The following is a 53,819-nucleotide window of genomic DNA, read 5'->3' as shown; positions in this document are numbered from 1 at the left end:
CAGCAGTCCTCGCGCGGGATCAACAGATGGTCGGGCAGCGCGATGCGCCCGCCGGCCAGCCAGGCGGCAACGTCGAAGCCGGGGCAAGTCTGGATGCGCGGACAGCGCCGCCGCACGCCCTCGCTCTCGCACCAGCCCTCGGGCGCGCTGTCGCGGTGACCGAGCACGCGCGCCTGGGGATAGGCGGCGAGCAGTCGGTCCACCAGCACGGCCAGACTGGTCCACTGCGCCGGGGTGAAGGCGTCGCGCCCGATCAGGCAGAGGTTGAGCGCCTGATGGCCGCGCGCGGCGCGCGGTGCGCCGGGTTCGTCGGGATGGCGGCCGGGGCGCAGGCTGCCGTTGGTATAGATGAGCCAGTGGTGGCCGAGATGGCGGAGCGTGGGTTCATGGGCGGCGACGGCTTCGGGCGCGCGCAGGAAGCCGCGCTCGGCATGCCAGTGGTCGATGCTCTCGGCGTCGATCCAGCGCCCGTTGCGCGAGTCCGAGCAGTGGATGATGAGTTGGTCGATGGGGCGCGGGTTCATGATGCCTTCGCCCGCAACGACGCGACGATGGCCTCCAGCGCCAGATTCAGCAGCCAGGGCGCGACCGACGCCAGCGCCTGCCGATACGACTCCGGCAGGGCGTGCAATTGATTCAGCACCCATTGGCGCTTCTCGGCGCCGGGCAGATCGCTGGCGTCAGCGGCCAGGATCAGGGTCAGCAGATGCTGCCAGAGCGCGGTATCGAACAAGCGGCGGAGGATGGCCGCGATGAGGTTGATCCAGACGGCATTCATATCAGCTCCAGTAGGGGCGAATTCATTCGCCCGCGATGGCATTTGGCGTGACCGGGGCGAATGAATTCGCCCCTACCAGGGACAGCGCACGCCGGGGCGTAGCGCGGTCAGGTCAATGTTGGTCATCGAAGGGGCCGCGCGGACTGAACCAATCGCGCGCGGCAGGCCGTCCAGGGTCGGGCGACAGTTGCTCCAGGGGATGGCCGTGCATCCGCTCGCGAGCAGGAGCGTCAGCGTCAGCAGGCACCGGGGCAGGCGCGCGCCAGCGGATCGGGCGGCGGGCGCGGTTGCGGCCCCAGATCCCGCCGATGTCGGCGACCAGCGCCAGGACCAACAAGGCGATTTCCGTGACATCCTGAACCTCGATCTCGACGCCGGCCAGCAGCGCCAATTTGGCGGCCAGGCTGACGCCAATGGCCACGATGGTGCGGCTTTGCCACCAGGGTTTGGGGGCGGGCGCGTCCGCCCGGTCGACGGAGGCGCTCATCGGCGCGGCCCCGGGGGGGTTTTTCCCGGTATCCAGGCGTTCTCCGGGCGCAAACCTTTGCGCAACAGGGGGAGCAGGTGCTCGGTCGCCTCTGCCTTGGTCACGCGCCCGTCGCGGTTGCGGTCGAGCGCGCGATTGGCGGCGTAAGCGCGCGTGCCGGTTGCCCACAGCACCCAGGCCAAGGGCTTGCCGATTCCCTTGGGCCAGAGGATGGCGAGATACATATCCTCAAGCGTGCGCACGCGCGGAGCCAACGGGCGAAAGTATTTCTCGACGTAATCGAGCTGTTCGAGCGCACTCATCCGCGCGAGGGCGGCGGTGCTGGTGCCGAGCATGACGGCGGTGGAGGCCATGAACTGGATCAGCCCGGTGGCGCTGCTGGCGGGGTTTTTGGCGCGAGGGGAGAAATTGCCGCTCTCGAATTTCATGCAGGTCATGAGCAGCGAGGCGAACGGCGGCGGCCAGCCGAGGTTGCGGCAGAGCCGCGCGACGCGCTGGCGGAAGGCGGGCGAGACGTGCGCGCCCCAGGCGAGCGCGTCCTGAAAATCAGCCGAGGGATCGGTGGAGGAATGATCGGTCATGGGCGGCGGCTCCTGGTCGGGAGCCGTCAGTGTCCAAAAAAAACCCCCGCGCTGGGAGGCTGCGGGGGTTCAGTGGGGGCGGTTGTCAGGGGCAAGGGGCAAGGAGCAAGGAGCAAGGGGTAAGCTCCTTTGAAGCCGTTCGTGGTGAATCCTGAGCCTGTCGAAGGGTCGAACCACGAACGGCTTCACGCGCCGAGCGCGATCAGGCGCAGACGCAGACGCGCAACCCCTCCTCCACCGCCGCCAGCCGCTCGGTGCCGGTCTGGCGCAGATGATCGATGGCCCCGCGCTGGAGCGTGCCGAGGACGTTGAGCAGGGTGGCGATGCGTTCGCGCTCGCGTTCCTGGATATGCACGCCGGTCAGCAGGTCATCCACCGCCGCATAACAATCGGCGATGATGCCCAGATCGTCGATGAGGCGCGGGCTCTGACCCAAATCGATCATTAATTGCATGACGCGCCCTCCCAGGCCGTGTTGGTGCGAGGTGTCAATTGAACCGCTCCGGACGGGGCGGCGTCAATGGTGCCGACGGGGTCGGCCACCGCCCAAGTAGGGTACGCATCGCGTACCGCCAGCCAGTTGAGACGGGCCGCGTCGCGGGTGCGCTCGGCGGCACGCAGGCGGCGTTGCGCGGCGGTGAGTCGGTCGCGCAGTTGGGCGACCTCGTGGCGCGCGCGGGCAACGGCGTTGTCGGCGGCGGCGTGGGCGAGTTGGAGGCTGTGGTTGGTCATGATTTTCCCTCCAGGAGACGCAGCGCCATCTGCGGCGCGTGGTCGGCGTTGGCGCGGGCAAGGATGCGGTTGATGGTCTTGGAGTTGCGCCCGAGCGCTTTGCCGATGGCGTAACGTGATTCCCCGGCGGTGAAGCGGTCGACGATCTCGGCCGCCTCCTCGGGGGTGACGAGGCGCGGGCCGGGTTTGACCGGGGCAGATGGGGCAACCGAGACAAGGGGGGCAGGCAGGCGCTGCCTGAGCAGGGCGTTTTCCGCTTCCAGCAGCTCGGCATAGCGGGACAGGCCGATGGTCTTTTCACCGACGCCGGTCGGGATCTGGCGCAGTTGCGCGTCCATCGCGTCGAAACGGGCGATGTAAGCCTCCTTGATGCGCGCCGGCTTGGGGCCGCGATAGCCCATGGTGAGGAACATGAAGCCGTTGCGGGTGATCTCGAACATGCGCCGGGGATCGCCGTTTTTGTCAATGAAATCAGCGCATCCAAAATTGGATTTGGCAAATTCCGGGGAGCAGTCGAGGGCGTCGATGTCGCGCAGGACATGGAAGTGCTGCTTGCCGAAGGTCTCGGCGACGATCAGGCTGGTGGTGACGGGCTGGCCGTCTTTGAGGGTGATGGCGCTCGCGGGGAGCAGGATCAGGTCGGACATAACAGGCTCCTTGGGTTTGGTCAGGAGTCCGCCGTCTGCTGTCAATCAGAATGGCGGCGGACCGTGCGAGGTTGACAGACCGGACCCAAGGAACCGGCAAGCCTTGCGGCTTCCTCGCACAGCCCACCATAAACGTGCGGGCACAAAAAATGCGCCTGACGCTGGTGGCACTACGCGCCTTAGGATTCCGGGCTGTCAATCCCGGTCGCGCAGGTGGCGCGACAGCGATAGATAACCACGTTCCCCGCTGGCGGTCAAGGTTTTTACCCGCCCTCCTTGGCGGCTGATTTGGCACGGACGGGCAAGCTTTTCGTCATCGCATGTCGCGATAGCCGCGAGACTGGTTGCGCATGCAGGCCGCCTGGATCGAGAAATCTTCTGGGTGCATCCGAATGCAATGGATTTTGGCTTGCTGGGCTATCTGGGGCGGCATGTCGTAGTTTCCGCGCAACTCGTCAAACCCCCTTGCGGCATTGCGCATACAAGCTGCCTGGAGACTGTAATCGCCGGGATGAAGCTTGATGCAATGGACCTTGGAGTATTGGCTGGCAACTTGCCAGTTATCGCCATGAACCATCCAAGTTCCTTCGCTCACCATGAGGGCGGCTCCAGGCTGGTTTGCGTCAATCCCTACGACTATGTTGCGCATGTCGCTTATCGGATAGCCGCGTAAGTCACTCGACGGCGGGTCGATTGCGACGGCTGCACGATCCGGCCTATCCATGCACACGGCATCCGAGTAAATCACTTCGCCAGCCGCGCTGGTGCAGCGATAAACGCCCGCCCCCTGAGTTGTCCCCACCACGATCATCCCAACCAGCGCTACGATAGACCGCTTCATGTGCGTACTCCTTTTCACTGCCTCATTTGAGAATTGCGATCAATCTCGCGGATTTTTCTTTCAAAATTATCGCGCTCTAGTTCGCGTAACATGCGCCGGTCTTCCGCTTCCGCTTGCATAGCAGCTTTCAGCCGCTCACGCCCCGCACGAATTTCCTCATCAAGGGTCTCGATTTCTTTATCAATCACAGCCTGCGCGGCCTCGATTGCCTGAGAAAGGTTCTGCGCCGCGTCATCGAGATCCTGTTGCTTTTTTATTGCGGTCCATTTTTCCCACCCGAAATAGAACCCCGCGATCAACACGATGGCAACCAGCAGATACCAAAGCTTGAAGCGAGCGAATGGACTGTTGCTTGGCGCACGCGCATCAGATCCTGCCCGAATCTTCACGCCTGCCGCTCGGCAGGTTGGGCATTGCAGATCTTGCACGTCATCAGCAGGCAGCCATTGGTAACCGCACGTCGGACAGTTTTTCCAGCCTTGTGTCATACCGGCTCCCCGTGAGTGGTCACTTAGTTCCTGCCAACGCCGTGGCCCGATGGGTTTCACGGCCCAGCGAGCGCGGCGCTCATCCTGCCACGCTGTGCCATGGCCGTTCTACCCATCCTACAGATCTGATGGCTCCACTTGGGGCCGCCGTTTTTGTCGATGTCATCAGCCAACTCAAAATTGATGGGGTACGTTTTTGACGTACCCCTCCCCTCTCCAAGCGTCCGCTCGCCCCCACGCTCCGGGCCTTCATCGGCCTCGGCGCGTGAAGCCGTTCATGGTTCGACCGGCTCACCACGAACGGCTTCAGGAAACCTTGCTCCCCTTCGACTCCGCTTCCTTCGACCCGGCTCAGGACAGGCTTGCCCCTTGTCCCTTCCACTACTCCTCGTCGTCATCGTCTGCCGGGGGCGGGGTCATGACCTCCAGCACCGTCGCCAGATCGGCGCGCTCCAGGTCGAGCCGCCAGTCGGGGATGTCGGCACCGGCGGCGGCCTGGGAGAGCGTGCCCTTGAGGCGGGCATAGCGTTCGTCCATGATCGGCAGCAGCGCCGCGATGCGTGCGCCGGCACACTGGTCCTGGTTGGTCTGTGTCGTCATGATCATGATTGCGGAGTCCTCATGGCTATTTATCGCAAGGAACGCCTGGAGCCCTATCTCCAGGAGTTGGAAGCCTATTACTGGGCGCTGCGCCGGGCGGTCGAGGGGGTGGCGCCGAACGAGAATCTGGCCGAGCACTACCTGGTCAACCCCGAACAGTTCCGCCGCGAGTTCCGGGAGGTGGACATCGACCTGGTGCTGCGTCAGATCGAGCATTTCAAGGCGACGGCCGCCAATTTAAAACAACTCCGGTCCAGAGCGCACAAGTTGTCCAGGCAGTAGCCCGTCGGGATGCGATGCGTGCCGGGCTTCATCGGCCTCGGCGCGTGAAGCCCCGTCGTTTTCGTCTGCCGGGCTACGTCTTGAAGGTCGCCATGATCTTGTCGCGGAGTCGCTCGACGTGCTTCCACTTGGCATCCTTTGCCCTCACGGACTCTAAATAAGCGAGCACCGCGGCAGGCTCGACGGGATCTTCCGGGAAGCGGAAGTCCAGGAGGTCGTAATCATTCAGTGCGATCTGGTAGCGACGGACCAGGGTGTTTCTTCGTACCTTGTGGACTACCTGCCGCAAGGAGATGTGAGATACGAACCGGCAGTCGGCCTCCAGGCAGTCAACGACCTCGATCAGTTCGGCTCTACTGAGACCACGACAGGCGTCGCGGATGATGGCGCGGGGCTCGTCAATATCCATGTTTTTTCCAGGATTAAAACAGCGGCATCTGCCGCGCGGCGAAGGCGGCGGCGTCGCGGGCATCGGCGCCGGCGAGGATCTCCCAGACGCGCCGCTCGCTGAGGCGATAGCGCAAGGCGAGCGCGCGGGCGGGGCTGCCGTGGGCGTGTTCGTGACAGATCAGGCGGTCGCGCGCGGCGCGCAGGGCGGCGAGCGCGCGCGGAATGGCGAGGTCGGCGCCGCCGAAGCGTTCGCACAGACGCTCGGCGGCGTCGCGTCCGAGGCGGGCGACGAGCGCGTGATGGTCCGGGAGGTGGTGCGCGAGCGGGAGGTAGAGGCGCACGCCGCCCCAGGTGTCGACGAGGTCGAGCGCGCCCGGCAGGCCGATGAGGTCGGCGATCTCGCGCAGGTCGCGCGGGAGGTCGGCGAGGTCGACGCGCAGGGCGTGGGGCCGTTGGGCGGCGGCGCTGAGGTCGGCGGGAGTGGTCATGCGTCCTCCAGCGTCACGCCGACGCGCGCGGCCCAGCCTTTGAGGGCCTCGATGACCCGGCGGGCTTGGGCGGCGCTGAGCCAGTCGAGGCGGTCGATGCGGGTTTGCCGTTTGACGTACTGGGCGAGGCTCTTTTCGCTGGGGTCGCGGACCTTGCCGGCCTGGTGCAGGCGCAGCCAGAGGGCGCGGATCATCCGCGACTGGGGGTCGCTGGCGAGCGCGCGGGCGTTGGCGGCCTTGCCGGGCGTGGGTTTCCAGCCGGCGGCACGGAATTCGGCCAGCAGGGCGCGCCGTCCGACCGGGTCGAGCTGGGCGGAGGAGTCGACGCCGCCGATGCGCTGGAGCATGGCGCGATAGGTGGCGTCGTCGAGCCCGAGGGCCTGTTTGGCGATGTGGATTTTGGCAAGGTCGTTGTGCATGGGCGATTCCTGTCTGGGTGTCTGGCTGCTCGTCAGTGCCTGGCCGCCACGCCGGGCAGACCCGCCGGGGGCGGGTTTCGCGGTTGTCCTTGATGTCCTTGATGTCTTTGAAGTCCTTTGTCCTTGGTGTCCTGAGAAGCCCTGAAGGACTCCAGGGACACCAAGGACGTCAAAGACGCTTAAGCGGCTTGCGCGACCGTCTCCAACGCGCGGGCGTGACGCTCGGCGCGATGGTAGGCATGACGCAGGGCGATGACGGCCTCGGGGCCGCCGATCTGGCCGCGGCGCAGTTGCTGGGCGACGCTGGCGTAGGCGCACTCGCGGATGAGGGCGGCGTCGATCTGGCGCCGTTCGCGCGGATCGGGCTTGGGGTGACCGATGCTCATGGCGCGTCCTCCGGGGCGAGCGGGGGAACCCGAACAGGCCGCCGAAGACCTGCGGGCCATGGGGCGTCCTCCGGGGCGAGCGGGGCAACCGCCGAGGACGGCTCGGGGGCTGCCGTCAGGCGCGGGGCGAGGGCCTGCTTGAGCGCCTGGCTGGCACGAAAGCCCACGCGCACGCCGGCGGGCGTGGCGTAGGGCACGCCGTTGACGGTGCCGGTGCGCGCGGGAACCGCCTTGGGCACGAGGGTGCCGAGTTCGGGCAGACGCACGCGCCGGCCGCTGTTCAAGGCGTAGCGGGCCGCCAGAAAGAGCCCGGCGAAGACGTCGCGCACCAGGGCCTTGGGTTGGCCGGTGTAGTCGGCGATGGCGTCGATCAGTTCGGCTTGGGTCAGGAGCGGGGTCGGGGTGTTTGCGGTCATGGCGGACTCCAGGTTAGGCGGCGAGGTCGTGGGCAGGGGCGTCGCTGGACGGCGGCGCCGGGGCAATGGCTGAGAAATCCAGCGGGATCATCTGCCAGGGTTGGTCGGGCTGATCCCGCCGATAGGCGCGGAAGTAGGTGACGGTGCCGACCGTCTGGATGGCGTCGCGGATGGCGGCCACGGCGCGCTCCCAGCGTTCGTCGTCGAGCTGGACGCTGATCAGGTCGATCAGGCGCGCCGGGGACAGCTCGCCGGTCTTGCGGTTGCGCCGGAACGCCCGATCGACGATGGCCTTGGCGGTGGGGTCGGCGATCTCGTCGAGGATCTCGCGGATGAGCGCCTCGGCGGCCTGGATCTGTTCGCCGATCTGGACGCGCTCGGCGATGTCGCGCTCCACCTTGAGCCGCCCGTCGTAGCTGGCGAGGCTGACGTTGCCGTTGGTGCCGGTGATGCGCACGTCATAGGCTTCGGCGACCAGTTGGATGTGGGCGGCGATGTCGGCGAGCAGGTCGCGCTTGAGGAGGGCCATTTGATCGCGGGCGCCGGCGATGCGTCCGACCAGGTCGCGCACCAGGGCGTCGCGCTGGAGTTCGTGGGGGCGGACCATTTTTTCGGGCACCAGGCGGCCCTGGGCGTCTTCGAGATAGCCGGGGGGCGGGGCGGTTGGCAGTTCGGTCATAGCGGTCTCCGGGTTGGTTGAGGTGGCGTTGTCTGTCCGGGCTGGCGCGGTCGCGTTCATGCGCCCCCCGGACGGTTGGTGAGGTACTCGAAACGCGCGAGGGTGGCTTCGAGCAGATCGTCGAGACAGTCCTGTTCGGCTTCCAGGGCTTCCTGGAGGCTGGGACCGGCATCGTTCGCGAGCGCGTTGAGACGGTCGCAGAGGCTGAGGACGTGGGCGCGACGGCATTCGACGGCGCTCAGGTAGGCGTCGCGCAGGCCCAGGAGGTTGGGCGTCCTGGCGTCGCCGGGATGGCGATAGGCAGCGCCGAATGGCTTGTCCTGAGCGGAGTCGAAGGAAGCGGAGTCGAAGGAAGCGGAGTCGAAGGAAGCGGCGCCGAAGGGCTTGGCGTGGGCGTAGAGGTCGACTTGCGCGTCATCAATCATGGGGACGGGTCTCCTGGATGGTGGGTCGGGGGTCGTCGTGGCGGCGCCCGTCGCCCGCGCTGGCGACGCGGCACAGCGCGAGGGCGGAAACGGCGGCGATGGCGCCAAGCTGGGCGCCAATCAGCAAGGCAAGGAGGATGTCGGTCATGGGGTCTCCGGGTTGGGGTTGACCCGCACGGCGGCGAGCCGCTGTTGCAGGCCGGCGATCTCGGCCGTGTGCTGGCCGGGGTTGTAGGCTTCGAGGGTTTTTAGGGCGCGCAGGTCGTTGACGATCTCCTGGATGGGGTCGGGGTCGCGCGCGCCGTGGGCGGACGGCGCCTGACGCCCGATCGGAGTGTCGCCGCGCGCGTGCGCCAAGCGTGCCGCCTCGGCGCGCCCCGCGTGCTTGGCGGCGAGGTTGGCGACGGTCTCGAAGAGATAGCCGTGACCGTTGAGCGGCAGGCGCTCGGGGGGCGTGGCGAGGATGGCATCGAGCGCCGCTTCCCAGACCGGCAGGGGGGCGGACCAGACGCTGCCTTTGCGGTCGATTTCGGCGCGACCGATGGCCTGGGATAACTCGGTGAGCAGGCGCACCGCCTTGCCCGTGGCGAGCGCCTTGCGCGGCGGGCTGAACAGACGCAGATAGCGCAGCACCCGCCCCCCGAGGGGGGCGGGAATCTCCAGCGCGGCGGCCAGGGCGCGGTTGACCTCGCCGGCACTGGCGAAGACCGCCAGGTCGGCGCGGCAACCGCACTCGGGGCAGGTGCCGGAGAGGCTCATGCGCCCTCCCCTGTCCAGCGGTAGCGTTTGCCGCCGAAGCCGTGCGGGCCGCGCTCGGACGGAATGGACGCGACCCGTCCGTCGCGCACGTAGCGCCGCAGGAGCGAGGACACGGTGGACGAGGGCGAGAAGGCGACCTGCGCGCGCAGCTCGAAGACGCTCCAGGCGCGCGCCGGGTCGCTTTGCAGGACGGCGAGCAGGCGCTTGGTGACGTTGGGCGTGCGGGGCGCGCGCGCGGGCTGGCGAGGACGGGGCGCAACCGCCGCCGTGGCCGCTTGCGTGGCGCGGCCCTGGCGCTGGCCGCGGACCCGAGCCCGCCGGGCGTCCAGGGGATCGAGGTTGACCGCCGGGCGCGTCGGGTGCCGGTCGGTCGGGCTGGCCGCGAGCACCTTGAGATCGAGCGCGCGCGGCGTGTAGCCCACGGGATCGCGCGGCTCCCAGTCGCGCGCTTGCTGCTCGGGGGTCTGGCGGTAGGGCTGGCCAGCGACGGGGCGTCGTTCCCCCGGCGCCGCGCGGGTCTTCCTTTCAAAGCCGCGCTTGCTCATTGGTTGCCCTCCGTGGCGAACCACTCGATGCGGGTGCGCCATCGGTGGGCGACACACAGCACCGGGACGCGGCACACGCCGGGCGGCGGGGGCAGAAAACCAAAGGTCGGCAGCAGGCCAGGCGGGGGCGCGCTGATGCGCACGCGCGGATGCGGCAGCACCTGGGCGTCGAGCACCCGACAGCCGCGCCGGGCGAGTTCGCCGGCGACGGCCAGCGTGCGGATGAGGTCGAATTGCTGGGCCGTGGGTTGGCGGCTAGGCATGATGACGGTCGCTCCTCAGTTGATCGAGCAGTTGCAGGACGGTCAGTTTGCGACGGGCGGCGAGATGGGCGAGCCGGCGCAGGGCGTTGGCGGTGGCGGCGTCGCGGTCGCTGCCGAAGGCGACCGGCACGCCGGTCACATCGTCGTCGACCTGCCAGAACGGATAGCGCGGCGCCGGACAGACATCGGCCAGCGGCCAGGGGCACTCGCGCACGATCAACCCGAGCGCGAGGAGATCGGCGTGCGTGTTGGCGTCGCTCATGGCTGGGCCTCCCGGTCGGCCAGCGGGTTGTGCGGGCATTGCTGGCACGCGCGCCAGTGGGCGACGGCGGCGGCGGATTGGGCCGGCGGGGTGGCGCGACCGTGCCAGCGCCGGCAGGCGTCGCGGCTGAGGTCGGCGTCGAGGTGCGGGCAGTGCAGACCGCCGAGCACGTCGCCGATCAGGGCGTACATGCGGGTCGGGTCGGCGGTGTATTTGCCGTTGATCAGCAGGCTGACGGCGGTGCGGCTGACGCCCAGGCGCTCGGCGGTGCGCACGGTGTCGGTGCGCGCCACTTCGGCGTGGAGCAGGGCCAGGGCGTCGTCGGTGACGTTATCCATGGGCGGCCTCTAACGTGGGTTGCGGTTGGGCGTCGGTGCCGGCGTTGGCGTCGAGCGCGAAGGTTTTGCCGGTGTTGGGGTCGTGCAGTTGGCGCTTGCCCGCCTGCCAGATCGGGGCTTTGGGGCCGGTGTTGTGGACCAGTAGCCAACGCACGAAGCCGGGCGAGGTCGGGGCGTCGCCGGGGAGGCGGTGCTTGAGACGGATGAGGTAGCCGGCGCGCTCCAGCACGTTGACGTACTTGCCCGCATTGTTGCGGGCGTCCGCTTCGTCGCCATTGGCGCCGCGCAACAACAGATCGTCGATGCCGAACTTGTTGAGCGCCCGCATCGCGCGCCAAAGCTTGGCGCGCAGACTGCGGGCCTGGATCGCGGTCGCATGCGTGCCGCGCGGGCCGGGCTTGATCGCGATGCCCGCCTCCAGCGCGAGCCGTCCGGCTGCTGTCAGCCGGTAATGTCCAGGGGCGCGGCGCTCCAGCAGCCCGCGCTGCGCGAGCACGCCAGTCGCCATGACGATGGCTTTGCGGGATAGGCCGTCAATGGCCTGATCCAACGCCTCCAGCGTGGCCCCCTCCTCGCCCGCCTCGCCGATCAGCTTCAGAAGCAACGTCGAGGACCGCATCACGCTGCCCCCTCGGCCAGCGCCTTGCTGCCCGGCTCGCCCTTGACCCCGCCGCGCCGGGTGCGCAGACGCCAATCGTGGGTGAGCCGCGCGGGGAACTGGCTGGCGTTGACCTCGGCCCAGCCGTTGCGCTTGGCCGTCCGCTCGACCTCCGCCAGGGCATCCATGATCAGCCGATACCGGCCCTCGCTTTCGCTCTGAATCTTGGCGATCAGATCGTCCGCATAGCGCAGCTCGGTGAGGGTTTCGGCCATGATCCGCACGTCCTCCAACGAGGCGGGCAGGAAATCGACCACCTGGGTGATGCGGCTCGAAATCTGCTCGTACCGCTGGATCTTGGTCTTGACCGCTTCCATGCCGACGATGACGATGGGGCACTCGCACAGGTCGGAGAGGTCGCGGAAGGTTTCGAGCACCTTGATGTCGTGCAGGCAATGCTCGACCTCGTCGATGATGACGAGCCGGGGATCGCGCCCGAGGGTGCCCAGGGCTTGGGCGAAGAGTTCGTCCTGCCGGCGCGCGGGCGAGGAACCCAGTTCGGTGACCAGCTCGGCCAGCGCGGAGCGGCTGGTCCAGGTGGTCTTGGCGCGCAGATAGACGCCGTCGTTTTTGCCGGCATACCACTGCACCAGCAGCGATTTGCCGAGCCCCGCCGGGCCGTTGAGCGAGAGCCAGCAGGCTTCGCGGGCGCCGCGCTTTTCCAGCGCGGTCATGCCGCCGAGGAACCGTTTGGCGTTGGATGTGATGGCGAACACTTTTTTCATTGACAATTCTGCTATAGTTAAAGTTGATGTGTTTTTTCTTGGCCGCCCCGCTCGGGCGGCCTTTTTTTTGCCCGTAGGGGCGAATTCATTCGCCCCGGCTTGCCATGGGCCACGGGGCGAATGAATTCGCCCCTACGGGTTAACCGGTCAGCGGCGACGACGCGCCCGCTGGTCCTGCTCCGCTTCGATCTGAATCTGTAACGCGGGCGAGTCGGCCAGCGCCTGTTCCAGATACAAACGGTCCTGCTCGGTGGCGGCCTCGGGATGGGCGTCCATCCACAGCCAGAGGTCGTAATCGGTCTGAAAGTCCGGCCGGGCGATGCTGGCCGGGCTGTCGGATAAGCCCCTCTCCCCCTGGGAGAGGGGTTGGGGCGAGGGTGTCTCCAGCCGCGCCAGCGCCTGTTGCGTGGCCTCCTGCTGGGCCAGTTCTTCCGCCTGCGCCAGGGCTTCGTCGTCGGCCTGCCACTGCCGGGCGCGCTCCAGCATCTCGGCGGTCGCCGCTTCTTCCTCGGCGGTCGCGGGGGCCGGTTGGGGCAGGCGGGCGCCGGTGAGCCCGGCGTGCTCGGCTTCGATCTCGTCGATCTGGCGGTCCAACCGGCTCAAGCGGCCTTTGGCGCGGCGCGCGGCGGCCTCGTCGATGGCGGTGACGGGGAAATAGCTGGATTTGTTGGCCTCGAAGTCGGCGACGCAGATCAGGCGATGATTGCGGTCGCGCACCCAGACGCGGTCGGCGTCGTGGATGTCGTAGCCCACCTGCACCAGGTCGCCGGTGTGCTCGGCCAGCAACGTGCTGAAATAGGTGTTGCCGAACAGGGAGACCTCGCCGCGCGTGGTCTTGCGGACCTGATAGGGGCGGAACAGGTCGTTGGCCTCATCGGGCAGCACGGTGGCCGGCTCCCAACCCTCGGCGATGGCGGCGGCCCAGGCTTCGTCGGGGCTTTGGTGGCGAACCTTGCCGGTCTGCGCGTCGTGGATCTTGGGCAGGCCGCGATGGGGACGGGCGTTGTAGGCCCGTGCGTTGGCCTCGGCCCAGCCGAGAAACTCGCGCCAGGGCATGAGCAAGGGGCTCGCGCCCTGCTCGCGGATGTCCTTGCGGGTGAGCCTGTAGACTTTGTCGCGGGCCTGCTTGTCCATCGCGTCGCCCAGGTAGGTGGGCAGGGTTTTGGCGGCGCGGATCCACAGGCTTTGGTGGCTGCGCTCGATGATGCCGCGCGCCTGGCTGTTATAAGGAATGGAGGTCGCCTTGGTGATACTGAGTCGCGCCAGCAACCCGACGGCGGCGTCGTCCATGAGGGCGTTGCAGTAGCCCGAGCCGTTGTCGACATAGAAGATGGCGGGAATGCCGCCCACCAGACAGGCGTGACGCAGGGCGTCGAGGACGGCCCAACCGCTTTCGGCCAGGGCGATCGACCAGCCGACCGAGCGGCGCGTGCAGACATCGAGACAGGAGGTGATCTCGGGACGGAACGGGCGGCCGTGGACGGGATGCCGGATTTCGGCGTCGAAGGTGTGGCCGTCCATGGTGTAGACGTCGCCGGGCCACATCTCGCGGGTGGAGCGCCGCCGGAAGGGCTGGAGGTTGCGCAGGTCGCGGGTGCCGAGCCGGCCGCGTTCGCGCTCGACGCTGCCGAGTTTTTTGAGGAAGCGGCTGGCGGCCCAGTAGCTGGGGGCGGCGGTGCCCTCGGGCAGGTGCTGGGGCAGTTCGCCCAGCGCCCAGGCGAGGCTGGGCTTGGTGGGACGCTGGTAGAGCTGGAGCAGCGCCGGCGCCCAGGCGGGGACGCGCTGGCGCTCGGTGGATTTGGGGGCGAGGGCGAGATAGCCCTGGGCGCGGTCGGCGAGCCAGCGATAGAGGGTGCGGCGCGAGAGGGTGCGCTCCCCGTCCGCGCCGCCGCTCTTGGCGTTGGCGACGCCCAACATGGCGGCAAGTTCGGGGGGCAGTTGGCCCAGATCGGCTTGGTTGACCAGGGTCTTGATGGATTTTTCGAGCCCGAGCACGGTGCCGAGGCGGTCGATCTCTTGCAGCAGGGCGAGCCGGGCTTCCATGCGCCGGCGCTGCCAGTCTTTGAGTTCGGTGACGTCGCGGGGGGCGTTGGGGTTGGTAGCTAAGTGGCGGTCCGCCAGTGGGTCGGCGCTGATCGCGGTCGGGTTGGCGGCGACCAGGCTCCCGGCGGCGGGAAGATGGTCGGGGGCGCTGACGGGCACCAATTGGGTGACGTCGCCGGAAAGGGGCGCGACGACGGGCGCGGCCAGGGCTGGAACCTGGGCGATGGCGACTTGCAGCAGGTGGTCCTGGGTGATTTTCGGGAGGGATTTGAGGGCGTATTCCTTGCCGCCGCCACGGCCGGGGCGGGGTTGGTGTTTCCAGTTTTCGCGCTTGGCTCGAAGCTGGATTGCCCGCTCTGTCTGCGGCAAGCCAGGAAGGCCCGCTAACTCCGCAACCGAGTACCAGGATTTCATGACGTGCGCTCCTCATTGAGCAGAGCCTGTGCGGCACTCAAAAACCTCAGGCCAATCCAGACCAGCATCCCGCCAAGTAGCAGGCGGCAGAGGCTAACTGGCGCCTCCTCTTGATCCGTCGGCAGCGAATCCGATGGATCGCCAGCAAGATGCCGCTGCGTGACGGTAGGCAGTGAGGCGACGGCGTACTCCTTGCCGCCACCACGGCCAGCGCGGGGACGTTTGATCCAACCTTCGCGGGCGGCTTTTGCGTTCACGTTTTGAACAGTCCCCGGCAAGCCAGGCTGCCCAATCAACTCCGATGCCGAGTACCAGGATTTCACAAAGACTCTCTTTTATCGTCGCTGACGCTAGCGATAACGTTTCCTTTGCGGCGTAATTGAGGCTTCGCCATCGGCGCGGTTGGCCGCTGGCGGATCGGGCGGCCATCCGCGTGATAGCGATCCGGCCATAGGGCCGACGGCTGCACGTCCAGCACCTTCGCAATCGCCGCCTCCACGGCGGGATAGCGCTTGTGATGGACGTGGTGCACCGCCTGCCGCATCAGCCCAAGATCGCGAGCAATGGCGCTTAATGAAGATCCGCGCGCACGGAGGGCGGCCTTGATCAGTTCCCAATGGGCGGCGGGGTTTTTGGGGTCTAGTAACTGTTTCATGACAAAATCATATGGCAGGTTGATGCTATCTGTAAAGCGGTTTCTTGCTTTAAAGAAAGCGAGAGCCTGCTAGGTAACCCCGAAACGCAACGCAGCTTTCTGGTTTCGCTGTTCTAACTTGGCTGGAGTTTGTTTTAAAAGAGGAAGCAAATGATTCATAACAAAAAACATGAAATACGAAACGCTTTTACGGTTTCGCACCTCGTTTCGAGGTTCTCCCCATGAACCCCGAAACGCTGGAGGCCCTGGCAGGAAGAATCAGGAAATGCGCGGAGCTAGCAGGAAGCGGCGATGAGCTGGCGAGGAAAACGGGCATTCCTCGCCGAAGCCTGGAAACCTATCTGTCAGGGAATGCGGAGCCGAAGACATTTCGGCTGGCCGCCATTGCCAAAGCGGCAGGAGTGTGGGTGGACTGGCTGGCTACTGGCGAAGGGCCGATGCTGGCGCGCGAGAGGCGCCCGGAACCAACGGCTCCAGCGGGGATCTGGGAGGAATTTGCCCTGGTGCCGCTGTACGACGTGTCGGTCAGCGCCGGGCCTGGGGTCTTCGTGGAAAGCGAGGCGGTGCTCGCCCAGTTGGCGTTTCGTCGCGACTGGCTGCGCCAGACCGGCATCCAGGCCGACAACCTGGCGGTGGTGCGGGCCGTGGGCGACTCGATGGAGCCCACCATCCGCCACGGCGACGCCCTCCTGGTCGACCGCGCCAAGCGCGAGCCGGAGGGTGGCTACATCTACGTCTTACAGATCGATCACGAGCTGCGCGCCAAGCGCCTGCAACGCCTGGCCGATGGCCGGGTCCGGCTCGGCACCGACAACGTCGCCTATGCTGAGGAGTTCATCGAGCGCGACCGCCTCCACCAACTTGAAATCGTGGGCCGGGTCGTCTGGAAGGGTGGAATGATGTGATGCTAAGCTGTGTCGGCAAAGCGCCAAACTAAATGCAAAACCGATAGGCAACGACTGAATCCAAGCCGATTAGTGCCAACTCAAGCGCAAAATCGAAAACCTCGACAAACTGCATCAACCTCCTGTTTTATCGGCGTAAATCGCGCCAATCATCCATATCCTTTAGGTGCCAATACAGTTACTAACCCACACTCACTAATCGCTTTCCTGCTCGGGGGATCCATGGGAATCGGTGGCTCCCTGGGCCAATTTCTGAACCGTGCCAGGTTGCCACTGACCGCGCCCGGACAAGGTTGGAACTCCCTCGCGGTTCAGCGCGTCCGCAATCGTTTGACAGCTTATCCCGGTCGCTCTCATGCGCTGGATTCGCTCCACGGTTTGCGCTCTCTCGGGGTTTTTGGTTCGCCCCGCTAGGGATTCAAGAATTGCCACGCGCTCCGCCAAGTCGCTAACCTCTCGCCGCAAGTCAAGATCAGGCGCCGTCATGATGGGAGAATCTCCCGTCATCGCAAGGCACTCTAGCGCGCGAAGAACGGCCGCGGTCATCGTCTCGCCGGATCTCGCGAAAGACCGAATCCGGTCTTTTGTTCCGTCAGGGAACCGCAAAGCAATTTGTTCAGTCATTGAGTAAGCCTTTATATCTAGCATAGGTCTAGCAGCATTCTAGCAAAATTCTAGCTTACGGCTAGAAGCGATCTAGCATGATGTTTGTTCTAATCCCCGGAATTCCGGGTATTTGACCAGCGCCACGGCTTCCGGCTGGGCTGGATCCCTAAACGGCTTCAGTTCCCCGAGCGAGGCCAACCCGGACCCGGACGGCTTCGGTTCCCGGCTGGATCCTGACCAGGGCCACGGCTTCCGGCCTGGACCAGGGCCACGGTTCCCGGCGGGGCTGGATCCCTGGACGGCTTCGGTTCCCGGCTGGGCTGGATCCCCGGACGGCTTCGGTTCCCGGCTGGATCCCTGGACGGCTTCGGTTCCCGGCTGGATCCCTGGACGACTCCGGTTCCCGGCTGGGCTGGATCCCTGGACGGCTCCGGTTCCCGGTTGGATCCTGACCAGGGCCACGGCTTCCGGCCTGGACCAGGGCCACGGCTTCCGGTTGGGCTGGATCCCTGGACGGTTCCGGTTCCCCGAGCGAGGCCAACCCGGACCCGGACGGCTTCGGTTCCCGGCTGGATCTTGACCAGGGCCACGGCTTCCGGCTGGGCTGGATCCCTGGACGGCTTCGGTTCCCCGAGCGAGGCCAACCCGGACCCGGACGGCTCCGGTTCCCGGCTGGGCTGGATCCCCGGACGCCTTCGGTTCCCGGCTGGATCTTGACCAGGGCCACGGTTCCCGGCCTGGACCAGGGCCACGGCTTCCGGTTGGGCTGGATCCCTGGACGGTTCCGGTTCCCGGTTGGATCCTGACCAGGGCCACGGTTCCCGGCTGGATCCTGACCAGGGCCACGGTTCCCGGCTGGATCCTGACCAGGGCCACGGTTCCCGGCCTGGACCAGGGCCACGGCTTCCGGCTGGGCTGAAAGAACTTAATTTCATTTCTCCCGAACAAAAGACAACCCCGTATCCACTGACAAGCACATCACGCCGGGCGCCGTCCGGCTCGCCGGCAGGGAGGGAATTCCTTTGCGCGCTATCGGCCGATTTTGGCGGTTATTCCGGCTGACCCGCGCCATTGCTGGGCCGCGCCAGCGTCAAGGGCCGCAACAGAGAGAGGAGATAACCGTACACGTGCCCAGTTGTGCCCAGCTTGTGCCCATAGATGGGCACACCTAAAAACGCTGCAAGAAACTGTTTCTGAACGATTTATAAAAGTGTGCCCAGTGTGCCCAGTGTTTTTTTCTGGGCTAGGGCAAAAAACCGGCAAACAGGGGCAGATAAGCCGTTCCCATGAATTACCCTGTATTACTATGTGTATTATAAAAAATTAACACACACACTGGCGGTGGGCACACCGGGCACGGATTTGTTTTGTTCCTAGCACAGAAAAAAACACTGGGCACACTGGGCACACTGGGCACAAATTCACGCATCGCCATGATATATAACGCGAACAGCTAACGATAACCCCGCATGATCGCCTCTACCGATTTCCCTTCCAGCTTCGGTCTTCGCATCAACCGCCGGGCGATCTCATCCAATGCCGGGCGGTGTCGCTCCATCGTCTCGAACGTTTGCATCATGGTTTGCATCATGGTTTGCATCATCAAGCATTCGTCATCAACCCCGAGCTTGGGGGCCGCTTGTTCAACGATGACGCGCGCTAAGGCGATTTCATCAACCCCAGCGCCAAAGGCGGGGGATTTCGTGTAAAACCATTCCGCCAGCGGACCCGCAAGATAGATGCGCGCTTGCTTTAGGTCGCTTGCCGGTTCGCTCTCCGGGTCCATCCGCCAGCGTTTCCCGGCTCGGGTCATCCCCAGCCATGCCCCGCCGCGCTCAAAGACCCGGACCGAACGAATCCTGTCACCATGGGCGAAGTGCACCACGGTATGCCCCGCCTCATGCGTGGCCGCGTGGTCGCGGTTGCAGACCAGGGCGCCGGCTCCCTGGATGCTGTACGCCATTCGCTGCAACATGCCCGCGTACTCGGTCAGGCTTTCACTCGCGCCGGGGCTGCTAAATCTCAGACGATCAATCGCGTTCATAGAGTTTTTCATTCCTGTAGGCCGATGAATAGACGGTTTCGCGCGCAAGAAAACAGACCGCGCGCGCCCCGCTCGGCGCCGGGCTTTTCGTTGCTGACTCCGCACGGATACGGGGCTTGATGCTCGCTGAATCAAGTTCAGGCGTGGTCATGACGGATCCTCTTCACTGGGTCGCCATTCACGGCAGACCCGTTCAACGCCGGGCCACAATGCCCCGCCGCGCTCGCTTGCCCGTGCCTTGATGCGACAGCGCCCCACGCCAGCCGCCGGGCTAGACGCGCTGGGCTCAAACTCCCGACAGCGCCCGCACGGGAAAGCGGGGCGTGGAATGTCGATCTTTCGGGCGGTGACTTCGCACCAGGGACAGGCGAGCATCCGCGCCGGGCCGCCCTCCCAGATCCAGACCGGGCCGCAGTGCTCGCACAAGGCGGGGGCGGTGTAGTGCGTCGGGCAATCGCCGCGAAGCCGTTGGGCACGCACCAGGAGCAAGAACGCCAGGGCATCAAGCGCCGCCGGATCGCTCGCGATCTCCGACCAATCGGGGCCGGCCGCCGCTTGCAGATTCGCCACGGTGTAGCCGTGCCAGCCGTCGCGGGTTTCGTTGGGGCTCGGGTGCCAATCGGCCGCCGTCGCGGTCGCGGCTTCCAGCGAAGCGCCGGCTTCATGTTTCAGGATCGCCGCGCGTTCCTCGCTGGCTTCCTGCCAATCGGGGAGGCTTCCGGTCGGGTGACAAGGGGCAGCGGTCGCCGCGCTGTCCTGGGGTTGCTCCGGGGATTTCGCGGGGGGTTGCTCGGTCTCCGCTGGGTGTCGCTCAAAGACGCGGCTTAGGGCGGTCAAATCCATCACTCGCCGCCCTCCCCATCGAACGCGAACACGAAAACCCGTTGTGGATTCTTGTATCCGGGCAGGCGTTCGTTACGGCTGGGCCGCTTGTCGCCACTGGGCTTTAAGATCCCGTGCCGGACCAGAACGCGCGCCGCGTCTTTCGCGTCGTACCCTTCGCAGATTTCGCGCTTGAAGGTTTCCGGGAAGGCAAGATACACAATCCCATTCTCCTTGCCGTTCGGGGTGTCCTTAAATCCGGCTTGATGCGGAACCTCGGGGGCGTGGTCATCAAGAACGCGATCCTTCCAACGAAAACGGTTTGCATGCGCCTCGAAGAAATAGCGAACTTGAGCCAATAAATCCCGTTCTTCAGCAGGGACAGACCCGCCGCGCGCCGCCATCCAATCCTTAAAACAGCGGGCCGCCGCCTGGATCGCTTCGCCGGGCTCCCATCCCGTGATTCCTTCGGATGTCGCCAACTCGCCGCCCACGGCAACCAGACCGAAGCGGGCCGCCACGCGCCGGACCTGACCCGCCGGGTTCTCGATCCCGGTTAGAGCCTCCGTCACGAATTGATGTTGCAGCTTTTTAATCGTCGCCGGCAGTTCCGCACGGTGCCGAATCAGCGCCTCAACAAAGGCGATCAATGGGGTTCCGTAAGACAGCGCCGCCGCATCGGTCAAAGCCGCAGCAAAGAGCGCGCCATTCTTGAAGCCGTGCAAATTCTCGAAGATTCCGAAACCCTCGCCCGCATCGGCGGGGATTTCCGCTAACCGCGTTTCCTGCCCCGCTCGCGCGTGCTTGTTCGCGGTCGCCATGTGATCGGCTAGCCCGATTTCGCCGGATGTCAGAAACAACAAACGCCAGCTTTTCACGGGACGCGCGCCCGCATCGCGCCCCATCCGGGCCTTGCCGCGCCCGTTGGAAAGCATGTAAATCCACTCGCCGGCCGCGCGCGCCTCCATCTGGGCTAATTCATCCAAGGGCAAAAACGCATCGTTATGCAATTCGGCTTGCGTCTCCGCCGCGTTGTCCGTGGTCCGGCAACTCTCCAAAAAACTCGGGGAACCGCAGACCGAGCAGGCAGCACGCTGAACCGTGGTCTTGCCGCTCGAACTCGCGTCGGTGGAAGAACCGCGAAGATGGAACCCGCCAGACTCCGCGCCGCACAACCGCAACAAAGGCGCCGCGAATGCCATGGAAACGCAGAACGTCAGACGCGAATTTCCACGGCAGAACGCGCCCACGGAACCGCGCCAATCGTCCAGGGTGCCACGGGTGCCGAATGCCGGCCGCTCGCCTTCCGCCGCCAGAATCACGGGCTCCGGGCCTTCGCCTAGCACGCGATCCGGCAACACAAAGGCGCCGCCCTCGGGGGTCCAGCCGGTTTGAGTCACAGACCGCGCGCGCTTCTCGGGAACCCATCGCCGCAACAGTTCCAGGAATTGCCGCCGCGCTTCCGGGTGCGTGGACAGTTCAAACCCCATATCCGCCAGTCGCGCCCTTAAGGTATCGCCAGACCCGGACCGCTCCCGATCCCCGATCACTTCGCGCCGGGTCCGTCCGTCCAGATCCTCGAACTCGACCAGGCGCCCGAAGCCTTCGCCGCGTTCGTCGCGGGTCACGGCCAGGACCTTCAGCGGGGGGCAGACGTAAACCCATTGCTTGCCATCGCCGCCGCCCCCGGCTCCGTTCCCGCCCTTGTCTTCCGTGGTCTTGTCCTTGGCATTGCCGGGCCGCTGGCAATAGATCCCGTTGGCGCGTAACTCGAAGCCAAACGGCAGCGCCGCGCCCTCGGATCCTTTCGGCGCGGGTTGTTTCGGTGCCTCGGGAGGGGCGAACGGAATCCAGCGAACGGCCGCCGTCAGGGTCTCGGGTGTCCAGCCATCGGCCGCCGCGTCGAACGCATCCCAGCCTTTCGGCAGTTCCCGCGGTTCGCCGGTCTTGGGGTCGCGCGTCAGGCTCGCCAGATCCAGGACCTCGACCGATGCCGCGCCCGCTTGCCGGGCCAACTCGGCAACCTTCCGAGCGAAGGCCGCGCCGGGGTCGTCATGGTCGGGCCAAATCCGCACGCACCGCGCGTTCAACGGGGATAGATCGGACTTCGCCGGACTTTGAGCGCCGTTCATCGTCGCCAAGGGCGACAGATCAGGCAGCAACCGGGCCGCCGCATCCGCCGCTTTCTCGCCTTCGCAGATCAGGGCCGGGGCTTCGGGTTGGCTCGCCAGACGATCCAGACCGTACAGCGGTCGCGGTTCCGGGAGTGCCTTCCACTGCCAACCGCCCGCCTTGGTCCAGACCTGGGGGCTAAAAACCTTTCGCCCGTTATTGGGTGGATCGAACCGATTTTGAAAGGCCACGGGCCGCCCGTCGCGGTCGCGATATTCCCATGTCGTTGACGGTGTGCCGTGCGAGGGGTGGGCCTGGGGACGGGTCGCCAGCGCCTCGGGAGGAATCGGAACCAGAGGGGCCGGGTTTGGCTTAGGTGCCGTGGTCGCGGGCTTGCTTTTCCTGGATCCCGATTGCTCGGGTGAGGTTCCCCTGAAATTTCGTCTTCCAAGGGTGACGTAAACTGACGTTCACACTGGAGACGATGATGCAGAAGATCCCGCAACCGGAATACACCACCGAGTTCAAGGAACAGGCGGTCAAGCGCGTCAAGGATGGCAAGACCGTGGGCGCCGTGGCCAAGGAGATGGGGCTGGTCGAGCAGACGTGACGCAACTGGGTCAAGGCATCCGATGCGGGCAGGCTTGATGACCCTGGCGCCCGGAAGGTGACGCCGGAGGAGATGGAACTGTCGCGTCTGCGCGCGGAAGTGATCCGCCTCAAGCGCGAGGTCGACATCTTAAAAAAAGCGACGGCGTACCCTTCGGCTGCGCTCAGGACAGGCTTCGCGAGGGATGCGCTGTTCAGTCTGCCCTGGATTGACGCGCAGCGCCCGACGTTCGACCTGGTCGCGATGTGTGGGGTGCTGGCGGTCAGCATCAGCGGTTATCGCGCCTGGAAACGCGGTGGCCACCCGGAACGCCGATGGCTCACGGATCTCCAAATGATCGTCCTGATTCAAGCGATCCACGCCGAAGTCAAGGGCGCCGACGGCAGTCCACGCCTGCTGCGGGAGCTGCATGCACGGGGCTTTCCGGCCAGCAAAGAACGGGTGGAGCGACGGATGCGCGAGCACGGCATCCGCGCGCGCCACAAGCGCCGCTACAAGGCCACGACGGACTCCAAGCACGCCCTGCCCGTCGCCGATAACCTGCTCGCGCGTGATTTCACCCCGAGTGGCCCGAATCAGGTCTGGACCGCCGACATCACGTACCTGTGGACCGATGAAGGCTGGCTGTCTCTCGCCATCGTGCTGGATCTGTTCAACCGCGAAGTCGTTGGTTGGTCGCTCAAGCCGCGCATGACCGCCGATCGCGTCACCGATGCGCTCACCATGGCCTGGTTCCGACGCAAGCCAGCCACCGGCCTGATGCATCACTCCGACCGGGGCAGCCAGTACGCCAGCCATTGTTTCCAGGACAAGCTGACCGAAGACGGGATGGTCTGTTCAATGAGCCGCAAGGGCAACTGCTGGGACAATGCCCCCACCGAGAGCTGGTTCAACAGCTTCAAGAACGAGCGGGTCTTCGGCGAGCACTTCGCCACGCGGGAAGCGATGAAGGCCACGGCTTTCGCGTACATTGAGGTGTTTTACAATCGCAAGCGGCGGCACTCGACCCTCGGTGACCACTCGCCGGTCCAGTTTCTGAAAGACTGGCTCAACGCTCAGCAGAGAGAAAAACGGGTAGCATGAGCACACTCCCTTGGAAGACGAAAAACCGAGGGAACCTCACGGGCGCCGCGCCAAGTTCAACGGAATAGGAACTTTTCAGGTAGTCGTAAGCCTCGATCTTATCCAGGCGATGTAGGCTCATCGCCGCATCAATGACAGAACCGCAGCTTTCGCCGCAACCGTTACAACGACAGGCGCCGGTTTTGACATTGAAGCCAAAAGAAGGGGTGGTATCGTCGTGTGACGGAAAAGGACAACGAAGATTCTGGGTCCAGCCTTCGTTGTTTATTTTCAGTTGGGCAGGAACATTCTGAATCTCGCGCCGGTAAAAGGCTTCCGGGTTAATCGCCTTCTTGAGCGCGTCAAATTGGCGCCGGCTCCGGGTGGGGCCTTGATCGGTGTTCGTGGTCATGGGTGGATCAACTCCAAGGGTAGAATTGACCGCAGGGACAGGCAGGCAAAAACGCAGACAAGCGCCCGAAAAACGGGTTAAAATTGTTCGCGCCGGTGCCGGACCGTTACAGCGGTCGGCTCTATCTCGGGGGCGCTTCTAACGCCTCCGGGGACGGCTCAATCAACAGGTATCTTGGGTTCGCATCCCTCCTTGAAGGCTCCCCGGCCTCGGCAACCGGGGGGCCTTCGTTATGTCTGGGTGTCGTTTTTCCGGTGCGTCCGCTCATCGCCGCACCTCCTACGCCGCCGCCGGGCCGGGATCGCTGGTATTGGCCCGCGTCCGACTCGTTGCCCAGCATTCTAAAACCTCCTCGTCATAGCGCACGGCCGCGCCCAGCTTCAGGAAAGGCGGGCCGCCGCCTTTCAATCGCCATTGCTGTAGCGTTCTCACCGAAAGCCCTAATGACGATGCGGCTTCCTTTTCATCTAGGCGCCGCCGTCTTTGAATGGCGACAAGGCGACTGTTTTCTTTGCTGACCCGCATATTAGCTGTAGCGGCCTGCAAACATCCGCGGCCCGACCTGCAAACATCGCAATTTTCGACCCGAATTAACTGCAAATATCGGGGGTCCAGGACCCGGATTATTTGCAAATGAGCCGACATTAACTGCAAACAGCCTGCAAACATCCGCGCCGGCCCAGATTAACTGCAAACGGCTGAATGAGCCGGCCACACTCACACCGGCAGCCCCGCAGCCAGTAACTGGCCATGCAGTTCCTGGGTCCGCCCCGGTGCCAACTGGCCGTGCAGAAAGGAGCGAATCTCCGCCGGGCGGACGTTGAGTAGATCGGCCAACGCCCGGGTGTTGTAGCCGTAGCGGGTCAGGGTCGCCTCCAGGGCATCAATGTCGGCCGCCAGGACGGCTTCGATGACCTCCAAGGTCACCGGCTTCTGCCCGACCTGATAGGCCGCCTCCAGCGCGAGCGTCAGGTACTGCTCGATCTGCAACGGGGTGGACAGTGCTGCGGCCAGGCGCTCGCGGGCCTCCGCGGTCAGCAGATCGGCCGCCGTTGCGGGGGCGCATTGCTCCAGCAACCAGTCCAGATAGGCCAACTCCTGCCCTTTGATCCCGTCCAGCCAGAACAGGGTGGTCCGGGCGCCGATCTCCTCCAGGGCTGGCCGGCGCAGATCGTTCCTGAGCTTGGGGTGACCCACCAGGACCACGGACAGGGTGCCGCCGTTGTTCTGGACCAGTTCGATCAGGCGCTTCAGCCCGACCAGGGTCTTGGGGTGCAGGTCGTGCGCCTCATCGACGAACAGGGCGACCGGCTTCTTGCGCTTGGCGATGACCTCGATGAGCTTGCGCTCGCGCTTCTCCGGCTGGGTGGGGACCTTGAAGTCCTTCTCGGTCAACAGGTCGTAGAACAGGGCCAGCATCAGGGTGCCAAGGTTGATCCGATGTTTGTCCACCGCGAGCGACTGGGAGACCAGGATCTCGCGCTCGTCCTTGAGGGCCTCGGTCAGCCGGTGCAGCGTGGTGGTCTTGCCGCAGCCGACCAGTCCGACCAGGGCCAGGAGTTGACCGCCATGGATGGCGATCTTGATATCGTCGAAGACCCGGCGTTGCTGGGCGGTTTCGAAATAGCCGGCGCGCGGCAGTCCGCGGGTTAGCCCAAAGTGCTTCATCACCTCGCTCTGCATGCCGGTCAGCCTCCGCGCAGGGGTTTCAGATGGGTCCGCGCGTCGTCGATGACGTCGACCTTACGCAGTGACTCGGCCAAGGCGACATCAAGCGCGGCCAGCGCCTCTGCCGGCAGCTTGGCCAAGGGGGTGCCCAGGTACTCAGCGATGGCGCGTTTTGCCGCGACCGCCGTAGGAAAGGCCAGATCTTGGAACGGGTCCGGATCGACGAAGGGCGTCTGCGCGACGACGGGCCCTGGCGCCAGTCCTACCGAGGCGGCTGGACCGCCCCACACGGACCCTGGCAGGGCCAGTTGTTCAGCCAAGGCTGCGATGCGCTCAGCGCGTTGCTGGGTCTTGGTCTTTTTGAACGAGCGGTAGCGATGCAGGGGAATCGGCCCGCCGACCGGGTCGTAGGGGCCAAAGCGCCGCTCACCGTGCTCGACATAGAGGGCGTTGTCGAACAGTCCCCACCACAGAATCACGTCCTCGCCGGCCAGATCAGGGTCGACCTGGTAGAGGGTCCCCTCTAGGGAGGCCCGGGCGTCGACCCCGACCTTGCGCCGCTCGGGCTCGCGGGCGAAGGTGCCGAAGCGCTCCCAACTGCACATGGCGCGCACCCCATCCGGGGGCAGGTTGGCCAGCCAGTCATCGATCCGCGCATGGGGCTCGCGGCGGTGGGGCATGCGGTTGTAGTGGATCAGGAAGCGCAGCAGCCAGGCGTTCGCCTCGGCCTCCGTCTCCGGCGCGTGCAGGTGGTAGAGGGTCTCATGCATCTCCTTGACGCTGCGAAAGGGCCGCTCGACCTTCCCCTTGGCCCGGGCCGTCGGACGCCGCCCGTCGCTGTCCTTGGGCATGTGGGTGCGCACCTCGATCCCGAGGTAGTCCATGACGCGGTGGAAGATCAGGCTCTTGCCGATCGGCCCAGAGTCCATGTAGAGCATGGCCGGGCGTCCCTGGAATGGCAACTCGGGGTCGGACTTCGGGGCCATCGCGTTGAACAGGAAGCGCAGCGCCGCCTCCACATCCTCGCCATAGACGCCGTGGTACTCCTGGTAGGCGACCCCGCTGCGGTCATCGACCACGCTGTAGAGCATCAGCAGCGGATGCCCGCGGCCCTCCTCGAACCAGGCCGGGCGCGCGACCTGTTTCAGATCCGACGGGCTCAGATCGAACTGCCAGCAGTCGTTGCTGTGGCGGGCCTCGAAGCGCACCGCCGGCGGGACCCGGGTCAGGGTCCGGTCGTCGAAGCCCCACTGCTTGAGGTAGTGATTCACGGTGCTACGGGTCAGCACCGCGGCCGGGGCACGCAGCAGCCCCGCGGGGGTCTCCACACCATGCTCTTCGAGCAAGCGGATGGCCTGGACGGTGGAGAGGTGGCGCCCCTTCTTGTTGCTGGTGCGGATCTTCAGCGCCGCAATCACCTCGCAGTCGTGCTCAAGCTCCGCCGGGGGCAGGACCCGCGGCACCCCGCGGTCGGCGCGGTTCAGGGCCTTGGGCCGGGCGCGTGCGCGCAGTGCCCGATAGAGCGCGTCCTCCGAGACCCCGTACAGAGCGGCCGTCTGCTGGATCAGCGCCCGGCGCTCCGGGCTGCGCGGCGCCAATGCGGCGCGCCGACGGCACAGGTCCAGCAGGGCTTCCGGCGGGAGTTGGTGACGCGTCATGGACGCACCACTCCCGGGCGACGCCCTAACGGCCCTGCGCGGCCGGGCCCGGGGTGCCGATCGGCACCCCGCGGTGGCGCAGGTAGTCGTAGAGGGTACTTTTGGCGATGCCAAGCTGGGCGGCGATCTCGCGCACCGATAGGCGCCGCTCGCGGTAGAGGGTCTCGGCGGCGCAGGCGGTTTTCTCAGCCTCGGGCGGTAGGCCCTTGGGGCGCCCGCCCAGGCGACCGCGAGCACGCGCAGCGACCAACCCGGCCTGGGTGCGTTCGCGGATCAGATCCTTTTCAAATTCAGCCAGCGCGGCGAACAAATTGAACACCAACCGACCCTGGGAGGTGGTGGTGTCCAGTGGATCGTTGAGGCTCTTGAGCCCGACCTGCTGTTCCAGCAGTACGCCAGCCAGTTCGACCAAGTGACGCAGGGAACGCCCGAGACGGTCGAGTTTCCAGATCACCAGCACGTCGCCCGGGCGCAGCTCGCCCAGCAGGGTATCGAGGACCGGACGCGGGACCTTGGCGCCGCTGACGACCTCCTGGTAGACCTTCGCGCACCCGGCGCGGCGCAAGGCGTCGACCTGCAGGTCCAGGCTCTGGTCTTTGGTGCTGACACGGGCATAGCCGATGTCCATCTGCCGCTCCGCGAGGGGCTGGTGGTTTGATTTACTCGTCGTAGCTTAGGAAAAGCGGTCGCAGATTTCCACAACCGGTTATCCGGACCGTGAGACCGGGGTTTCAGGCGGTGCAGTCGGGTGGCACTGGCGGTCTGCTGACGGTCCGGAAAAACCCTCGTTTTGCCGAACCGATAGTGGCCGGCGAGTGCGGCTCAATGCAGGGGCGGCAGGACTGCGCCCGCCCGCCGCGCCGGCGGCCAGACGGTTTCACCTGGATCCTGGATGACCGTGCGGCGGCGACTGATCCTCCAGCGACGGCGGCCGATCAGCGCCAACCCGTTGGTCAAGAAAGGCGCGGGCGTCGTTTGCAGATAATCTGGGCCGGCGCGGATGTTTGCAGGCTGTTTGCAGTTAATGTCGGCTCATTTGCAAATAATCCGGGTCCTGGACCCCCGATATTTGCAGTTAATTCGGGTCGAAAATTGCGATGTTTGCAGGTCGGGCCGCGGATGTTTGCAGGCCGCTACACCTAACAGCCGCCTGGACCTGGGCTTTCTTGAAGTCACGCCAAAGATAATAATCCAACCCGGTATCCTCGACTAATCCCGCCAGCTTCGCCGCCGTCGCCTGAACATCCGCAATCCATTTTAAAAATTCAGCGGTTGGCATTCGTTCTATACGGGTGACTGAGCCATAAAATCCACGCTCCACAACGCGAATAAATATCGCCTCGATTAGCGCGCTGTGATGTCGCTGATTCCGCTCTTTCAGTTTCGGGAGTCGTTTCCATGCCCATTCCATTTTTTCATCCGTCAAGAGACGGCCAATCATTCCCGGAAAATCTAAAGCGTCTTTTCGGTCTTCCCGTGCAATCGTTTCCGCGTCATAGTCTTTTGATAGCTCGCCTTTTTCTTGCAAGTCGCGATAAAAGGCAATACTACGGGCTAACTCTTCTTCATTTTCTTGCATACATTCCTGCCAGCGTTCAATGACGCTAGGCGGTGCCCAATCCGGGAAATTCATAACGCGACCTTCACGCGAACCTTCAAAAAGGTGCCGGGCCAGGGCGGTGAAGGGTCTGCCTTTTCGGGGATCAGCCTAGACCCGGCTTAACTCAGTGCTTAAAACTCGGATGCCTCATGGATGGATGCCGCGCGACCAGGAGCAGGTTTAACCATCCTCAAACATGGCGCGTTCCCCGAACACGGCTCTACTTCCTTTCGCTGAGAAACGAGTTTGATCTCGGCGCGTCGGTTTTCGTCGGTAGCGCGCCGAAGCATTTGCAAGATCAATGCTTTTCCGTAAGGCGTCGCCTCACGGAAAGCATCATGAAAAGCCTCCATAAAACGCAGGTCGTCGGCTTCCTTTCCTTCGGGATCGGCAAGAATGGCACGGGCGATTTGATCGCAGTCATAGCGCCCCGAAACCGTCCAATAAACCCTTTGGACACGCTCCAACACCCCCCAGCAAGACGGACAGCAACCCGATATTGGGTGAGTCTCGGGATTGGTCGGGTAGAGTTCGCCGCAGTAGCCGCAGCGACAGCGCCGCTTACGTTTCGGGGCTTCCTGAATCGGCTCCGGCTGTTGTTGCGGAAAGGGAATGACGTTGGTTGCTATACTGGCGTTAGCCATAGCCGAACCTCTCTCTTAGGTTGGGTGGTGGTTAGGGGCGCGGGGATGCTGAAATCATCCCCGCGCCCCGATCTTCGCGCGCTCCGTCTCGCCTCCCGCGATCATTCCTCAACAGGAAGCAAGTTATGAGGTTCCCTCGGTTTTTCGTCTTCCAAGGAAGTGTGCTCATGCGACCCGTTTTTCTCTCTGCTGAGCGTTGATCCAGTCGTTAAGAAACTGGACCGGCGAGTGGTCACCGAGGGTCGAGTGCCGCCGCTTGCGATTGTAAAACACCTCAATGTACGCGAAAGCCGTGGCCTTCATCGCTTCCCGCGTGGCGAAGCGCTCATCGAAGACCCGCTCGTTCTTGACGCTGTCGAACCCGCTCTCGGTGGGGGCATTGTCCCAGCAGTTTCCCTTGCGGCTCATGGAGCAGATCATCCCGTATTGGGTCAGCGTGTCCTGGAACAGATGGCGGCGGACTGGCTGCCCCGGTCAGAGTGGTGCATCAGGCCGGGTGCTGGCTTGCGGCGGAACCAGGCCATGGTGAGCGCATCGGTGACGCGATCGGCGGTCATGCGCGGCTTGAGCGACCAGCCGACCACTTCCCGGTTGAACAGATCCAGCACGATGGCCAGAGATAGCCAGCCTTCATCGGTCCACAGATCGGCGATATCGGCCGTCCAGACCGGATGCGGGGCGACCGGGGCGACATCGCGCTTCAGCCGGTTCTCCGCCACTGGCAAGGCGTAGTCGGTCGTGACCTTGTCACGGCGTTGGTGGCGGGCACGGATGCCGTGCTCGCGCATCCGTCGCTCCACGCGTACCTTGCTGGCTGGAAAGCCCCGTGCGCGCCGCTCGCGCACCCTGCGCGGGCTGCCGTCGGCACCCGTGAATTCCGCATGGATGGATTGAATCAGAACGCTCATCTGGGGATCCGTGAGCCATCGGCGTTCCGGGTGACCACCACGTTTCCAAGCGCGATCGCCGCTGATGCTGACGGCCAGCACGGCACGCATCGCGGTCAGATCGAAGGTCGAGCGTTGCGCATCGATCCAGGCAGACTGAACAGCGCCTCTCTCGCGAAGCCTGTCCTGAGCGAAGCCGAAGGGTCTGCCGTCGCTTTTCCTAAGAAACTCCTGCCGCGCCGGCCGGTTCGAGCGTGAAGCCAAGCTGTTTGGCACGACGCTCCAGGTTTTGTACGACCCGCTGGCGATGGCGCTCTTCAGAGTAGGAGGCTCCGGGATCACTGTCATCCAGGCTATGGCGCAGGGTGTTGTAGAACAGGACGGCGAGCTTGCGCGCGGTGGCCGTCACCGCCTTGGCTTTGCCCACGCGCATGGCCAAGCGGCGATAGAAGGCCCCCAGCGCGCTGTCGGTCTTGCCGACGTTGACCGCCGCCAGGCGCAGCAAAGCACTGGCGCGATTGTGCGAGCGACGAGTGCGTGCCGAGAGCACCTTGCCCCCCGAGATCTTGTTGCCGGGCGAAAGGCACAGCCAGGAGGTGACGTGCTTGGCGGTCGGCCAAGCCGACAGGTCGGTTCCGCATTCGCTGACCAGTTTGAGCGCCAGATAGGGTCCGAGGCCGTGAATCTGGGTGAGGTCCACACCAATGATGGTATGGAGCGCCTTGCGCACCTCGACATTGAGGGCATTGGGCTGGCGGGTCTTGTGCCGGGGGGCGGGTAACGGCTCGGGGGGGCTCGGGGGGCGTCAGTTGCGCCAGGGCGGCCTCGATGCGCTGATCACAGGCGGCGACCCGTTCCTGATACGCGTCATCGAGCGCGACGGCCTGCTCCAGGGCAAAGAGGTGCTCGGGGCGGTCATTCCCCGCCAGGGCGCGGGCAATGGTCTCCAGCGAGGCTTTGCCGCGGACATCGCGATCGTTGGCCAGTTCCCGCGGATCGCGCGTTCCGGCCAGGATGGCGCGGATAATCCCCATCCCGGTCTTGCCGGCGATGTCGGAGACCGCATGGTGCAGTTGCAGGTTCATCGGCGTCAGCGCCTTCTGCATGTGCTGGATAGGGGAGGCGGCGTCATCGAGCAGGCGCTCACGCTGGCGCAGGTCGGCGCGCAACGCGGCGATGTCGCCCGGGGGATGAAAGCTGCCCCGCAGCAGGCCGTAGGCATGCAACGGCTGGAGCCATTGGGCATCGTTGACGTCGGTCTTGCGCCCGGGGACGTGTTTGACGTCGCGCGCGTTGGCCACGACCACGCGGATGCCACGGGCCTCGAGGATCTCGTCGAGGGGGATCCAATAGACCCTGGTCGACTCCATCGCCACGGTGTCGATACGGCAGGCCACCAGCCACTCGGCGAGGCGATGCAAATCGCCCGTAAAGCTCTGGAAGGTCCGCACCGGCTCGGGATCCCGCTCCGGCGGGACGGCCACGACATGGAACTGGGCGCCAACGTCGATGCCCGCCGCCTGTGCATTGAACGTCGACAGCGCCTGGGGGCGAGGGCGCTTCGGGGATGGAAATGGCTTCATGGAATCGCTCTCGGGGGTAGACGTGAATCGAGAGCAGGGACAGCGAGATCAATCACCGTCCTATTCGGGATCGCCCAACGGCGTCACCACACGCAGACTCGCAACAGTCCCCGGGCCAGGTTTTTTGACGGGGTTGGCACCACCAAAAAGCAGACGGCCTCTGCTCTCGAAGGCGCCCCGACTCTACTCTGAAAAGAGTTTGTGCGCCTACAGGAGCGGGGCGCGCCCCGGGGAAGGGTTTTTTAGGATCTCGACCTCGCGTTTGAGGCGGATCGCCTCCGCGCGCGGACGCGACACCTCCATCTCCTCCGGCGTGACCTTCCGGGTACCCGCGCCATCGAGCATGCCAGCATCGGACGCCTTGACCCAGTTGCGCAAGGTCTGCTCGACCAAACCCAGCTCCTTGGCCACGGTGCCAACGGTTTTGCCATCCTTGACGCGCTTGACCGCCTGAGACTTGAACTCGGCGGCGTATTCCGGCTTCGGGATCTTCTGCATCAGCGTCTCCAGGGCGAACGTCAGTTGACGTCACCCTTGGAAGACGAAATTTCGGGGGAACCTCAAATCCGGTTCCTGCCCCGCCAGCTTGGCGAGTTCGGACGCGGCGCGCGCGGACAGGGCGCCGATGAGCGGTTGCCCGTTTTTGGTCTTGGCGACCGTCACGGTTCGCTGCTTCAGGTCGACATCCCGCCAACGCAAGGCCATCAGGTTCCCCGCGCGCAACCTTCAGCAGACGCTCCACCTCCTCGGGACGCAGGTAACGCTCGGAACTCTTTTCGACGCCCTTGGTGGGCGGCGTGTGCCCACGCGGGAGCAAACGCAGGCGCCGGGCGAACTTGTAGACGGATTGGAGTTGGGAAATGTAGGGATTGAAGGTGGATCCAGCCAGCGGAACCCCGGCCGGTCGGGCGGTATCGCCCCGAAGCGGTTTGAGGCGCCCACGTTCGGCCAGGCTGGTCAGCGCGTCATCCACTTGATCGGGAGTGATGGCGAGGAGGTCATGGGCACCCAGTGCGTCGGACCAGAAGGCCAACCGCGCCAGGGTGGCGCGGTCGAATTCGCGCGACGCCAGGAAGGCGTCGATGGTGTCATTGAGTGTCGGCATACCGCGCTCCATCGGTGCAAAACGATCAGAACCCTAAAAGTAGGATTGTTGATCGCCGTGGCGGCGCACGACTGTAAGCGAATCAATGCCTTACAGAGAAACTGGAGCGGGAAACGAGGCTCGAACTCGCGACCCCAACCTTGGCAAGGTTGTGCTCTACCACTGAGCTATTCCCGCTTACGAGCCGGTTATTTTAAGGGGTTTTAAAACCCTGTCAACCCCATCGTCAATTTTTTTCGCCAGCGCCCGAGATCGTCTTGCCCGACAGGCTCGGCCAGGCGGCGATCAGATAGAGCGCCATCGACCACAGGGTCAGGATGGCCGCGACATAGACGAGCACCACGCCCAAGTCATACACCGAGGGTCCGAACACCGAGTCGCGCAGAATCAGCAGCGCGATCGAGATCATCTGCGCCGTGGTTTTGATCTTGCCGAGCCCGGACACCGCCACCGCCGCACGCGCGCCCACCTCCGCCATCCACTCACGAAGCGCCGAGACCGTGATCTCGCGACCGATGATCACCATGACGGGCAGCGCCAGCAGAATCCGCGGATCGGCCTGGAGCAGCACCACCAGGGCCACGGCCACCATGAGCTTGTCGGCGACCGGATCCAGAAAGGCGCCCAGCGGCGAGGTCTGGGACCAGCGCCGCGCCAGATAACCGTCGAGCCAGTCGGTCAGCGCGGCGGCGCCGAACACGCTGGCGGCGGCATAGGGTGCCCAGGGAGCCTCGATATAGAACACCACGACAAAGACTGGAATCAGGACGATCCGCAGCATCGTCAACAGGTTAGGTAAATTCCACATCGATCAATATCCCGGGATTTCTTGATGAAAGGCATCGTAAATCTGTTGCGCCAATTGCCGGCTGATGCCATCCACCCCGGCGATGTCCTCGACCCGCGCGCGCGCCAGACCGCGCAGGCCGCCGAATTGTTTCAGGAGTTCCTGCCGGCGCTTGGGGCCGATCCCGCGAATGCCTTCGAGCGACGACGTGGTCCGCGCCTTGGCGCGACGCTGACGATGGCCGGTGATCGCAAAACGATGGGCCTCGTCGCGGATCTGCTCGATCAGATGCATGGCCGGGGAATGGCTGGGCAGTATAACGGGCACCCCGCGCCCCAACAACCAGAGCTGTTCGGTGCCGGGTTTTCGGTCAGGCCCTTTCGATATACCGACCAGTGGCAAACCCTCGATACCAAGCTCCCGCAAGACCTGAGCCACGGCGCCAAGTTGTCCGCGCCCGCCGTCGATGAAGAGCAGATCGGGAAGCGGATACTCGCCATCCTTGATGCGGGTATAGCGGCGGGTCAGGGCCTGGGACAGCGCGGCATAGTCGTCGCCGGGCGTGATGTCCTCGATGTTGAAACGCCGATAATCCGACTTGCGCGGCCCCTCCCCATCGAAGACCACGCAGGACGCGACCGTGCGTTCGCCCTGGGTGTGACTGATGTCGAAACACTCCATGCGGGCCGGCGGCGTCTCCAGTTCCAGCGCGTCGCGCAGCGCGTCCAGTCGGCGCGCATAGCCGGCCCGGCTGCTCAGGCGCGACTTGAGCGCAACCTCGGCATTGCCGCGCGCCATCTCCAGCCAGCGCGCGCGCTCGGTCCGCACCTTCGATTTGATCTGGACCCGGTGCCCGGCGCGTTCGGAGAAGACCTGTTCGAGCAAGTCGCGATCATCGGGCTCGACGTTCAGGATGAGTTCTGGCGGGACGTTTTTATCGGTGTAAAACTGCGCCAGAAAACAGGACATGACGGTCGCCAGATCCGTGTCCTCCGGTGCCTGGGGGAAAAATCCACGGTTGCCGAGATTGCGCCCGCCGCGGATGAAAAAGACCTGAACGCAGTGCAGACCGCCTTCCAGGGCGCAGGCGACGATGTCCAGATCGCCGCCTTCCCCGTGCACGTACTGGCGCTGCTGGATCTGACGAAGGGTCGCGATCCGGTCCCGCAGAATGGCCGCGCGCTCGAACTCCAGCGCGGCGGCGGCGCGTTCCATGGCGGCGACCAGATCGCTCACCACCTCGTCGGCGCGGCCTTCAAGAAACTTGACGGTGCTCGCCACATCCTCGGCATAGTCCGCCGCGCCAATCAGCCCGACGCAGGGACCGCCACAGCGTTTGATCTGATACTGGAGACAGGGGCGCGAGCGATGGCGAAACACGCTGTCCTCGCACTGGCGGACCGGAAACAGCTTCTGAAGCAGTTGCAGGGTCTCGCGCACCGCCCCGGCGCTGGGATAGGGCCCAAAGAAACGCCCTTCCCCCTTGCGCGATCCGCGATAGAAGGCCAGCCGCGGAAATTCGTCCTGGGTGGTGAGGTGGATATAGGGATAACTCTTGTCGTCGCGCAGCAGGACATTGAAGCGCGGCTGAAGCGCCTTGATGAGATTGCTCTCCAGCAGCAGCGCCTCGGCCTCGGTGCGGGTGACCGTCACCTCAATGTCGACGATCAGGCTCACCATGCGCTGAATGCGCCGGGTCGGCACGTGCCCGAAATAGCTGCCGACCCGGCGTTTCAGGTTTTTGGCCTTACCGACATAGAGCACCGTCCCGATCGCATCCAGCATGCGGTAGACGCCGGGATTTTCGGGGATTCCCTTGAGCAGAAGACGCAGGTCGGATGCGTCCGTTTTCTGGTCAACGCTCATCGCCACGGCGCCATTGGGTTTTCGATTACTGAATGAAGAGGCTTTACTTTAGCGGGTTTGGAGATGCCATGTCTTCAGTGCCGGCCAACCGTACCCGAAACCACAGCGCATAAAGCGCCGGCAGAAAAAGCAGCGTGATGCCGGTTCCGACGATGATCCCGCCAATCAGCACATAGGCGAGCGGCCCCCAGAAGGTATCGGTGGTCAGCGGCGTGAAGGCGAAGACGGCGGCGGCGGCGGTCAGAATCACCGGCCGCGCCCGCCGGACCGTCGCTTCCACCACAGCTGCGGACGACTCCATGCCCTGCCCCAGATTGTCTTCGATCTGCTTGGCCAGGATCAGGGTGTTGCGCATCAGGATGCCGGCCAGACCGATCAGCCCCAGCAGGGCGACAAATCCGAAGGGCTTGTCCGCGATCAACAGGGCCAGGGTCGCGCCGATGACGCCCAGCGGGGCGGTGGCGACCACCATCACGGTGCCGGAAAAGCTGCGCATCTGGAGCATGATGACCGTCAGCATCAGCACCAGCATGATTGGCTGCACCCGCTGGATGGAGGCATCGGCCTTGCCGGACTGCTCGACCGCGCCGCCGATGTCGATGCGGTAGCCGTCCGGCAGTTGTGCCCGCAGCGGTTCGAGCTGGTTCCAGATCGCCAGGGTCACATCCGGCGGCTGTGCGCCCGCGACCTCGGCATGCACGGCGATGAAGGGGTCGCGGTTGTAACGCTTGAGTACCGGATCCTCGAACTCGATGGAGAGGATACCGGCCTGGGCCAGGGGGACATTGCGCCCGTCCTGGGTCTTGAGGTTGATGTCCGCCAGGGCGCCGGGGCGAACCGCCGCGCCCGTCTGACCGCGCAGCACGAGCTGAACATGGCGCACATCCTCGCGAATCTCGGTCGCGACCAGACCCGACAGCTCATCGTTCAATTGCTGGGCGAGTTCGCGGGGCGTCAGACCGATCAGACGCAGACGGTCCGGATCGAGCGCGAGCCGCGCCACCGGCACTCGCTCGCCCCAGTCCAGATGAGCATCCAGCGCGTTGGGATGGGCGGCGACCCGGTCGCGCACCTGATCGGCGATCCGGCGCAGGGTCACTGGATCCGGCCCCACCACCCGGAAGCTCACCGGCCAGATGACCGGCGGTCCATAGAGCAGCTTGTGGACCCGCACCCGCGCCTCGGGAAACTCGCCCGCGTCCACCTGGTCCTGGAGTCGGGCGATGAGCGTATCGCGCGCGGCCGGACTCTCGGCCACCGCGATCAGCTTGGCAAAGGCCGGATTGGACAGCTCGGGATTGAGCGCGAGAAAAAAGCGCGGCGCGCCGGCGCCAAGATAGCTGGAGAGCGAGCGCACGCCGGGCGCATTCTTGAGGGTCGCCTCAACGCGCTCGGCCACCACCGCGGTGGCGCGGATTCCGCTGCCCTCCGGCAGAGAGATGTCGACCAGCACCTCGGGGCGGTCCGAACTCGGAAAGAATTGTTTCTGCACCGGGCCGACCAGACCGGCGATGGAGAGCGCCAGCAGACCGAAGGTCGCCGCTACCACCAGCCGTTTGTGACGCACGCAGCCGCGAATCAGCGCGCGCAACCGCCGGTAGAGACGCGAATCGTAGAGCGCTTCATGGACAGCGTCCGTCGGCTTGGGCGGGGAGAGAAGAACCGTGCCCAGATAGGGCGTGAAGGTGACGGCCACCAGCCAGGAGACCAGCAGCGCGAAGGCCAGCACCCAGAAAATATTGCCGGCATATTCGCCCACGCCAGAGCGCGCGAAACCGATAGGGACGAAACCAACGACCGTGACCAGCGTGCCGCTCAACATGGGCGTGGCGGTGACCGTCCAGGCATGGGCGGCGGCGCGCAGCCGGTCCCAGCCCTCCGCCATCTTCACCAGCATCATTTCGATGGCGATGATGGCGTCATCCACCAGCAGACCCAGCGCGATGATCAGCGCTCCGAGCGTGACCCGGTCCAGATTGACGCCACGGATCAACATCAGCAGGAAGGTCAGGCCCAGGGTCAGCGGAATGGCAATGCCGACGATCAGACCCGCGCGCCAGCCCAGTGCCACGAAACTCACCAGCATCACCACGACGACGGCGACCAGAAATTTGAGCTGAAACAACTCCACGGCGTGCGAAATGGCGTCGGCCTGATTGGTGATCGGCGAGAACCGCATCCCCAGCGGCAGATCGGTCTCCAGGCTGGCCGTGAACTCGGCCAGTCGCGCGCCCAGAGCCAGGCCATTTTCGCCGCGCCGCATGACCACGCCAAGCAGCACCGACTCCTCGCCGCCGGCGCGGATCAGATAACCGGGCGGATCTTCGTAGCCGCGCTTGACCTCGGCGATCTCGCCAAGTCGAATCAACAGCCTGTCCTGAGCAGGGTCGAAGGAAGTCAAATCGAAGGGATCGCCCGCGCGGATCGGTACCGCCCGGATGGCGTCCAGATCGTCGAGTTCGCTGTCCAGACGCAGATAGAGACGCGGCCCCTGAGTCTCGACCAGACCGGCTGGAAGCAGCCGGTTCTGCGCATCCAGCGCCTCCCGCACCGCGTCCGGGGTCAGACCCAGATTGGCCAGGCGGGCCGGATCGAATTCGACGAAGATCCGTTGCGGGCGCTCGCCGAGCACCCGGACCTTCTGTACCCCTTCGATGCGGGCAAACCGATCGCGGATGCGTTCGGCCTCGCGCACCAGCAGACGGGGCGGCAGATCCGGCGCGGACAGGGCATAGAGCGCGAAATAGACATCGGAGAATTCGTCGTTGACAAATGGACCTTGAACGCCGATCGGCAGCTTTGGCGTCTCGTCCAGCATGCGCTTGCGCACCTGGTAGAACAATTCGGGCACCAGCGGAGAGGGCGTGTAATCCTGGAACTCCACCAGCATATCCACCCGTCCCGGACGCGCGGTAGTCTCGACCCGATAAAAATAGTCCACCTCGGAGATGCGCTTCTCCAGCGGATCGGCGACCAGATCCTGCATCTGCCGCGCGCTCGCCCCCGGCCAGACCGCCGACACGACCATGACCCGCATGGTAAAGGCCGGATCTTCCGCCCGTCCCAGTTGCAGAAAGGCCATGAGACCGGCGGCGGCCGTCAGCAGGATGAAAAACAGCGTCACGGAGCGCTCGCGCACGGCGAGCGCCGAGAGGTTGAAGCGGGATTCGGCGGGACGCGGATGCTCGCTCATGGCTGACGCACCCGGACCGCCTGCCCCGGTTGGAGTCGGTTCACGCCCAGCGCCACCACGGGCGTGCCCGGTGCCAGAGCGGTCTGGATCCTTGCGTACTCGCCGTCAAGACCAAGCAGAGTGACCGGCTCGGGCTGGACATGACCATCCGCCAGACGCCACACCAGCGGTCCCTCGGCGCGTTCCAGCACGGCCCCCAAGGGCACTCGCAGCGCCAGCAGCTCGGAATCGGGGTCGGGCTCGAAATGCAGGGTCACGGTCGTCCCCAACGCCAGATCGGAGGGCGTCTCGCTCAACCGATAACGCGCGCGCCAGGTGCGGGCAACCGGATCGGCGGTCCCGGCGATCTCCCGCAGGGTTGCCGTCAGCGCCGGCCCGGTTCCGAACGGCTCCGCGATGGCCTGGCTCGGTAAGCGGTCGCGCCGATCCTCGGGAACATGGACCTCCACCTCACGCGGGCCGTCTTCCGCCAGCATGGCGAGCGTCTGACCGGCGGTTACCACCTGCCCGACCTGACCGTTCGCCTCCAGAACGACACCGGCCGCCGGGGCCGTCAATGAGGCATAGCCGATCGCGTTCAGCGCCTGTGCCAGGGTTGCCTGGGCGGCTCTCAGACGTTCGCTGGCCGCGCGCGCGGCGGTGGCCGCGCGCTCGAAATCCTGCTGACTGGCGAGCCGTTTTTTCAGCAGATCGGCCAGGCGGTCGCGTTCGCGCTCCGCGTTCTCGGTCTCGGCGCGGGCGCTCGCCTCGGCCGCCTCGGCGGCAATACGCTGTTGAATCACATCGCGGGGATCGAGTCGGAAGAGTAACTGCCCCGCCGCGACCCGGTCGCCCGCATCGATGTGGCGCTCCAGGATTTCCCCGCCGATCCGAAAGGATAGCGGGATCTCATGGCGAGCCTGCACGGCGCCGGTCAGGCTCCAGGTCGCGACGGAGGACACTTCGAGGGGAACCGTCAGCACCCAGGGCGGCAACGCGTCCGGCATTTCCTCGACGCCCGGCTGGCAGGCGGACAGCAACAGCAGGATCGGACTGGCCAGCGTCAGGAACATCGGCAGGGTGAAAGGCCGCACGGGGTTGGTCTCCTAAGGATCGACGAACCCATTCATTATTACTGTACGTAAGCGTTTAGTAAATGCTAATCTCGCGTCCATTCGACATCAACCGCGCCACCGCCATCAACCCGACGATCCGCTGATCCCAAACCATGAGCAACCCGAACCCTAACGGCATGCCCGCCGCATCCGACCCGCCGCGCCGCGCCCGCGGCCGTCCGCCCGACGAGACCAAGCACGCGGCCATCCTCGCCGCGGCGCGTACCCTGTTCTTTTCCGGGGGGCTTCAGAGTCTGAGCATCGAGGCGGTCGCGCGCGCCGCGCACGTCTCCAAGGTCACCGTCTACGCGCATTTCACCGATCTGCCGGGACTGATCCGCAAGGTCATCCTGGCCCAGCGCACCGACATGACCGCTGCCCTGGAAGGCTTGCCCAAAACGCGCGGCGGACTGCGTCAGGCGCTGATCGAGTTCGGTCTTTGTCTGATGGACTTCCTGACCGGTGACGAATTTCTCACCCTGCAACGCATGCTGGCGACCCAGGCCGGCCAGCAACCCTGGCTCGGACCGCTGATCTATCGGGAAGGCGCCGAGGCCACCCGCGCGAAACTGGCCCGGCTGCTGGAGGCATCGGTGGAACGCGGCGATCTGCGCCCCCATGACAGCCTTCAGGCGGCGGAACAGCTTCTAGGGATGTGGCAGGGCATTCAGACGACCGGGCTGTTGATCGGCGGCTGTCCGCCGCCGACACCCGAGGTTCTGCGCCGACGCATCGAGTGCGGCGTCGACCTCATTCTGTCGGCGCATGCGCCGGCGGCTCCAGCGGAAGATAGTGCGTCCAGGGATCTTTGATCCGTCCCGTCACGAAAGAGCGCGACGGATCGACCAGCGCCCGACCGACGAGCGCGGTGCGCCCCAGAAGCATGCGAAACAACATGGTCTCGCGGTTGGCGAGGGTCAGCTCGATCGGCCACGCGCGGCCGGACAGCGCCAGGCGGGTCAAAATCACGTAACGCTCCTCGCGATGTCCGCCGGAATCGGAGACATTCCGCCGGTCGAGAACGGGCGCCTCGCCATGCACGACGACATCGGCGCGATGCTGCAAGGGATGCACGCCAAAACGGACGTGGAGCTTACCGCGACGCTGGAAGGTGTCGACATAAAAGGCGTGCAGAGTGGAGGTCCGGGCGCCGGTATCGACCTTCGCCTTGATCGGCCCCAGGCCCAGATCCGGCAGGGACAGCCATTCGCGCCAGCCCAGCATCAAGGGTTCTGATTCGTTCTCGGGATGCGTCATGCCGCTGCTCACGCTGGATCCGTCGGAATAAGAAGTAAAGGTTCTCGCGCGGCAATCGTTCGACGCCACGATATCGGCTGCCTACAATTGGCGTCAGTGTAACATTCTTGAACCGAACGACTTTATGAAGCATCCAATGCGCGGTCTGGTCTTAGCGTTGCCGTTTATTCTCTCGATTCTGGCCCAGCCGCTCGCCGCCGAGGTCGGTATCGCCAAAATACTTGCCCCCTGGGAGGCGAATGGCCAATTATTTCAGGTTGCCGTGGACAAACTCCAGTTCATCGGCACCTTCGAGGGCATCATGTACATCGAGAATGGCGACGGTCTGCTCGATGCGGCGCTCTTCACCTGCCCCTCCACTCAGATCATCCATATCCTCAGTAACGAGATGCAGGGCCACGGCTACTGCACGATCGAGAGTCCCACGGGCGATTATGTCTATGCCGAGTTCAACTGCAATGGCCAGCCGGGCTCCTGTAAAGGCACGTTCACGCTGACCGGCGGCACCGGCAAGCTGACTGGGATGACCGGCGAAAGCGCGATGATCGTGCGCACCGCGCTAAGCGGCACGAGTATCGATCAGGCGAGTGGCGGCACCGTGTCCGCAGCCAAGGGTCTGGCGATCTGGCCGGAGATGCGTTTCGAGGTACCGGGCGGAAACCCCAGGTTCGGAATGCTGGGAACAGGCAATGCCGGCAAGGCCGACGAGACACAGAAACCGAATGAACCCAGCCCGTCCAGCGGCTTGGGCGAATCCGCCAATCCCGACAAGCCCTAAGCCGTGGGGCGCACGGAAGGCATCTTAGCGGGTCACGTCGCCCGCAAGCGGGTTCCTACGGGTAGGATCTTCCACGAAAATCGCCTTCGCCCGCGCCTGCATCCTCGCCCGCGAGCATGGAATCATAGATTTCCCAAGCCGCGGCGGCCTGCTCGGCGCTGACCTTGTCGATGGCATTGCCAAGATGGACGACGATGTAATCGCCAACCGCGATGTCTTCGTACTGGAGCATGAAAAGGCTGGCTTCGCGCGTCACGCCCTTGGCCTCGCAGTGGGCGATGAAGCCATTGATGGACCGCACTTGCATGGGAATTCCAAAACACATGAACAGGGTCTCCGTTTACACTCTGGGCTTGACGCACGAGGCTAAGCGGCGGAGGTCGACGCCGCAAGGATCCAGATCAATCCTTTGAGCCGCCCGCCCCACGCATCCCAGGAGACACCGCCTTTGAACCCAACCACATTGATCCTCGGTCTCGGCAATATCCTCATGACCGACGAGGCCGTCGGCGCCGAGGTGATCCGCCGGCTTGAGGCGGAGACGGATCCCGCCGCCCCGCTGCGATTCATCGATGGCGGCACCTTGAGCTTCACGCTCGCCGCGCCCATCGGCGACTGCCCGCGCCTGATCGTCGTGGATGCCGCCGCCATGGGCGACGCCCCCGGCAGCGTGCGCGTCTTCGAGGGCGAGGCCATGGACCGCCAGCTTCGCGCCCACGCCAAGAGCGTGCATGAGGTCAGCCTCTCGGACCTGATGGATATGGCACGGCTCACAGACACCCTGCCCGCCCGACGCGCGCTGGTCGGCATCGAGCCCGAGTTCATCGGCTGGGGCGAGCGGCTGACGCCCGCGGTCGAGGCGGCCGTTCCGCTGGCGATCGCAAACATCCGCGCACTGCTGACCGGTTGGGACGCCGCGTCCGTCAGCGCTGGGTAGGCGGCAATTGCTTGGCCCGCTTCCGGCGGGCACTCGACATCCCGGATCACTCGCCCGCGGCCTCGCGATCCACCAGTACCTCGACCCGCAGCCCGGCGGACGCGACCCGCGCGACCGGCAGGTCGGCGCCCCGGCGCCAATCCGCCAGGGCTTCCCGCTTGCCGACACCGGTGACCAGGATCAAAATAGCGCGGCTGGACACCAGCGCGCTCGGGGTTAGCGAGACGCGCTCGGGCGGCGGCTTCGGGGCCTGCTGGACGGGTATGACGAGCGCCCCGGGTGCGATCGCATGGCCGGGAAAGAGGCTGGCTGTATGTCCATCCTCGCCCATCCCAAGCAGCACCAGATCGAAGGGCAGCCGGGGCCGGATCATTGCCTCATAGCGAGTGGCCGCCAGCTCGGCGCCCTGCTCCGCCAGGATGGGATGCCAATTCGCGGCCGGGATTGGCCCCTGATCCAACAGAATGCGGGCGGCCGCAAGACTGTTGCGTTCCGGATCGTCCGATGCCAGACAGCGCTCGTCGCCGAAAAAAATGTGCCAGCGGTCCCAGTCCGCGACCTGATCGGCGAGTACAGTATAGGCCGCCTGGGGGGTGCACCCTCCGGCCAACACCAACTGAAATCGCCCGCGCGCCGCGATTGACTGCCGGGCCGCCGCCAGAACACGCCAAGCCGTGTCGGCGGCCACCTGTTCGGCGGACTCATACAGACGAAAGGCGATCCTGCTATCAGCCATGGTGCGATTCACCTACCATTAATTGACCCGAAACCTGGCGTCCGGCGGACTGGCCCGCGTCAACCATTCAACTCCATCAGTGGAAGTCATGGACCCGATGAAGATACTCCTGGTCGACGATTCAAAATCCGCGCGCTATGCACTGCGGCTGCAGCTTCAGCGTCATGGCGTCGAAGTCGAGACGGCGGACTCCGCCGAGTCCGCCTTCGCGATCCTCAAGACATTACTGCCCGACGCCATCCTGATGGACCATATGATGCCGGGGCTGAACGGTTTCGAGGCGCTGGAGGTGATCCGGGAAGATCCGCGCACCGCGTCGATACCCATTGTGATGTGTACCTCGCACGAAGAGCCCGAATTCGTCGCGACCGCGAACAAAAAAGGGGTCTTCGGCATCCTGCCGAAATCGGCCGCGGCCGAACTCCTGCCCGGGATCCTCGAAAAACTGCGCAACAAGCTCGCGACCGGCGTCGCGCCACAACCCGTCGTGGAAACCATCGAACGCGCCGTGCAACCGACTCCGGCACCAACCCCGGAGCCGTCCGAGGAGGCCATCGCGAAACTGGTCGATGCGCGCCTGGAGGCAAGACTCGCCAGACTGTTGACCCCCATGCTCGAAGATCTGCGGCGCGATCTGACGGAAAGCCTGTTGAGCGAATCCCGACACATCGTGGATGAACGCTTCGCTGCGGAACAGGCCGCACGCCGAACCGCGTCGCCGACACCCACCATGGCGGACTTTCAGGCCATTTCGACCCGTCTGGCAACCGAGACCCTGCCGGATCTGCTCAAGCGCGAAATCGAGGCCGAGCGGGCGCGGGTCATGGAGTCGGTCGAGAAACAACTGCGCGCCTTCCAGCCCAAACCGGCGGGCGGCGATCAGCCCGCGCACGAGCAGTTGCACGCCATTGAAGAGTCCGTCGCGCTCAAAGCCGCGACCCTGGCCCGCCGCGAAGCGAAGGAGGTCATCGATGCCGCGCTCATGGGCGCCCAGCAGTCGACTCAAGCCCTGGAGCAGTCGCTCGGTTCGGCCATCGGCAGACTTTATGGGCTGATTGCCGGGGCGGCCATCCTTGGTGTCGGTGCCGCGGCGGCGGTGTATTTCCTCCTGAGCGCCTGATCCCCGGCGCGCTTGGTTTGACGTAGGAGCCCGCTTGCGGGCGATTTGTGGGCCTGCGAGTTTGCTTCCGGGCGACAGAGTTTGGCAGATCCAAAGGCGACTGACAGGTCATGTCGCCCGCAAGCGGGCTCCTACGATGGCGGATGACTTCAAAACGAGAACTGCTGCGAAGCATCGATCCCCCCTTGACGTAAACCCCCGCAAAATCGACACTCGGAGCGACCGATCATCCGCGACGAATGCCGGCGCTCTTGGCATTCATCCCGGGAGGACGGGATTCGCCTAACCGCAACTACCATCAATCAGAGTATTCGAGAGGTCAGTATCGTGGCGACGACGATGAGCGACATCATGAATCCGGGCGCAACGACCCGCGACGACGCATTCCCCTCCGCGCCGGCCGATTGGACACGAGAAGACGCGGCGCGCGCCGCCGAGGCGGACGGCATCGAACTCGGCGAGGACCATTGGATCACCATCAAGGCGTTACAGGGCTACTTCCAACAGCATCAAAGGCCAAACGTGCGGGAATTGCATGACGCACTCGACGAGGCCTTCCACGCCAAGGGCGGCATCAAATATCTCTACGCGATGTTCCCCGGCGGACCGGTGGCGCAAGGGTGCAAATTCGCCGGACTCCAGCCCCCAGCCGGCGCCGCCAACCCTTCCTTCGGTAGCGTTCAATAGACATCCGAGGTTGGCAAGCCGGATTGAAGCGGTTCGTTTTCCAGGAAAATCGACTAGCCTCAATCCGGCTTCCGTTCTTTGTTAATCCACCCAGGCGCGCGCGTTTCTGAATAACCGCATCCAGGCTCCGTCCTGCTCCCAGTCGTCGGGAGACCAGGAATTCTGCACGGTGCGGAAGACGCGCTCGGGGTGCGGCATCATGATAGTGACCCGTCCATCCGTCGTCGTCAGCCCGGCGATGCCGTCCGGCGAACCATTCGGGTTGGCCGGATAGCGTTCGGCGACCCGCCCATCATTTTCCACATAGCGCGTCACGACATGCGCCTGCGCGGCGGCCAGATGGGCTGCGTCGCGAAACTCGGCGCGACCCTCGCCATGCGCGACCGCGATCGGCATCCGCGAGCCGGCCATATCGGCCAGCAGCACCGATGGCGTGTCGGCGACCTCCAGCATCAGGGTGCGCGCCTCGAACTGCTCCGAACGGTTGCGCACGAAATGCGGCCAATGGTCGGCGCCGGGGATCAGCTCGCGCAGGTTTGAGAGCATCTGACAGCCGTTGCAAATGCCGAGCGCGAAGGTGTCGGAGCGTGCGAAAAAGCCCTCGAACTGATCGCGCGCCCGTGCGTTGAATAGGATGGTCTTGGCCCAGCCCTCGCCCGCGCCCAGCACGTCGCCATAGGAAAAACCGCCGCAGGCCGCCAACCCCCGGAAGCGCGCCAGATCGACCCGACCGGCGATGATGTCCGACAGATGAACGTCGACGCACGCGAAACCGGCGGCATGGAAGGCCGCCGCCATCTCCTGCTGGCCGTTAACGCCCTGATCGCGCAGGATGGCGATGGGCGGGCGGACGCCGCGCTCGATGTAGGGGGCGGCGATGTCGTCGTCAGGGTCGAAGGTCAGCTCGGCATGCAGCCCGGGATCCTCGGCGGCAATCCGCGCAAAGGCTTCGTCCGCGCAGTCGGGATGATCGCGCAGCGACTGCATCCGGTAGCTGGTCTCGGACCACGCCTGTTGCAGATCGGCCCGAGCGGCCTCGAACAACATCCGCCCATGACGACGGAGACGGATCCGGTCGTCATCGTTGAGCGTTCCGATCACCGCGCTGCATTCGCCCAAACCGTGAAATTTGAGGATTTGCAGCACGCAGTCGGTCTCGGTGTGCGGCACCTGGAGCACCGCACCGAGTTCCTCGCTGAACAGCGCGGCGCAATCGTCGGGACCGAGCGCGGCCAGATCGACATCGATCCCGCAGCGTCCGGCAAAGGCCATTTCGCAGAGTGTCGCGATCAGACCGCCATCGGAGCGGTCGTGATAGGCGAGGATCATCATCTCGACGAACAGATCCTCGATCGCGGCCAGGAAATGCTTGAGCAGATCGGGACGGTCGAGATCCGGCCCAAGGTCGCCAAGCTGACCATAGACCTGCGCCAGACAGGAGCCACCGAGCCGATTCCTGCCGCGCCCCAGATCGATCAGGATCAGATCGGTATCGCCCTGATCGGTGCGCAGTCCCGGGGTCAGGGTCTGGCGCGCGTCCGCGACGGGCATGAAGGCGGAGACGATCAGCGACAGCGGCGCGGTCATCTCGCGGCGCTCGCCGGCCGCATCCGGCCACACGGTTTTCATGCTCATCGAATCCTTGCCGACCGGGATCGCGATGCCTAACTCGGCGCACAACTCGGACACCGCCGCGACCGTCTCGTAGAGCCGCGCATCCTCGCCCGGATGTCCGGCGGCGGCCATCCAGTTGGCCGACAGCTTGATGTCGCCGAGACGGTCGATGTAGGTCGCGGCCAGGTTGGTCAGCGCCTCGCCGACCGCCATGCGTCCCGAGGCGGGCGCGTCGAGCAGGGCCAGCGGGGTGCGCTCGCCGATCGCCATCGCCTCGCCGGTATAGCCGCGATAATCCGCCAGCGTCACGGCACAGTCGGCGACCGGCACCTGCCAGGGACCAACCATCTGATCGCGCGCCACCTGTCCGGTGATGCTGCGGTCGCCGATGGTGATCAGAAAGCTCTTGTCCGCCACCGTGGGCAGACGCAGAACCCGGAAGATCGCCTCGCCCAGATCGATATCCGCAGTCGCGAAGGCTGTCTTCGGCGGATCAACACGGACCACGTCACGCAGCATCCTGGGCGGCTTGCCGAACAGCAGCGGCAGCGGCATGTCGATCGGCCGGTCGCCGAAATGACGGTCGTCGAGACACAGATGCTCGCTCTCGGACGCCTCGCCGACGACCGCATAGGGACAACGCTCGCGCGCGCAGATCGCCTGGAAGGTCTCCAGCCGTTCCGCCGCGATGGCCATGACATAGCGCTCCTGCGCCTCGTTGCACCAGATTTCCATCGGCGACATGCCGGGATCGTCGTTCGGCACCGCGCGCAGTTCGAAGCGCCCGCCCCGCCCGCCGTCATGCACCAGTTCGGGCAGCGCGTTCGAGAGCCCGCCCGCGCCCACGTCATGGATGAAGAGGATGGGGGTCTCCTCGCCCAGCGCCCAGCAGCGGTCGATGACTTCCTGACAGCGGCGCTCCATTTCGGGATTGGCGCGCTGCACCGAGGCGAAATCCAGATCCTCCGCCGAACTTCCCGACGCCATGCTGGAGGCCGCGCCGCCGCCGAGTCCGATCAGCATCGCCGGACCGCCCAGGACGATCAGCGGCGTCCCCGGCGGGAAGGGTTGCTTGGCGACATGCTCGGTGCGGATATTGCCGAGACCGCCCGCTAACATGATCGGCTTATGATAGCCGCGCAGCTCGGGCGCGCCGTCCGGCCCCGGCACCGACTGCTCGTAGGTGCGGAAATAACCCGTCAGATTCGGACGCCCGAACTCGTTGTTGAAAGCCGCCGCGCCAATCGGCCCGTCGAGCATGATGTCGAGCGCGGAGACGATGCGCCCCGGCTTGCCGTGATCGACCTCCCAGGGCTGCTCGAAACCGGGGATGCGCAGATTCGAGACCGAAAACCCGCACAGACCGGCCTTGGGCTTGGCGCCCTGCCCGGTCGCCCCCTCGTCGCGGATCTCGCCGCCCGAACCGGTCGCCGCGCCGGGGTGCGGCGCGATCGCGGTCGGATGGTTGTGCGTCTCCACCTTCATCAGAAGATGGATCTCTTCCTCGTGCTCGCCGTAGATCCCGCTCGCCGGATCGGGCAGGAAGCGCCGACCTTCAAAGCCTTCGATAACCGCCGCGTTGTCCTTATAGGCCGACAGCACGCCCTCGGGCGACTGCTCGGTGGTGTGGCGGATCATGCCGAACAGGGAGCGCGTTTGCGCCTCGCCATCGAGGATCCAGTCAGCGTTGAAGATCTTGTGCCGGCAGTGCTCCGAGTTGGCCTGCGCGAACATCATTAGCTCGACATCGGTCGGGTTGCGGCCCAGCGCGGTGAAGCTCGCGGCCAGATAGTCGATTTCGTCGTCCGACAGGGCCAGACCCAGTTCGACATTCGCCGCGGCCAGCGCCGGCCGACCGGCGCCCAGCAGATCGATGCGTTGGGACGGACGCGGCTCGGCCGACTCGAACAGGCAGCGCGCCGATTCCAGATCGAACAGCGCCAGCTCGGTCATACGGTCATGCAGGAAGGCCGATGCCGCCCGCCGCATCTCGGGATCGAGCGTGCCCGTCGCGAGGGTCAAATAATAGGCAGTCCCGCGTTCAAGCCGCCGGATCGCGGTCAGACCGCAGTTGCGCGCGATATCGGTCGCCTTCGAGGACCAGGGAGAAATCGTCCCCGGCCGCGGCACCGCCAGCACCAGCGCGCCCTCGGGTTCATGGCCGGAAAGACGCGGACCGTAGCGCAGTAAACGCTCCAGCACCGCGCGCCCATCCGGGCTCAAAGCGTCCGCCGGTGCGTCCGCCAACTGGGCGAAATGCACATATTCGGCATAGGGCTGGATCGGCGTCCCGATGTGCTCGCGCAAACGGTCGGCCAGTTTGCGCAGACGGAACTCGGACATGGCGGGCGCGCCGCGAAGGACCAGCATCGGCGTTTACTCTGGCTGCTTGAGGGTCTCCGCATGATACTTGAGCCAGCGCCGGTTGGGGCGAAACGAATCCGCAACCCGCCACCGCGCGTGGCGAATCCCGAGCCCGTCGTAGCGTTTGCCACTCCCCGGAGCCATCCGCCTCCCGGCGGCCGCCAGCCATCCCCTGAAGCCGTTCCTGGCGAGGCTCTCTTGATTTTTGTTTTACCGGATCGCTCAGGATCGAGCGGAACGGATCGTTGTCGCCACGCTCGTCAAGCGCGTCGGGCGAACGACGAGGCCGCGGGCGGTGTTGCCGTCACGGTCGGTCTGCTATCGTGGCGACCGCGCCGCCCACCCGCCCGGAGAGCCGCCGATGCGTTTTTTCAACACCGAAGGGCCGGTGAATCCCGCAAATCCGCGCCCAGCGGCGCGGTTGCGAGGGGACGCGGGCGTCAAACTGCCTGCGTTCGTAGAGACAAGGCAGTGCCTTGTCTCCACGGTGGCCTAGGTTTGCGGCCAGCGGCCGCGGGCGGTACGGCTGTCAATCCGAAACGTTATATAGAAGGAATTTTCTGTCCATGACCGGCAATTACGATGCCTCTGCCATTGAGGTTCTGATGGGCCTCGACCCGGTGCGCAAGCGCCCCGGAATGTATACCGACACGACCCGTCCCAATCATCTGGCCCAAGAGGTGATCGATAATAGCGTCGACGAGGCGCTGGCTGGTCACGCCCGCGCGATTTCGGTCGTGCTTCATGCCGACGGCTCGCTGGAGGTCAGCGACGACGGACGTGGGATGCCGGTCGACACGCACCCGCAGGAGGGGCTGCCGGGGGTCGAGGTGATCCTGACCAAGCTGCACGCCGGCGGCAAGTTCAACACTGACAACTACCGTTTCTCGGGCGGTCTGCATGGGGTCGGCGTGTCGGTGGTCAACGCGCTTTCGCACAAGCTGGAGGTGTGGGTCAAGCGTGGCGGTCATGAATATCACATGGCCTTCGCGGGCGGCGTCAAGACCAGCGATCTGAGTCAGATCGGTACGGCGCCACGTGGCAAGACGGGCACCCGGCTGCGCTTCTGGCCAGATCCCAAATATTTCGATGCCCCCAAGTTCGCCAGCCGTCCGCTGATCCATCTGTTGCGGGCCAAGGCGGTGTTATGTCCGGGGCTGGAGGTGCGGTTTCTCGACGAGGCGAGCGGGGAGGAGCAGGCTTGGTGTTACCGCGATGGTCTCAAGGATTATCTGACGCAGGAATTGAACGGTGCCGAGACGATTCCCGCCGAACCCTTTGTCGGCGATCTGGCGGGCATGAACGAAGCGGCGAGTTGGGCATTGGCCTGGCTGCCCGCCCCGTCGACTTCGCTCAGGACAGGCGCCGGCGAACCGATTGCCGAAAGCTATGTCAATCTGATCCCGACCGTGCAGGGCGGTACCCATGTCAACGGGTTGCGCAGTGGGCTGACCGAGGCCGTGCGCGAGTTCTGCGAGTTTCGCAACCTGCTGCCACGCGGGGTCAAGCTGGCGCCGGAGGATGTCTGGAGCCGGGTCAGCTATATCCTCTCGGTGAAGCTGATCGAACCGCAATTTTCGGGGCAGACCAAGGAACGGCTGTCCTCGCGCGAGTGCGCGGCCTTCGTCTCCGGCGTGGTCAAGGATGCGTTCAGCCTCTGGCTGAATCAGCATGTGGGAGAGGGCGAGCGGATCGCCGAACTGGCCATCGGCGCGGCCCAGACGCGGCTACGCGCCGGGCGCACCGTGACCCGCAAGAAGATCACCCAGGGACCGGCACTGCCCGGCAAGCTGGCCGACTGCACCGCGACCGATCCCGAGCGCGGCGAGCTGTTTCTGGTGGAGGGCGATTCGGCCGGCGGCTCGGCCAAGCAGGCGCGCGACCGCGAGTTTCAGGCGATCCTGCCGCTACGGGGCAAGATCCTGAACACCTGGGAGGTCGATGCCAACGAGGTACTGGGCTCGCAGGAAGTGCATGACATCGCGGTCGCCATCGGCGTCGATCCGGGCAGCGACGATCTCGGGCGGCTGCGCTTCGGCAAGGTCTGTATCCTGGCCGACGCGGACTCCGACGGCGCCCATATCGCGACCCTGCTGTGCGCGCTCTTTCTGCGCCACTTCCGGCGTCTGGTGGCCGAGGGGCATGTCTATGTCGCCATGCCGCCGCTGTATCGGATCGACGTGGGCAAACAGGTTTACTATGCCCTGGACGACGACGAAAAACGCGGCGTACTCGACCGCATCGCGGCCGAAAAGATCAAGGGCAAGGTCAATGTGCAGCGTTTCAAAGGGCTGGGCGAGATGAACCCGTCCCAATTGCGCGAGACCACCATCCATCCGGATACCCGGCGCCTGGTGCAGCTCACGATTGAAGCCGATGACGACAGTGATAACCTACTGGACATGCTACTGGCCAAAAAGCGCGCCGCCGACCGCCGCGGCTGGTTGCAGGAAAAAGGCGATCTGGCGGAAATTTGAACCGCAAGGATCCAACATGACTGGAGCGAACAACGATGTCCCCATTCCGTTACGGACACGCGGCGGCCGCTGACTGGCCCCTGGCCGCCGCAGCCTGTCTGGCCCAGATCGGCCAGGTGCCGGAGCAGGCGAATCTTGGCTTTCTCTATGCGTCCGACGAGTTCGCCGACGAACTCGGCGATCTGCTGGACTGGCTGCGCGACGCCACCGGCGTGCAACAGTGGGTCGGCAGCGTTGGCATCGGCATCTGCGCGACGGGGGTTGAATATTATGAGCGACCAGCGATCGCCGTCATGTTGGGGGAGTTTCCGGCGGATGCCTTCCGCGTCTTCCCGAACCTGAGCCAGGATTTCGGCGCGTTCGATGTCAGTGATCGCGATTGGATCCAGACCCATCCGCCCTATCTGGGTCTGGTGCACGGCGATCCAGCGAACGAAGACATCGAGTCATTGATCCGGCAACTCGCCCAGCGCACCACGTCCGGCTTCCTGGTGGGCGGCCTGACCAGTTCACGCGGCTCGGCGGTCGGTATCGCCAATACCCTCAACGAGGGCGGGCTGTCGGGCGTGCTCTTTTCCGAGCGGGTCGCGCTGATGACCCGTCTGAGTCAGGGCTGTTCGCCGATCGGTCCGCATCGCACCATCACCGAGGCCCAGCGCAATATCCTGGTTAAGCTCGACGGACAGCCCGCGCTGGACGTTTTCAAGGAGGACATCGGCGAGACTCTGGCCCAGGATCTGGGGAGTCTCGGCGGTTACATTTTCGCCGGTCTGCCGATCAAAGGTTCGGACACCGGCGATTATCTGGTCCGCAATCTGCTCGGCATCGACCCTGAACACGGCCTGCTGGCCATCGGGGACAAGGTCGAATCCGGACGCGAGATCATGTTCTGCCGGCGCGACGCCGAAACGGCCCGGGAAGACCTGGATCGCATGCTGCGGGCCATCCAACAGCGTCTGTCCCATCCGCCGAGGGGCGGTATTTATATTTCCTGCTTGGGGCGCGGTGTCAATCTATTCGGCCCCGACTCCGCCGAACTCAAGCAGATTCAGGCCGCGCTCGGGGACTTCCCGCTGGTCGGTTTTTATGCCAATGGCGAGATTTCGCAAGATCGCTTGTATGGGTATACGGGCGTCTTGATCTTGTTCACCGAATAAACGAGACATCGTCTTGGTTGGCCTCGCGATTCTCGACAAAACCAATTGATCGCCGCCAGAGAATAACGCTATTCTGTTGCGCTGCACAAAAAGGCGTCGCTCGGCGCCGATGGCTGTGATCGCTGGGGGTAAAGTCGCGCCTTCGTCTAAAATCGCGGGATCGCTCCAGTGTCAAAGGAATACGTCCGAAACTCTGACCGCGCTAACCGCTCGCCCGCGCATCACCAAAGGAAAACGCATGCAAACCACCAGACCCGTCTTCCTGGAATTGTGGCGGATCCATCTGCCCATTCCAGGCTTTGTCTCTATCCTTCATCGTCTCAGCGGGATTCTGATGGTGCTTACCATCCCGGTCGCCGCCGTCCTGTTCGAGCAGGCGCTGTCCGGGCCGGAAGGGTTCGCCGCGACTGCGGCGGTCCTGGATGCCTGGCCGGTCAGACTGGTTTTGCTGCTGCTTCTCTGGAGTCTGCTGCACCATCTGCTCGCGGGGCTCCGGCACCTGTTGATGGATCTGGATATCGGACTCGACCGGCCGGTCGCGCGACGCAATTCCTGGATCGTCCTGATCGCGGCGCTGGCGCTGCCGGTCCTGCTGCTCGCGCTCGGAGGGCTGACGCGATGAGCCGACAAGCCTCCGGACTCATGGCCTGGTTGATTCAACGCACCACGGCCGTCTATCTCGCGCTCTTCCTGGGCTATCTGCTGCTTCATTTTACCTTCAACGCACCGGCGG

The 53,819-nt window shown here is 65.0% G+C and carries 61 protein-coding genes, 1 tRNA gene, 1 other RNA gene and 4 pseudogenes (2 of these 67 cut by a window edge); 12 read left to right on the top strand and 55 right to left on the bottom strand.

Features of this window, described 5'->3' with window-relative positions; genetic code table 11:
- The 10 genes from THIVI_RS21325 to THIVI_RS21280 all read right to left on the bottom strand — a co-directional run.
- On the bottom strand, nt 1-524 hold the 5' portion of the coding sequence (locus THIVI_RS21325) for a peptidoglycan recognition protein family protein (protein WP_014780595.1). Its footprint begins 4 nt before the window's first position; the window shows 524 of its 528 coding nt (coding positions 1-524); its start codon is at nt 522-524; its stop codon lies off the left edge, out of view.
- On the bottom strand, nt 521-778 hold the full coding sequence (locus THIVI_RS24960) for a hypothetical protein (protein WP_014780594.1): 258 nt from the start codon (nt 776-778) through the stop codon (nt 521-523). The genes THIVI_RS21325 and THIVI_RS24960 overlap by 4 nt, the downstream gene beginning before the upstream one ends.
- A 112-nt stretch (nt 779-890) precedes the next feature.
- Nucleotides 891-1,265, bottom strand: a complete 375-nt coding sequence (locus THIVI_RS21315) for a hypothetical protein (RefSeq protein WP_014780593.1) — start codon at nt 1,263-1,265, stop codon at nt 891-893.
- Nucleotides 1,262-1,846: a lysozyme family protein gene (locus THIVI_RS21310; RefSeq protein WP_014780592.1), complete on the bottom strand. Its 585-nt coding sequence runs from the start codon at nt 1,844-1,846 to the stop codon at nt 1,262-1,264. The genes THIVI_RS21315 and THIVI_RS21310 overlap by 4 nt, the downstream gene beginning before the upstream one ends.
- Before the next feature lie 202 nt (nt 1,847-2,048).
- Nucleotides 2,049-2,300, bottom strand: coding sequence for a hypothetical protein (locus THIVI_RS21305; protein ID WP_014780591.1), 252 nt, complete (start codon nt 2,298-2,300; stop codon nt 2,049-2,051).
- Nucleotides 2,291-2,578 (bottom strand): hypothetical protein, encoded by a 288-nt coding sequence (locus THIVI_RS21300; RefSeq protein ID WP_014780590.1) that lies wholly within the window; start codon nt 2,576-2,578, stop codon nt 2,291-2,293. Before THIVI_RS21300 ends, THIVI_RS21305 begins: the two co-directional genes overlap by 10 nt.
- Nucleotides 2,575-3,225 (bottom strand): Rha family transcriptional regulator, encoded by a 651-nt coding sequence (locus THIVI_RS23115; RefSeq protein ID WP_014780589.1) that lies wholly within the window; start codon nt 3,223-3,225, stop codon nt 2,575-2,577. Before THIVI_RS23115 ends, THIVI_RS21300 begins: the two co-directional genes overlap by 4 nt.
- 313 nt (nt 3,226-3,538) lie before the next feature.
- Nucleotides 3,539-4,066, bottom strand: a complete 528-nt coding sequence (locus THIVI_RS21290) for a DUF4124 domain-containing protein (RefSeq protein ID WP_014780588.1) — start codon at nt 4,064-4,066, stop codon at nt 3,539-3,541.
- Between the two features lie 14 nt (nt 4,067-4,080).
- The gene (locus THIVI_RS21285) at nt 4,081-4,554 is read right to left on the bottom strand and encodes a hypothetical protein (RefSeq protein ID WP_014780587.1); all 474 of its coding nucleotides are present in this window, start codon (nt 4,552-4,554) and stop codon (nt 4,081-4,083) included.
- A gap of 381 nt (nt 4,555-4,935) precedes the next feature.
- Nucleotides 4,936-5,160 (bottom strand): hypothetical protein, encoded by a 225-nt coding sequence (locus THIVI_RS21280; protein WP_014780586.1) that lies wholly within the window; start codon nt 5,158-5,160, stop codon nt 4,936-4,938.
- A gap of 15 nt (nt 5,161-5,175) precedes the next feature.
- Here THIVI_RS21280 and THIVI_RS21275 point away from each other — a divergent pair, with 15 nt between their 5' ends.
- The gene (locus THIVI_RS21275) at nt 5,176-5,436 is read left to right on the top strand and encodes a hypothetical protein (protein ID WP_014780585.1); all 261 of its coding nucleotides are present in this window, start codon (nt 5,176-5,178) and stop codon (nt 5,434-5,436) included.
- Between the two features lie 73 nt (nt 5,437-5,509).
- Here the strand turns inward: THIVI_RS21275 and THIVI_RS21270 are convergent, their stop codons facing one another.
- From THIVI_RS21270 to THIVI_RS21190, 19 genes are all read right to left on the bottom strand, one after another.
- Entirely contained in the window at nt 5,510-5,845 is a 336-nt protein-coding gene (locus THIVI_RS21270; RefSeq protein WP_014780584.1) for a hypothetical protein, read from the bottom strand.
- Between the two features lie 13 nt (nt 5,846-5,858).
- On the bottom strand, nt 5,859-6,314 hold the full coding sequence (locus tag THIVI_RS23110) for a Mor transcription activator family protein (RefSeq protein ID WP_014780583.1): 456 nt from the start codon (nt 6,312-6,314) through the stop codon (nt 5,859-5,861).
- Entirely contained in the window at nt 6,311-6,733 is a 423-nt protein-coding gene (locus THIVI_RS21260) for a gp16 family protein (RefSeq protein WP_014780582.1), read from the bottom strand. Before THIVI_RS21260 ends, THIVI_RS23110 begins: the two co-directional genes overlap by 4 nt.
- Nucleotides 6,734-6,752: 19 nt before the next feature.
- Nucleotides 6,753-6,816: hammerhead ribozyme type II (locus THIVI_RS24145), an RNA gene on the bottom strand.
- Between the two features lie 96 nt (nt 6,817-6,912).
- Nucleotides 6,913-7,119: a hypothetical protein gene (locus THIVI_RS21255; protein WP_014780581.1), complete on the bottom strand. Its 207-nt coding sequence runs from the start codon at nt 7,117-7,119 to the stop codon at nt 6,913-6,915.
- Nucleotides 7,116-7,535: an HU family DNA-binding protein gene (locus tag THIVI_RS21250; RefSeq protein WP_014780580.1), complete on the bottom strand. Its 420-nt coding sequence runs from the start codon at nt 7,533-7,535 to the stop codon at nt 7,116-7,118. The genes THIVI_RS21255 and THIVI_RS21250 overlap by 4 nt, the downstream gene beginning before the upstream one ends.
- A 13-nt stretch (nt 7,536-7,548) precedes the next feature.
- On the bottom strand, nt 7,549-8,214 hold the full coding sequence (locus THIVI_RS21245) for a DUF3164 family protein (protein ID WP_014780579.1): 666 nt from the start codon (nt 8,212-8,214) through the stop codon (nt 7,549-7,551).
- 56 nt (nt 8,215-8,270) lie between these two features.
- Entirely contained in the window at nt 8,271-8,639 is a 369-nt protein-coding gene (locus tag THIVI_RS21240; protein ID WP_014780578.1) for a hypothetical protein, read from the bottom strand.
- Nucleotides 8,632-8,787, bottom strand: coding sequence for a hypothetical protein (locus THIVI_RS24955; protein ID WP_014780577.1), 156 nt, complete (start codon nt 8,785-8,787; stop codon nt 8,632-8,634). The genes THIVI_RS21240 and THIVI_RS24955 overlap by 8 nt, the downstream gene beginning before the upstream one ends.
- On the bottom strand, nt 8,784-9,398 hold the full coding sequence (locus tag THIVI_RS23105) for a hypothetical protein (RefSeq protein WP_014780576.1): 615 nt from the start codon (nt 9,396-9,398) through the stop codon (nt 8,784-8,786). The genes THIVI_RS24955 and THIVI_RS23105 overlap by 4 nt, the downstream gene beginning before the upstream one ends.
- Nucleotides 9,395-9,985 carry a hypothetical protein gene (locus THIVI_RS21230; protein WP_169315585.1) on the bottom strand — a complete coding sequence of 197 codons (591 nt, stop codon included), beginning with the start codon at nt 9,983-9,985 and terminating at the stop codon, nt 9,395-9,397. Before THIVI_RS21230 ends, THIVI_RS23105 begins: the two co-directional genes overlap by 4 nt.
- On the bottom strand, nt 9,940-10,206 hold the full coding sequence (locus THIVI_RS21225; RefSeq protein ID WP_014780574.1) for a hypothetical protein: 267 nt from the start codon (nt 10,204-10,206) through the stop codon (nt 9,940-9,942). Before THIVI_RS21225 ends, THIVI_RS21230 begins: the two co-directional genes overlap by 46 nt.
- Complete coding sequence (locus THIVI_RS21220) at nt 10,199-10,468, bottom strand: hypothetical protein (RefSeq protein ID WP_014780573.1); 270 nt, start codon at nt 10,466-10,468, stop codon at nt 10,199-10,201. The genes THIVI_RS21225 and THIVI_RS21220 overlap by 8 nt, the downstream gene beginning before the upstream one ends.
- A complete protein-coding gene (locus tag THIVI_RS21215) occupies nt 10,465-10,806 on the bottom strand; it encodes a helix-turn-helix domain-containing protein (RefSeq protein ID WP_014780572.1) in 342 nt (113 codons plus the stop codon). Before THIVI_RS21215 ends, THIVI_RS21220 begins: the two co-directional genes overlap by 4 nt.
- Nucleotides 10,799-11,425 (bottom strand): hypothetical protein, encoded by a 627-nt coding sequence (locus THIVI_RS21210; RefSeq protein ID WP_014780571.1) that lies wholly within the window; start codon nt 11,423-11,425, stop codon nt 10,799-10,801. The genes THIVI_RS21215 and THIVI_RS21210 overlap by 8 nt, the downstream gene beginning before the upstream one ends.
- Nucleotides 11,425-12,189: an AAA family ATPase gene (locus tag THIVI_RS21205; RefSeq protein ID WP_014780570.1), complete on the bottom strand. Its 765-nt coding sequence runs from the start codon at nt 12,187-12,189 to the stop codon at nt 11,425-11,427. The genes THIVI_RS21210 and THIVI_RS21205 overlap by 1 nt, the downstream gene beginning before the upstream one ends.
- A 147-nt stretch (nt 12,190-12,336) precedes the next feature.
- The gene (locus THIVI_RS21200) at nt 12,337-14,646 is read right to left on the bottom strand and encodes a Mu transposase C-terminal domain-containing protein (RefSeq protein WP_014780569.1); all 2,310 of its coding nucleotides are present in this window, start codon (nt 14,644-14,646) and stop codon (nt 12,337-12,339) included.
- The gene (locus THIVI_RS24140) at nt 14,643-14,969 is read right to left on the bottom strand and encodes a DNA-binding protein (protein WP_014780568.1); all 327 of its coding nucleotides are present in this window, start codon (nt 14,967-14,969) and stop codon (nt 14,643-14,645) included. The genes THIVI_RS21200 and THIVI_RS24140 overlap by 4 nt, the downstream gene beginning before the upstream one ends.
- Nucleotides 14,966-15,301, bottom strand: coding sequence for a helix-turn-helix domain-containing protein (locus THIVI_RS21190; protein WP_014780567.1), 336 nt, complete (start codon nt 15,299-15,301; stop codon nt 14,966-14,968). Before THIVI_RS21190 ends, THIVI_RS24140 begins: the two co-directional genes overlap by 4 nt.
- 221 nt (nt 15,302-15,522) lie before the next feature.
- On the opposite strand from THIVI_RS21190, the gene THIVI_RS21185 reads away from it, so the two are divergent.
- Nucleotides 15,523-16,206, top strand: a complete 684-nt coding sequence (locus tag THIVI_RS21185) for an XRE family transcriptional regulator (RefSeq protein ID WP_014780566.1) — start codon at nt 15,523-15,525, stop codon at nt 16,204-16,206.
- Nucleotides 16,207-16,401: 195 nt separating this feature from the next.
- On the opposite strand, the gene THIVI_RS26380 is transcribed toward THIVI_RS21185, so the two are convergent.
- From THIVI_RS26380 to THIVI_RS21165, 5 genes are all read right to left on the bottom strand, one after another.
- Nucleotides 16,402-16,692 carry a recombinase family protein gene (locus THIVI_RS26380; protein ID WP_425358607.1) on the bottom strand — a complete coding sequence of 97 codons (291 nt, stop codon included), beginning with the start codon at nt 16,690-16,692 and terminating at the stop codon, nt 16,402-16,404.
- A gap of 1,573 nt (nt 16,693-18,265) precedes the next feature.
- Nucleotides 18,266-18,856 (bottom strand): hypothetical protein, encoded by a 591-nt coding sequence (locus THIVI_RS21175; RefSeq protein WP_014780564.1) that lies wholly within the window; start codon nt 18,854-18,856, stop codon nt 18,266-18,268.
- On the bottom strand, nt 18,843-19,007 hold the full coding sequence (locus tag THIVI_RS24950; protein WP_014780563.1) for a hypothetical protein: 165 nt from the start codon (nt 19,005-19,007) through the stop codon (nt 18,843-18,845). The genes THIVI_RS21175 and THIVI_RS24950 overlap by 14 nt, the downstream gene beginning before the upstream one ends.
- Nucleotides 19,004-19,702 carry a hypothetical protein gene (locus THIVI_RS21170; RefSeq protein ID WP_157174533.1) on the bottom strand — a complete coding sequence of 233 codons (699 nt, stop codon included), beginning with the start codon at nt 19,700-19,702 and terminating at the stop codon, nt 19,004-19,006. Before THIVI_RS21170 ends, THIVI_RS24950 begins: the two co-directional genes overlap by 4 nt.
- The gene (locus THIVI_RS21165) at nt 19,699-22,041 is read right to left on the bottom strand and encodes a DUF927 domain-containing protein (protein WP_014780561.1); all 2,343 of its coding nucleotides are present in this window, start codon (nt 22,039-22,041) and stop codon (nt 19,699-19,701) included. Before THIVI_RS21165 ends, THIVI_RS21170 begins: the two co-directional genes overlap by 4 nt.
- Nucleotides 22,042-22,277: 236 nt before the next feature.
- On the opposite strand from THIVI_RS21165, the pseudogene THIVI_RS21155 reads away from it, so the two are divergent.
- Nucleotides 22,278-23,483: pseudogene (locus tag THIVI_RS21155) on the top strand (IS3 family transposase).
- On the opposite strand, the gene THIVI_RS24135 reads toward THIVI_RS21155, so the two are convergent.
- The 17 genes and pseudogenes from THIVI_RS24135 to THIVI_RS21090 form a co-directional block, all read right to left on the bottom strand.
- Entirely contained in the window at nt 23,449-23,874 is a 426-nt protein-coding gene (locus tag THIVI_RS24135) for a CHC2 zinc finger domain-containing protein (protein WP_014780559.1), read from the bottom strand. The pseudogene THIVI_RS21155 and the gene THIVI_RS24135 overlap by 35 nt on opposite strands.
- 279 nt (nt 23,875-24,153) lie before the next feature.
- A complete protein-coding gene (locus THIVI_RS21150) occupies nt 24,154-24,399 on the bottom strand; it encodes a helix-turn-helix transcriptional regulator (protein ID WP_083845831.1) in 246 nt (81 codons plus the stop codon).
- Nucleotides 24,400-24,591: 192 nt separating this feature from the next.
- Nucleotides 24,592-25,557, bottom strand: a complete 966-nt coding sequence (locus THIVI_RS21145; RefSeq protein ID WP_014777832.1) for an ExeA family protein — start codon at nt 25,555-25,557, stop codon at nt 24,592-24,594.
- A gap of 5 nt (nt 25,558-25,562) precedes the next feature.
- On the bottom strand, nt 25,563-27,200 hold the full coding sequence (locus THIVI_RS21140) for an integrase (RefSeq protein ID WP_014780557.1): 1,638 nt from the start codon (nt 27,198-27,200) through the stop codon (nt 25,563-25,565).
- Between the two features lie 25 nt (nt 27,201-27,225).
- Nucleotides 27,226-27,828, bottom strand: a complete 603-nt coding sequence (locus THIVI_RS21135; RefSeq protein WP_014776775.1) for a recombinase family protein — start codon at nt 27,826-27,828, stop codon at nt 27,226-27,228.
- 447 nt (nt 27,829-28,275) lie between these two features.
- On the bottom strand, nt 28,276-28,833 hold the full coding sequence (locus THIVI_RS21130) for a hypothetical protein (RefSeq protein ID WP_014780556.1): 558 nt from the start codon (nt 28,831-28,833) through the stop codon (nt 28,276-28,278).
- Nucleotides 28,834-28,931: 98 nt separating this feature from the next.
- The gene (locus THIVI_RS24945) at nt 28,932-29,444 is read right to left on the bottom strand and encodes a hypothetical protein (RefSeq protein WP_157174532.1); all 513 of its coding nucleotides are present in this window, start codon (nt 29,442-29,444) and stop codon (nt 28,932-28,934) included.
- Nucleotides 29,445-29,609: 165 nt separating this feature from the next.
- A pseudogene (locus THIVI_RS21125) lies at nt 29,610-30,511 on the bottom strand (IS3 family transposase); the annotation flags it as partial.
- A gap of 40 nt (nt 30,512-30,551) precedes the next feature.
- A complete protein-coding gene (locus THIVI_RS25930; protein WP_245537325.1) occupies nt 30,552-31,061 on the bottom strand; it encodes a transposase in 510 nt (169 codons plus the stop codon).
- 130 nt (nt 31,062-31,191) lie between these two features.
- Nucleotides 31,192-31,914, bottom strand: a pseudogene (locus THIVI_RS25925) (IS110 family transposase); the annotation flags it as partial.
- Between the two features lie 240 nt (nt 31,915-32,154).
- A pseudogene (locus THIVI_RS21115) lies at nt 32,155-32,412 on the bottom strand (transposase); the annotation flags it as partial.
- Between the two features lie 30 nt (nt 32,413-32,442).
- Nucleotides 32,443-32,619, bottom strand: coding sequence for a site-specific integrase (locus THIVI_RS24940; RefSeq protein WP_157174529.1), 177 nt, complete (start codon nt 32,617-32,619; stop codon nt 32,443-32,445).
- A gap of 502 nt (nt 32,620-33,121) precedes the next feature.
- Nucleotides 33,122-33,196, bottom strand: a tRNA-Gly gene (locus THIVI_RS21110).
- 49 nt (nt 33,197-33,245) lie between these two features.
- Entirely contained in the window at nt 33,246-33,827 is a 582-nt protein-coding gene (gene pgsA, locus THIVI_RS21105) for a CDP-diacylglycerol--glycerol-3-phosphate 3-phosphatidyltransferase (RefSeq protein WP_014780553.1), read from the bottom strand.
- 3 nt (nt 33,828-33,830) lie between these two features.
- Nucleotides 33,831-35,672 (bottom strand): excinuclease ABC subunit UvrC, encoded by a 1,842-nt coding sequence (uvrC, locus tag THIVI_RS21100; RefSeq protein WP_014780552.1) that lies wholly within the window; start codon nt 35,670-35,672, stop codon nt 33,831-33,833.
- A gap of 43 nt (nt 35,673-35,715) precedes the next feature.
- On the bottom strand, nt 35,716-38,865 hold the full coding sequence (locus THIVI_RS21095; RefSeq protein ID WP_014780551.1) for an efflux RND transporter permease subunit: 3,150 nt from the start codon (nt 38,863-38,865) through the stop codon (nt 35,716-35,718).
- Complete coding sequence (locus THIVI_RS21090) at nt 38,862-39,938, bottom strand: efflux RND transporter periplasmic adaptor subunit (RefSeq protein ID WP_014780550.1); 1,077 nt, start codon at nt 39,936-39,938, stop codon at nt 38,862-38,864. Before THIVI_RS21090 ends, THIVI_RS21095 begins: the two co-directional genes overlap by 4 nt.
- Nucleotides 39,939-40,096: 158 nt before the next feature.
- On the opposite strand from THIVI_RS21090, the gene THIVI_RS21085 reads away from it, so the two are divergent.
- The gene (locus THIVI_RS21085) at nt 40,097-40,771 is read left to right on the top strand and encodes a TetR/AcrR family transcriptional regulator (RefSeq protein WP_157174528.1); all 675 of its coding nucleotides are present in this window, start codon (nt 40,097-40,099) and stop codon (nt 40,769-40,771) included.
- On the opposite strand, the gene THIVI_RS21080 is transcribed toward THIVI_RS21085, so the two are convergent.
- Entirely contained in the window at nt 40,710-41,216 is a 507-nt protein-coding gene (locus tag THIVI_RS21080; RefSeq protein ID WP_014780548.1) for an ATP-dependent zinc protease family protein, read from the bottom strand. The two genes, THIVI_RS21085 and THIVI_RS21080, sit on opposite strands and share 62 nt — an antisense overlap.
- A gap of 124 nt (nt 41,217-41,340) precedes the next feature.
- Between THIVI_RS21080 and THIVI_RS21075 the strand changes: the two genes are divergently transcribed.
- Nucleotides 41,341-41,994, top strand: a complete 654-nt coding sequence (locus tag THIVI_RS21075) for a hypothetical protein (RefSeq protein WP_174284515.1) — start codon at nt 41,341-41,343, stop codon at nt 41,992-41,994.
- A gap of 55 nt (nt 41,995-42,049) precedes the next feature.
- Here THIVI_RS21075 and THIVI_RS21070 read toward each other — a convergent pair whose 3' ends face one another.
- Nucleotides 42,050-42,319 (bottom strand): HypC/HybG/HupF family hydrogenase formation chaperone, encoded by a 270-nt coding sequence (locus THIVI_RS21070; protein ID WP_014780546.1) that lies wholly within the window; start codon nt 42,317-42,319, stop codon nt 42,050-42,052.
- Between the two features lie 123 nt (nt 42,320-42,442).
- Between THIVI_RS21070 and THIVI_RS21065 the strand changes: the two genes are divergently transcribed.
- The gene (locus THIVI_RS21065) at nt 42,443-42,931 is read left to right on the top strand and encodes a HyaD/HybD family hydrogenase maturation endopeptidase (RefSeq protein WP_014780545.1); all 489 of its coding nucleotides are present in this window, start codon (nt 42,443-42,445) and stop codon (nt 42,929-42,931) included.
- A 46-nt stretch (nt 42,932-42,977) separates the two neighbouring features.
- Here THIVI_RS21065 and pgl read toward each other — a convergent pair whose 3' ends face one another.
- Entirely contained in the window at nt 42,978-43,667 is a 690-nt protein-coding gene (gene pgl, locus THIVI_RS21060; protein ID WP_014780544.1) for a 6-phosphogluconolactonase, read from the bottom strand.
- Between the two features lie 97 nt (nt 43,668-43,764).
- On the opposite strand from pgl, the gene THIVI_RS23100 reads away from it, so the two are divergent.
- Nucleotides 43,765-44,787 (top strand): response regulator, encoded by a 1,023-nt coding sequence (locus THIVI_RS23100; protein ID WP_014780543.1) that lies wholly within the window; start codon nt 43,765-43,767, stop codon nt 44,785-44,787.
- A gap of 339 nt (nt 44,788-45,126) precedes the next feature.
- A complete protein-coding gene (locus THIVI_RS21050; RefSeq protein WP_174284514.1) occupies nt 45,127-45,474 on the top strand; it encodes a TusE/DsrC/DsvC family sulfur relay protein in 348 nt (115 codons plus the stop codon).
- An 81-nt stretch (nt 45,475-45,555) separates the two neighbouring features.
- Here THIVI_RS21050 and purL read toward each other — a convergent pair whose 3' ends face one another.
- Nucleotides 45,556-49,458: a phosphoribosylformylglycinamidine synthase gene (gene purL / locus THIVI_RS21045; RefSeq protein WP_014780541.1), complete on the bottom strand. Its 3,903-nt coding sequence runs from the start codon at nt 49,456-49,458 to the stop codon at nt 45,556-45,558.
- Nucleotides 49,459-50,018: 560 nt separating this feature from the next.
- Between purL and parE the strand changes: the two genes are divergently transcribed.
- The 4 genes from parE to sdhD all read left to right on the top strand — a co-directional run.
- Complete coding sequence (parE, locus tag THIVI_RS21040; protein WP_014780540.1) at nt 50,019-51,929, top strand: DNA topoisomerase IV subunit B; 1,911 nt, start codon at nt 50,019-50,021, stop codon at nt 51,927-51,929.
- Between the two features lie 35 nt (nt 51,930-51,964).
- Nucleotides 51,965-53,086, top strand: a complete 1,122-nt coding sequence (locus tag THIVI_RS21035) for an FIST signal transduction protein (RefSeq protein ID WP_014780539.1) — start codon at nt 51,965-51,967, stop codon at nt 53,084-53,086.
- Nucleotides 53,087-53,324: 238 nt separating this feature from the next.
- Nucleotides 53,325-53,708 (top strand): succinate dehydrogenase, cytochrome b556 subunit, encoded by a 384-nt coding sequence (gene sdhC / locus THIVI_RS21030; RefSeq protein WP_014780538.1) that lies wholly within the window; start codon nt 53,325-53,327, stop codon nt 53,706-53,708.
- On the top strand, nt 53,705-53,819 hold the 5' portion of the coding sequence (gene sdhD / locus THIVI_RS21025; protein ID WP_014780537.1) for a succinate dehydrogenase, hydrophobic membrane anchor protein. Its footprint extends 236 nt past the window's final position; only the first 115 of its 351 coding nucleotides appear in the window; the start codon lies at nt 53,705-53,707; its stop codon lies beyond the right edge, outside the window. The genes sdhC and sdhD overlap by 4 nt, the downstream gene beginning before the upstream one ends.

This window comes from Thiocystis violascens DSM 198 (genome assembly GCF_000227745.2).
Classification (GTDB): Bacteria; Pseudomonadota; Gammaproteobacteria; order Chromatiales; family Chromatiaceae; genus Chromatium; species Chromatium violascens.
Note: the sequence above shows the minus strand (reverse complement) of the source record. Positions and strands in the feature narration are given on the sequence as shown.

Bases quoted from the DNA above. Each gene is read 5' to 3' on its own strand.
- THIVI_RS21135 (WP_014776775.1), bottom strand. From the start codon at position 27,828: ATGGACATCGGCTATGCCCGTGTCAGCACCAAAGACCAGAGCCTGGAC.
- THIVI_RS24945 (WP_157174532.1), bottom strand. From the start codon at position 29,444: ATGGCTAACGCCAGTATAGCAACCAACGTCATTCCCTTTCCGCAACAA.
- THIVI_RS26380 (WP_425358607.1), bottom strand. From the start codon at position 16,692: ATGACGGCGCCTGATCTTGACTTGCGGCGAGAGGTTAGCGACTTGGCG.
- THIVI_RS21130 (WP_014780556.1), bottom strand. From the start codon at position 28,833: ATGAATTTCCCGGATTGGGCACCGCCTAGCGTCATTGAACGCTGGCAG.
- THIVI_RS21225 (WP_014780574.1), bottom strand. From the start codon at position 10,206: ATGCCTAGCCGCCAACCCACGGCCCAGCAATTCGACCTCATCCGCACG.
- THIVI_RS24955 (WP_014780577.1), bottom strand. From the start codon at position 8,787: ATGACCGACATCCTCCTTGCCTTGCTGATTGGCGCCCAGCTTGGCGCC.
- THIVI_RS21205 (WP_014780570.1), bottom strand. From the start codon at position 12,189: ATGAAAAAAGTGTTCGCCATCACATCCAACGCCAAACGGTTCCTCGGC.
- THIVI_RS21185 (WP_014780566.1), top strand. From the start codon at position 15,523: ATGAACCCCGAAACGCTGGAGGCCCTGGCAGGAAGAATCAGGAAATGC.
- THIVI_RS21270 (WP_014780584.1), bottom strand. From the start codon at position 5,845: ATGGATATTGACGAGCCCCGCGCCATCATCCGCGACGCCTGTCGTGGT.
- THIVI_RS24950 (WP_014780563.1), bottom strand. From the start codon at position 19,007: ATGACCACGCCTGAACTTGATTCAGCGAGCATCAAGCCCCGTATCCGT.
- THIVI_RS21035 (WP_014780539.1), top strand. From the start codon at position 51,965: ATGTCCCCATTCCGTTACGGACACGCGGCGGCCGCTGACTGGCCCCTG.
- THIVI_RS21215 (WP_014780572.1), bottom strand. From the start codon at position 10,806: ATGGATAACGTCACCGACGACGCCCTGGCCCTGCTCCACGCCGAAGTG.
- THIVI_RS21150 (WP_083845831.1), bottom strand. From the start codon at position 24,399: ATGCGGGTCAGCAAAGAAAACAGTCGCCTTGTCGCCATTCAAAGACGG.
- THIVI_RS21080 (WP_014780548.1), bottom strand. From the start codon at position 41,216: ATGACGCATCCCGAGAACGAATCAGAACCCTTGATGCTGGGCTGGCGC.
- THIVI_RS21175 (WP_014780564.1), bottom strand. From the start codon at position 18,856: ATGAACGCGATTGATCGTCTGAGATTTAGCAGCCCCGGCGCGAGTGAA.
- THIVI_RS21230 (WP_169315585.1), bottom strand. From the start codon at position 9,985: ATGGCGCACCCGCATCGAGTGGTTCGCCACGGAGGGCAACCAATGAGC.
- THIVI_RS21305 (WP_014780591.1), bottom strand. From the start codon at position 2,300: ATGCAATTAATGATCGATTTGGGTCAGAGCCCGCGCCTCATCGACGAT.
- THIVI_RS21290 (WP_014780588.1), bottom strand. From the start codon at position 4,066: ATGAAGCGGTCTATCGTAGCGCTGGTTGGGATGATCGTGGTGGGGACA.
- THIVI_RS21280 (WP_014780586.1), bottom strand. From the start codon at position 5,160: ATGATCATGACGACACAGACCAACCAGGACCAGTGTGCCGGCGCACGC.
- purL (WP_014780541.1), bottom strand. From the start codon at position 49,458: ATGCTGGTCCTTCGCGGCGCGCCCGCCATGTCCGAGTTCCGTCTGCGC.
- THIVI_RS21250 (WP_014780580.1), bottom strand. From the start codon at position 7,535: ATGACCGCAAACACCCCGACCCCGCTCCTGACCCAAGCCGAACTGATC.
- THIVI_RS24960 (WP_014780594.1), bottom strand. From the start codon at position 778: ATGAATGCCGTCTGGATCAACCTCATCGCGGCCATCCTCCGCCGCTTG.
- THIVI_RS23100 (WP_014780543.1), top strand. From the start codon at position 43,765: ATGAAGATACTCCTGGTCGACGATTCAAAATCCGCGCGCTATGCACTG.
- THIVI_RS21240 (WP_014780578.1), bottom strand. From the start codon at position 8,639: ATGATTGATGACGCGCAAGTCGACCTCTACGCCCACGCCAAGCCCTTC.
- pgl (WP_014780544.1), bottom strand. From the start codon at position 43,667: ATGGCTGATAGCAGGATCGCCTTTCGTCTGTATGAGTCCGCCGAACAG.
- THIVI_RS21275 (WP_014780585.1), top strand. From the start codon at position 5,176: ATGGCTATTTATCGCAAGGAACGCCTGGAGCCCTATCTCCAGGAGTTG.
- uvrC (WP_014780552.1), bottom strand. From the start codon at position 35,672: ATGAGCGTTGACCAGAAAACGGACGCATCCGACCTGCGTCTTCTGCTC.
- THIVI_RS21050 (WP_174284514.1), top strand. From the start codon at position 45,127: ATGAGCGACATCATGAATCCGGGCGCAACGACCCGCGACGACGCATTC.
- THIVI_RS24135 (WP_014780559.1), bottom strand. From the start codon at position 23,874: ATGACCACGAACACCGATCAAGGCCCCACCCGGAGCCGGCGCCAATTT.
- THIVI_RS21070 (WP_014780546.1), bottom strand. From the start codon at position 42,319: ATGTGTTTTGGAATTCCCATGCAAGTGCGGTCCATCAATGGCTTCATC.
- THIVI_RS21255 (WP_014780581.1), bottom strand. From the start codon at position 7,119: ATGAGCATCGGTCACCCCAAGCCCGATCCGCGCGAACGGCGCCAGATC.
- THIVI_RS21220 (WP_014780573.1), bottom strand. From the start codon at position 10,468: ATGAGCGACGCCAACACGCACGCCGATCTCCTCGCGCTCGGGTTGATC.
- sdhC (WP_014780538.1), top strand. From the start codon at position 53,325: ATGCAAACCACCAGACCCGTCTTCCTGGAATTGTGGCGGATCCATCTG.
- THIVI_RS23115 (WP_014780589.1), bottom strand. From the start codon at position 3,225: ATGTCCGACCTGATCCTGCTCCCCGCGAGCGCCATCACCCTCAAAGAC.
- THIVI_RS21085 (WP_157174528.1), top strand. From the start codon at position 40,097: ATGCCCGCCGCATCCGACCCGCCGCGCCGCGCCCGCGGCCGTCCGCCC.
- THIVI_RS21285 (WP_014780587.1), bottom strand. From the start codon at position 4,554: ATGACACAAGGCTGGAAAAACTGTCCGACGTGCGGTTACCAATGGCTG.
- THIVI_RS23105 (WP_014780576.1), bottom strand. From the start codon at position 9,398: ATGAGCCTCTCCGGCACCTGCCCCGAGTGCGGTTGCCGCGCCGACCTG.
- THIVI_RS21140 (WP_014780557.1), bottom strand. From the start codon at position 27,200: ATGACGCGTCACCAACTCCCGCCGGAAGCCCTGCTGGACCTGTGCCGT.
- THIVI_RS21095 (WP_014780551.1), bottom strand. From the start codon at position 38,865: ATGAGCGAGCATCCGCGTCCCGCCGAATCCCGCTTCAACCTCTCGGCG.
- THIVI_RS21145 (WP_014777832.1), bottom strand. From the start codon at position 25,557: ATGCAGAGCGAGGTGATGAAGCACTTTGGGCTAACCCGCGGACTGCCG.
- THIVI_RS21190 (WP_014780567.1), bottom strand. From the start codon at position 15,301: ATGAAACAGTTACTAGACCCCAAAAACCCCGCCGCCCATTGGGAACTG.
- pgsA (WP_014780553.1), bottom strand. From the start codon at position 33,827: ATGTGGAATTTACCTAACCTGTTGACGATGCTGCGGATCGTCCTGATT.
- THIVI_RS21210 (WP_014780571.1), bottom strand. From the start codon at position 11,425: ATGCGGTCCTCGACGTTGCTTCTGAAGCTGATCGGCGAGGCGGGCGAG.
- THIVI_RS21200 (WP_014780569.1), bottom strand. From the start codon at position 14,646: ATGAAATCCTGGTACTCGGTTGCGGAGTTAGCGGGCCTTCCTGGCTTG.
- THIVI_RS21245 (WP_014780579.1), bottom strand. From the start codon at position 8,214: ATGACCGAACTGCCAACCGCCCCGCCCCCCGGCTATCTCGAAGACGCC.
- THIVI_RS21075 (WP_174284515.1), top strand. From the start codon at position 41,341: ATGAAGCATCCAATGCGCGGTCTGGTCTTAGCGTTGCCGTTTATTCTC.
- THIVI_RS24940 (WP_157174529.1), bottom strand. From the start codon at position 32,619: ATGGCCTTGCGTTGGCGGGATGTCGACCTGAAGCAGCGAACCGTGACG.
- THIVI_RS21310 (WP_014780592.1), bottom strand. From the start codon at position 1,846: ATGACCGATCATTCCTCCACCGATCCCTCGGCTGATTTTCAGGACGCG.
- parE (WP_014780540.1), top strand. From the start codon at position 50,019: ATGACCGGCAATTACGATGCCTCTGCCATTGAGGTTCTGATGGGCCTC.
- THIVI_RS21315 (WP_014780593.1), bottom strand. From the start codon at position 1,265: ATGAGCGCCTCCGTCGACCGGGCGGACGCGCCCGCCCCCAAACCCTGG.
- THIVI_RS21300 (WP_014780590.1), bottom strand. From the start codon at position 2,578: ATGACCAACCACAGCCTCCAACTCGCCCACGCCGCCGCCGACAACGCC.
- THIVI_RS21260 (WP_014780582.1), bottom strand. From the start codon at position 6,733: ATGCACAACGACCTTGCCAAAATCCACATCGCCAAACAGGCCCTCGGG.
- THIVI_RS23110 (WP_014780583.1), bottom strand. From the start codon at position 6,314: ATGACCACTCCCGCCGACCTCAGCGCCGCCGCCCAACGGCCCCACGCC.